Below are 56,597 nucleotides of genomic sequence, written 5' to 3' on the forward strand. Positions count from 1 at the left end.
GTCGCCGTCGGGCAGCCGCACGTCGAGCACGGCCACGTCCGGCCGCAGGGCGGGGCCCCGGGCGAGCGCCTGCTCGGCCGTCGCGGCCTCGCCGATGACGGTCATGTCGGTCTCGGCGTCGATCAGGTCGCGCAGCCCCCGGCGCACGACCTCGTGATCGTCCACGAGGAAGACCCGGGTGGTCGTGGTGTCGGCTTCCGGTGGATAGGTCATGGCGATCCCTGTGCTCGGCGGATACCTGCCCACCCCCTCACAAGGATTGTCCGTCAGGAGTCGCCTTCATGGACGGCGATGTCCATCCGCACGTCCACGACACCTTCCACGGCCCGCACGGCACGGGCCACCAGCGGTAGCAGCGCCCGATCGGGCAGTCTCCCACGCACCTGGGCGACCCCCTCCACTACCGTGACGTCCAGGCCGGTGAGGCCGGCCGCCCCGCCGAGCACGGCGTGTCGGACCTCCGACGCGATCTCCTCGTCATCGCGCAGGAACACCTTGAGGAGATCGCTCCGGCTGACGACGCCCTCCAGCATTCCGATCCCGTTGACGACGGGGAGCCGTTTCACCTTCCGCCGGGCCATGATCCGTGCCGCCTCCGCGAGAGAGGCGTCCGCGTGGACGGTCACGGCCGGACTCGACATCAGCTCCCCGGCCCGTACCGCCCCGGCCTTCGCGGCCTCGGTGAACTCCTCCGGCCGAGGGTCCACGCCCCGGAACTCCTCCTTCGGCAGCAGGTCCGCCTCCGACACCACCCCGACGACACGCCCCTCACCCTCCAGGACGGGCAGGGCGCTCACCTTCCACTGGTCCATCAGGGCGACGATCTCCTTGTACGGCGCGTCGCGGCCGATCGCGACGGCGGTGTGCGACATGACGTCGCTGACGGTGTAGCGCGAGACGGTCATCGTGTTCTCCCAGGACGCTTCTCCGGCCTCCTTCCGAGTGTGGCCCGCGGCCCGGAACCCTGGGGAGGGCCGGATGGCCCCGTCCGTCGTGGCCTCCGGGTCAGAACCAGTGCAGGCAGTGCGGGGCGCGCTCGGTGCGGAAGAGGGCGTCGGCGAGGGCGGTCGCCGCCGGGTGGTGGGCCCGGACGTGTCCGGCGCGCACGAGGGTGCTCGGTGCGGTGCCGCCCAGGTAGAGCGAGCCCAGGTCCCGGACGTCCAGGGACAGGTCGGGCGCCCGGTCCGTGGGGACGCAGTCGGCCTTGCCGTCCCGGACGGTCAGCAGATGGCGCTCGTGCTCGCCGAGGAACGGGTCGTGGACGTCCAGGACGAGCTCGCCGTCCGCGAACCAGCCACGCGCGGTCAGCGCACGCGGCACGTCGAGGAGGCGCACCCACAGCCAGTCGGTGTCGCCGCCCACCTGCCCGGCGCGGAAGTCCGCGAGCTGCCAGCGCAGCGGGTGCCCGGGCGGGACGTGCTTGAACACGACCTGGGCGACGAGGTCGTGGCCGAGCACGAACCGGGCCAGGGCCGTGAAGACCGCGTCGTCGCCGGCGATGACCTCGTCCACCGTCAGGGTGTCGGCCTCGCCGATCGCGTAGCTGGCGTACCCGTCCGGGACGCCGTCGGCGTCCCGGTGCACGGCGACGTATCGCGGCGCCGGAGCGACCGGCGGCTGCCCCGCGCCCCGGGTCCACCAGGTGTGCGGCCGGGACAGCGCCCCGGGCTGGCCGCGGCGGTACCGGTCGTAGACCTCCTCCAGGAGCCCGCCGCACTCGGCGCGCCGCAGCACCGCCACGGAGCCGCCGGAGGCCCGGTCGTCGGTGCCCGGCCCGGGCGCCGGGGACCCGTCCCGACCGGCGGCCGCCCGGGGGAGCGCGAGTCCGGCGTTGTGCCGCGGCACCGTCAGCCGCTGCGTGTACGTCGCCGGCCCGTAGCCGAACCGCCCGTAGATCGGCGCCTCGGAGGCCAGCAGGACGGCAAGGAACTCGCCCCGGTCCCGCAGTTCGGTGAGCTGGTGCCGCATCATCGCGCTGAGCACGCCGTGGCGCCGGTGCGAGGGCAGGACACCGACGGCGGTCACCCCGGCAGCCGGGACGAGGGCCCCACCGGGCAGGGTGAGCTCGAAGGAGTAGGCGGCGGCCGTCCCGACAGGGTGCCCGTCCGCCGTCACGGCGAGCAGGCCGCGGTCCATCTCGAGCGCCGCCCACCAGACTCCGCCACCGCCCCCGGCGGGAGTCTCGGGGAAGCGCCCGAACGCGGCGTGGAGGGTGTCGACGAAGACGTCGAGGTCCTGGTCGGTCGTGGGACGGATGTCCATCGGTGGTGCTGCCTCCCCTGGTTGCCGGCACCACGACTCGTGGCGCCCGCCCCAGTGCAGCGCCGGCCCGCGGCGAGATCAACCGAATAACCGGTCAGGGGGAGTAGGCCGGGAGCCGGGCGCGCCTCGGCTCCGGCTCTCGCACTCGCCGAGGAAGTCGCGTCCACCGCCGCGACCACCCCACCGGCGAAGCGGACGCCGACGCCGAGGACGAAACCCACCGGCACGGCCTCCCGGATCCGCCGGTACGCGTACAGCCCCGGCGGATCCCGGAGCCGGACGGCAGCCGTCCGGACGCCGTGCTCGCGCTGGTACCGCTCCCCGAACGGTGGCCTCCAGCGGGATGCGCGTCTGTTCGATGGCGCAGCGGTCGGACGTCGGGTACGCGCCGGGTCAGGCACTGGCCGACGCCGGCCCGGCGCATGAGAATGCCGCCATGACCGATACCCCAGCGCCCCCTCCAGAGCCGACCGGTGCCCCCGCCGTCCGGGTCGAGCGCGACGGCCCGGTGACGACGGTCGTGCTGTCGCGCCCCCGGGCCCGCAACGCCGTGGACGGGCCCACCGCGCGTCTGCTGGCCGACGCCTTCCGGGCCTTCGAGGCGGACGACGAGGCCTCCGTGGCGGTGCTGTGGGGAGAGGGCGGAACGTTCTGCGCGGGTGCCGACCTCAAAGCCATCGGCACGGACCGCGGAAACCGGGTCGAACCCGACGGCGACGGCCCCATGGGACCCACCCGTATGCGGCTGTCCAAGCCCGTCATCGCCGCCGTCGCGGGCCATGCCGTGGCCGGCGGGCTCGAACTCGCCCTCTGGTGCGACCTGCGCGTGGTCGAGGAGGACGCGGTCTTCGGAGTCTTCTGCCGCCGTTGGGGAGTGCCCCTGATCGACGGCGGCACGGTCCGCCTGCCCCGGCTGGTCGGCGAGAGCCGCGCCATGGACCTGATCCTCACCGGACGTCCGGTCCAGGCCGCCGAGGCGTACGAGATCGGGCTCGCCAACCGCCTCGTTCCCCCGGGCCGGGCCCGCGCCGCCGCGGAGGAACTCGCCAGGGAGATCGCCGCGTTCCCGCAGCTCTGCCTCCGCCACGACCGGCTGTCGGTGTACGCGCAGCACGGACTGCCCGAACCCGAGGCCCTGGCGGCCGAGCTCCGCCACGGCATGGTCCCGCTGTCGGCGGGCGAGACCCTCACCGGCGCCGCGCGCTTCACCTCCGGGGCGGGACGGCACGGCTCCTTCGGCGACTGAGCCCGTCGCTGCGGACGATCGCCGAACACGGCCGTACCCGGTCGCCCTCGCTCACGAAGCCCTGGCTGCCGTCGAGTTCCGGCCAGCGCACCGGCGGAGCTGGAGGGGCGCCGGTTGTCAGTGGGGTGTGTCAGAGTCTGCGCATGTTCGAGATCGTGGTGATGACGGAGAACGGGGAGCGGCACGTCCGTGTGTCGGCCGGGGACCTTGCGGGGTTGGTCCGACGCATCGGTGGCGACGGGGACAGGTTTCTCGTGGTCCAGCGGCTTCCGGACCTGCCTGACGTGTTCGCCCAGGTATGGCACGAGGCCGGCGGCGACTACACGGTGGAGCATCGCGACGGCTCCGCCGACCGGCACTTCCAGGCGACGGCCGAGGGGCCCGAGGCCGTGATCGAGGTGCTCACCGGCTGGGCCCGCCGGGGGGCCGCGGGGGCCGGGGACCTGGCCTGGTCGCTGCTCGATTTGGGCCCCGCCCCCCAAGTGCCGCCGCTCGACCTCGACAAGGAGGACCGCGAGGAGCTGGAGGAGCGCGTCCGTGAAGTGCTCGTCGGCGGCTACGCCTCGCGCGCCGACCTGGCGGAGCTCGCCGAGGACTACCTGGTCGACGGGGACAGCCGGCCCGTCTCGCGTGAGCAGGCGCGGGCCCTGGCCGACCGCCTGTGGCTGGAGCGGGTCGCGGAACAGTCCTCGTGGCAGGGGGAGACGGACCCCGAGCGGCTGACGCGCGCGTTCACCGCCCTGCAGGATGCGGGCATCACCGCCCGTGAGAACTTCACCTGTTGCCGGAGCTGCGGCCAGGCCGAGATCGGCGGTGAAGGCCGGTCCGACGCGCGCGGCTTCGTCTACTTCCACACCCAGTGCACGGATTCCGCCGCGGCGGGCCACGGACTGACGCTGTTCTACGGCGGCTTCGACGGCTCGGCCGAGACCACCGCCGCCGTCGGTCACGAGGTCATGGCCGCCCTCGAAGCGGTCGGCCTAGCCGCCGAATGGGACCGGGACCCCGGCAAGGCCATCACCGTCACCCCCCTGGACTGGCGCCGACGTCTGGTCGGTTGAGGCCTCGGCAGAGTCCGCCGAGCAGCTCCCGGACGCAGGTCCGCAGCCAGAGGTGTGCCGGGTCCGCGTCGTGGCGAGGATGCCAGGCGAGACCGACGGGCAGAGCCGGCAGGGCGAGCGGGACGGGGAGGACCACCAGACCGAGGTCCTCGGCGAGCGTCCGCGTCCAGCTCGGGGCGATGCCCACCAGCTCCGTGCGGAGCAGGATGAAGAGGGACGCGGGGAAGGACCCGACGCTGCCCACGACCCGCCGCTCGAAGCCGAGTTCCGCGAGCGCGGCGTCCAATGGCCCTTGCAGTCGCCCACGCGAAGAGACGTTCAGGTGGTCGGCGTCGGCGAACCGCTCGACGGTGACCCGGCCGTCCAGGAGGGGATGGCCCGGACGCACGACGGCCACCATCCGGTCGTCGAAGAGGTGCTCCACCCGCACCTCGGGCGCCACCGTGTCGATGACACCGACCTCCAGATCGGCACGGCCGTCACGCAGCGCGGGCGCCTCGGACGGCAGTTCACCGAGGAAGCGCAGTCGGATGCCGGGGGCCTCGCGCGCGGCGCGGTCGAAGAGGGCGGGCCCCAGGGAAGCGGCGACGGCGTCGTGCCCGAGCACGCTGAAGGTCCGGGAGACCGTGCGCAGATCGCCCACGCCCGGACCCGCGAACAGCGCACGGGCCCGCTCCACCACGGCGCTCACCTCGCTGCGCACCGCGAGCGCGTGCGGCGTCGGCACCATGTGACGGCCCGCCCGTACGAGAACGGGGTCTCCGATCGCCTTGCGGATGCGCCCGAGCGTGCGGCTCATCGCGGGTTCGGACAGGTGAAGGCGTCGGGCGGCGCCGCGCACGCTCCCCTCTTCGAGGAGGGCGTCGAGGGCGACGAGGAGATTGAGGTCGAGCCCGGACGCCGCCGCACCGCCCCTCTCCACCGTATGCGTCACGCGCAATCACCACCTGCACAAGTTGCACTGGATACAAGTCCGGGAGCGACCTTACGGTGGCAGCGGATCCCCGCACCAGCCGGCCGGCGCGTCACGGGTCCACCCCGAATACGCCGCGCGGCGGTCCCTCGACCACGGCATCCGGAACCGTTCCGAGGAACCCCGACCGCGCCCCCCGTCACTCCGCTCCCAAGGAGGAGCCTTGCCTTCGCCTGCCCGAAACCCGCTCCGGCGGTCCACCCTGCTCGCCCTGTGCGCCTGCGTGCTCGTCGCCCAGTCCATGGTGGCCGCCGTCAATCTCCTGCTCCCACAGCTGAGTTCGTCCTCCGTACACCCCTCGCACGCCGAACTGCTCTGGACCGTCGACGCGTACGTCATCGTCTTCGCCGGCCTCCTCATCCCGTCCGGCGCCCTCGGCGACCGCTACGGCCGCAAGGGAGCACTGCTCGCCGGGCTCGGCCTGCTCGCGGCGGGCGCGGCGGTCAGCGCGCTGGCCGGCACGCCCGCGTGGCTGATAGCCGGCCGGGGCGTCTCGGGCGCCGGCGCCGCCCTCGTCATGCCCGCGACCATGTCGATCCTGACCCACCTGGCCCGGCCCGAGCACCGCCCCCGCGCCCTGGCGTCATGGACGCTCGCCGTCGGACTCGGCGGGCTGGCGGGCAACGTCGGCGGCGGCCTGATCGGCGCGTACCTGCCGTGGCAGGCGCTCTTCTGGACGATGCTGCCGCTCGCGGCGCTGCTCGCCCTCGCCGTCGGCCGCACCACGCCCCGTACGGCCAAGACCCCGGACGCCGGCCCTGCCGGCCGCCCCTCCCTGGACCCGCTCGGCACCCTGCTGCTGACCGGCGGTCTGGTGGCCGTGCTCTTCGGCATCATCGAAAGCCCGCTGTACGGCTGGACGTCGCCACGCATCCTGCTGGCCGTCGCGCTGGGCACGGCCCTGCTCGCCGCCTTCACCGCGCACGCGCTCCGCTCCCGCACCCCGCTGTTCGACCCGCGCGTCTTCCGCTCCGCCCGCCTGCGCGCCTCCAGCCTGGGCACGGCCGCGAGTTTCTTCGGCCTCTTCTCGCTCTTCTACGTCAACTCGCAGTACCTGCAGTACGTGAAGGGGTACGACGCCGCCCAGGCGGGCTTCGCGATCGTCCCCCTGACCCTCGGCATGGCCCTCGTGCCCCGCATCGCCGCCCGCTGGTCCGCGCGACCGGCACCGGTGGCGGGCGGCGGCCTGCTCCTCATCGGCCTGGGTCTGCTCGGCGTCTCGACGGCCGACGCGGGCACCCCGTACCCCGTCTACGCCTGCTGGCTCCTGCTGATCTCGACGGGCACCGGACTGTGCATGCCGGCCCTGACCCTGGGCGTGGTCTCCTCCCTGCCCCGCCACCAGGCGGGCCTGGGCTCGGGCCTCGGCACCTCGACCCGCGAGATGGGCGCGGCACTCGGCGTGGCGGTGACGGGAACCCTGCTGGCGGGCCACACGGGCTTCGCCGACGGCATGGCGGCGGCCCTGCGCACGGTCGGCCTGGCGGTGATCGCCGCGGCAGCCCTGACGGCCCTCGGCCTCCGCAAGCCGCGTCCCCAAAACGAGCCCGCACGCACGCCGACGACGGGCGCCGAGTCGGCCTAGTCGGTGCTGCGGTCGGGTGAGCATCACGTGGAGCGCGTAGGCGGGGCACCTCATCCACCACCAGAACCGCAGTCATACGCCGGACGGACCGCGCCGCCCAAAGGCGATCGGTGGACCGCCGGCTCCGGCGGGCGCCGCGGGGAAGACCGTGCGGAGTCGGGGCGGATCCGGCCGGCCCGCCTGCTGATGGCCGCGCCGCCCAGGGACGCCGCGGTGGCATCGGTCGGCCGACCCAAGGAGCGCGTGCGGATCAGCCACGAGGCCCCGCTCACCGGGCACACGGCCGCCGTCGCCGGCCTGGGCTCCGACCCCGCAGCCCTTCGCCCCCGACGACCCGCGCAGAGTGCGATCCTGCGACGTCAAGGCTCCGGGAGGGCGTCTCCCCGGGCCGCCCTCACCCGCTGGGCGTCCCCGCTCTCGACGCCTCCGCCTCCTGTTCCAGGAGGTCGACCATCCGGCGCATGACGGGAAGCGGCAGCGCCGGGTTGAACGACGCGTCCCGCGCCGTGGCCGGGTCGCCGAGCAGGCGCAGCAGGACATCGGGCGGTGTCGCCGGATTCCCGGCAGCCCGGGCCCGGACGCCGGGGTCCGGGTCGTCGAGGAGCCGTACCGCCGTCGCGGGTGAGAGCCGCGGCTCCTCTGCGGCTTCCCGTCGTACCTCTGCCGACTCGTCCCGGCTGAACCGCTCGACCAGCTCGGGGGCCGACGCGGGGTCCGACAGGGCGAGCCGCCGCAGGCGCGGCTGCGGGTGCGTGGCGAACCGCAGCAGGCCCGTGCGCGGGAAGTTGGGGTGACTGCGTGGCCGGCCGGGGAAGCCGAGGCTGCCGTCCCACCAGTGCCACACCTCCAGGAGGGCGTCGGCCGGCGCGTCTTCGCAGGACTCCGCGAGGAACAGGCGCACGGTCCGGTCCGTGTCCCCGGCCAGGCGTTCGACCACGTCGGGCGGCAGCCGGGGCGCGCGGGCCACGCTGCTGCGGATGTGGGGGTGAGCGGAAGAGGCGAGGCGGCGCATCGCTTGGGGGTCGTCGTGGAGCTCCTCGACCCATGGCAGGACGTACGGGTGCCGGGCGTCGGGCTCGATGCCCACGAGCACGCTCGCGCGCTGCTCCTCCGTCAGATCGGCGCGCACGGCTACGGCGGCACGGACGGTCTCGTCCTCGTCGTCGAGGAGGACGGCGACCGCGCCCCCGTCCAGCAGGGCGTTGCCGGCGAGAAGTCGACGCGTCTCCACGTCCGAGTGAAGCGCGAGCTCCATGCTCCAGGAGGCTTCGAGCCGGCACCTGTGCAGGGCCTGGCTGCGCCACTTTCCGTGCAGGCGGGTGAAGACCGCCCGGCCCAAGAACACGTCCTGGTGGTGCCGTAGGAGCGCCGCCGTCCGGACGTCCTCGTCGGCGTCGGCGAGAAGCGCCTCCCGCAGGGCCCGGTCGAGGTGCGGCCAGGCGGGCGCGCAGGCGGCGGCCCGGACCCGCGGTGCGGAATCGGCGGCCAGCGCGCGCAGCGGAGCGGCGGCCATCCCGGGCAGCAGGGCCGCCTCGGCACGGACCAAAGGGGAGGGGTCTGCGACCAGGGCCTCGCGGCACTCCGACGCGAGGCGCACACCGGCTCCCGCGGCGACCTCGACGAACAGCGCCCGTCGTGGCCCTTCCCGCTCGTTCAGCAGCAGCCGGCCCCACTGCTCGGAGGACACCGTGAGCCAGGCATGGCGGTCGGCGACCGTGCCGCGCACGGCGCGGTCGGGGTGGTCCACTGCCGCGTCCACGACCGCCGGCGGCAGGTCCTTGCGGCAGAGGAAACCGGGATCGACATCGAGCAACCGGATGAGCAGGTCCTCGGGCAGCGCCTGATTGAAACCGATGTCCCACCAGTGCCGTACGGGTCCCGTGAGTTCTTCCGCGAGGTCCTCCATCATGCCCGCAGTCTGTCGTACGCGCCCTGGCACCGATCACCGTGCACCGCCGCCCCGCTCACCCCTGGGGCCAGGCCGGGTTCCGGTTCGCCTCCGCCCACTGGTTCCCCTGCCCGTGACTCTGCCCCTGGCCGTACCCGTAGCCTGCCTCGTACACGTACCCGCTCGACGGAATGGGCGCGGCGCCGGGCACGTACTGCACCGGCTCCGGCAAAGGCGGCGATTCCGGTACCGGTCCCGGCCGCGGCTGTGGGGACTCGGCCGGTGCCGCCGGACCGGCCGCCGGCACCGGGAGGCTCCCGTAGCGCTCCATCCGCTGCCACCGCAGCCGGGACCCGGCGATCGCGGTGAAGACGGACTGGATCACGACCAGGTACATCAGCTGGCGGTACACGAACTGCTGCAGGGGCAGACTCCACAGCGGCCCCGGGCGCTCGCCGTCCAGAAGGAACGCGTACAGGCCCATCAGCACCTGGAGCAGGAGGAAGGCCCCCCACAGTCCCAGGATGCGCACCGGGTCGAGGAAGACCAGGCCGTACACGGCGAAGACGTCGACGACGGGTGCGAGCAGCGGCAGCAGCACCTGGAACATCAGCAGGTACATCAGACCGCGGCGCCCGAGTTTGCCCGCCTGCCCGCGCTGGACGAGGGCGCCGCGGTGCTTCCACATGGCCTGCAAGGTGCCGTAGCACCAGCGGTAGCGCTGCTTGCACAGCGCGCCGAGCGAGGCGGGGGCCTCGGTCCAGGCCTTGGCGCGCTCCTCGTAGACCACCCGCCAGCCGTCCCGGCACAGGGCCATGGTGAGGTCGGTGTCCTCGGCGAGGGTGATGTCGCTGACGCCGCCGACCCGCAGCAGCGCCTCGCGCCGGAACGCGCCGACCGCACCCGGCACGGTGGGCATGCACTCGGCGAGGTCGAACAGGCGGCGGTCGAGGTTGAAGCCGACCACGTACTCGATGTGCTGCCAGCGCCCGAGCAGCCCGCCCCGGTTGACCACTTTGGCGTTTCCGGAGACGGCACCCACGCGGGGATCCGCGAACGGCTGGACGATCATACGGACCGCGTCCGGCTCGAAGACGGTGTCGCCGTCCACCATGACCAGCAGGTCGCAGGAGGCCGCGGCGATCCCGGTGTTGAGCGCGGCCGGCTTGCCCGCGTTCTGCTGGCGGAGGACCCGAACGCCGGGCAGCCGCAGCGCCTCGACGATATCGGCCGTGCCGTCCGTCGAGCCGTCGTCGACGACGATGACCTCCACGGGGTGGTCCGAGGCCAGCAGCGAACGCACGGCCGCCTCGATGCCCGCGCTCTCGTTGTACGCGGGGACGATCACGCTCACCGGTTCGGTGACGGGTGGGCCCCACGGGCGACGGCGTCGCTTGCGCACGTGACGGCGCGCGGCGACGAAGACGGCGAGCGCGCGCAGCGCGCTGACAGCGCCCGCGGCGTACAGGAGCCAGGACAGCACGCCCACGGCCCAGTCGCTGGTCCGGAGCGCCGCGATCAGGGCGGAGCCCTGCCAGGCGTTCGCCGTCGTGGCGGGGCGCTCCGCCCTTGACAGTGCGACCGCCTCGCCGACGGTGGTGAACCGCCGCCCGTCCGCCTTCAGGCGGGGAAGCAGCCGTTCGAGCGCGGCGACCGTCTGCGCACGGTCTCCGCCGGCGTCGTGGAGCAGCACGATCTGGCCCGCGGGGCCCTGAGGGGTGGCGTCGGCGAGGATCCGGTCGACACCGGGGCGCTGCCAGTCCTCGCTGTCCTGCGTCGTCAGGACGGTGAGGTACCCCTCGTGGCCTGCCTGCACGACGGCGTCCCAGTCGGCGTCGGTGAGCGCGCGGTTCGAGGAGGAGTACGGGGGCCTGAGGAGTGGTGTGGTCACCCCGGTCGCACCGGCGATGACGAGCTGCGTCTGGCGCAGCTCCAGCGATCGGCGCCACGGGGAGGCGGAGCCGAGATCGGTGTGGGTGAAGCTGTGCAGACCGATCTGATGGCCCTCCGCGACGATCCTGCGGGCGAGCTCGGGGTGCTGCGCGACCCGGGTGCCGACGGTGATGAAGGTGGCGTGGACGTGATTGCGGCGCAGCACGTCGAGGATCTTCGGAGTCCCGACCGGGTCGGGGCCGTCGTCGAACGTCAGCGACACCGTGCGGTCCGCCGGGCGGCTGGTCCGTCCCGATGCTCCTTCGATCACCGGACCGCCGGAGACCACCTGGGCGGGGACGGCCGCCGCCGACCGGCGCTCGCGCGGGGCCGCGTCGGGGGTCTGGTCGAACAGGTGCTGCGTGTAGCCCTGGACGAGGAGCGTCGCCGCGAGGGTGAGCACGAGGGTGGTCAGCAGGAGCCAGTGCGTGCGCACGGGGACGTTGCGGACCGAGCTGTGCCGGCCACGGGCCCGGCGGCCTGAGTTCTTCGACAAGGGACGGGGTTCCTGCCTGGTGCGGGGTGCGTGCGGGTGCCGCGGAGACGCAGTGGGGGAGAGCGGTGAGGAGCGCGTGGACTAGGGGTGGCTGGTGTGTCTGCCGCCGCCCTGGCCGGGCCGGCTCGTGGGTTTGCCGGTCGCCGGTGTGGGCCTGCCGGTCGCCGCCCCGGTGGTCCGATCGGGCGTCGGCCTGGTCGAGGTCGCCGAGCCCGCCGCCGAGGGCGTCGCGCCGGACGTGCGCGAGGCGGTCGCCTCCGGCGTGCTGCTGGGACCGCGGTGCGGAGTACTGCTCGCCGACATCCCCCGCGACGGGGCCGAGCTGTCGGCGCCGCCCGTCGGGGTCGGGTGCGGAGCCGTGGTCTGCGGTGCTCGGGCGGAGGGCAGGAACGGGGCCTGCACGGTGGGGCCGCCCAGCAGGGCGCTGACCAGCAGGGCTACGTAGCCGACGGCAGGCACCACCAGCAGACAGCCCCAGCGACGCACCCGCCGTTGCCTGCGCCCGGACGTGTCCACGAAGACGGGACTGCCCCCGCCACCGGCCCCACCCGCCGCGGGCGTGCGCTGTGCCCCCTCGGCGTCGACCGCGTCGCCGAGGTAGAGCTCCATGGTGTCGTCGGTGTCGTCGCGCGTGGGGTCGGGGCGGGGGTGCATGCGGTGGCGGCCTCTGGGAATCGGAGCTGCGGAGCGGGGGTCCCATGCCCTACAGCGTTGGCGGCGCCGTTCGCGTCACTCCGGCGCCCGGGGTGGGGGAACCGCCGGGAATCGCTGCCTCCACGCGTACGGCCCGGACAGGGCCTCGGAGGGCATCGTGCGAGGAGGTCGACGCGTTCGGTCGACGTCGGGCGCCTGAAGAGCATCGAGGCCGCGGCCCGCCAGTCCTGTCGATCGAGGTCGGGGCGGCGCGCCGCTCAGTCCCGCCCCGCCGACGGGCCCCGCCCCGCCTGCGCGCCCTCACCATCTGCCCCCGCACGCCGGCCGACCCCCGCCTCGGCCCCGTGGCGTAGGCGGTGCCAAACGAGGCCGGCCCCCCGGGGGCCGGCCCTTCCTACCGCAGCCGGTCTCCGTGCGGGTGGTCTTCGTCGAATCCGGGGGCCGCCGACCCGCGCGCGGGTTTACCGTGCGGGCGTACCGCGCTGCCTTCCGCGGTCACGGAGGAGGATCTCGTGTCATCGCCCTGCGACCCGAAGTACGCTCCCGCCGGTGATGTGGGCGGGGCGCTCATGGTGATCGACTCCCGGCTCAGGGCCGTCTACGACGACAAGACGCGGCCCGATCCCGAAGAGCAGCAGCTGATCCGGCAGTTCACCGCGTCCTTGGGGCCGAAGGAGGTCCGGGATCTGCTGGACGGCACGTGCACGGTCATCTTCATGTTCATGAAGTGGCTGCGCCAGGCTCACGAGGATCACGACAAGGACGTCATCGAGTACGTGGTGCCCGGCGTCGTGTCCGCGATGCGCGCCATGACCAAGAGCGTCCGCCCCGAGGCGATTCCGACCATGGCGGGACTGGTGGTCGCGGCCGGCACCGGGCTGAGCCCCAGTCTCTGGCGCCAGCAGTACGGAGAGTGGACCAGGGACGAGATGAACCCCCTGGAGGCCACGGCCTTCCTCCTCGCGGAGCACATCAACCGCATCACCGACGACCGGGACTTCGCGACCCGCCTGATCACCGACGCGCTGTCCCGCGTGGACGGGGACTGACCCGCCCCCCCCGGGCCCGGCCGGGGGGACGGGAGGTCCGTCAGGTCAGCAGGGGGCGCCACCGGTCGGCGGACTCCGCCATGTCCAGGACGACCCGTTCCAGGAAGGTCCCCGCGCCGGACAGGCGCCGCCCGACGGGTGTGTCGGCGCCGAGCTTCTGCGCCGCCGCGACGGCGGCCTGCGCCGTGTCGAGCGTCTGGCGCGCGCTGATGATGATCGAGCGGTACCAGGCCTCGTTGTCGATCACGTACACGTCGCGGCGCCGCCGCGGATCGCGCTCACGCCGCACATAGCCGTGCTCGACGAGGAAGTTCATGGCGACGGACACGGACGCCGGGCTGACCTCCAGCCTGCGGGTCAGCTCGGCCGCGGTGCGCCTGCCGTCCTCGGACAGCAGCAGGTCCACGTGGACGCGCGCCGTCATCCGCGGCATCCCCGAGCGGACGGCGAGTTCGACGATCTCCTCCGTGATCTCGTCGCCCGCCGGTCGGTCCGCGCGCGGCGGCGCCGGCGTGCTCCGGCGCGCCCGCTGGGCCGTCACCTGGTGCGCCTGCTGGGGCCGGTAGCCCCCGGGGCCGCCGTTGCGGGTGACCTCCCGGCTGATCGTCGACGTCGGCCGGCCGAGCCGCCTGCCGATCTCGGCGTAGGAGAGCCCGCCGGCGAGTCCCGCGGCGATCCTGTGACGTTCCTGCTGGGTCAACCGTCCTCCTGGCATGCGCCCCAGTATTGCCTTCGCCGCTCCTCATTGCAACGCTTCATTGCATTCGATCGCACCGTCATTGCATCAATTTCGCCGCTATGAACAGGGATGGCGCCGTCATCGTGATTGACCACCTCATGAACGCAACGTAGCTTTCGAGATGCGTCAAACACGTAATGTCGCGAGATGGGAATGGTCATGAGCGAGTCCGTGCACACCGTCACGACGCAGCCGACGGCACGTCAGGCCGGCTGCCCCTTCGACCCGCCCGCCGAGCTCACCGAGGCACGCCGGCACGGACCGATCAGTCGCTACACCCACCCCGGCGGCAAGCCCGGCTGGCTGATCACCGGGCACGACCTGGTCAGGTCGGTCCTGGCCGACCCGCGGTTCAGCTCGCGCAAGGAGCTCCTGAACGTGGTCGACTTCGAAGTGCCGCCGGCGCCGCCCGGCGAGTTCCTCCTCATGGACGACCCGCAGCACAGCCGCTACCGCAAGCCGCTGGTGGGCAGGTTCACCGCACGGCGGATGCGCCTGCTCACCGAGCGCATCGAGCAGATCACCGCCGACCGCCTCGACGTCATGGCGGAGACCGGACCGCCCACGGACCTGGTGACCGCGTTCGCCAAGCCCATCCCCACCATCGTCATCTGCGAGCTGCTGGGAGTCCCGTACGCGGACCGCGCCTCCTTCCAGGAGCAGATCGACACGTTCATGGGCGGGGAGACGAGCGACGAGGACCTGATCGCGGCCTACACCGCGACCCAGGACTACCTCGCCGAACTGGTCGCGGCCAAGCGCGCGAAGCCGACCGACGACGTGCTCAGCGAGCTCACCGACAGCGACCTCAGCGACGAGGAGCTCAAGGGGATCAGCCTGATCCTGCTGGCGGCCGGGTTCGACACCACCGCGAACATGCTGTCGCTCGGCACCTTCGCCCTGCTGCAGAACCCGGACCAACTGGCCGCACTGCGCGCCGATCCGGCGCTCACCGACCAGGCGGTGGAGGAGCTGCTGCGGTATCTGACCGTCGCGAAGTCCTTCATGAGGACGGCGCTGGAGGACGTCGAGGTGGGCGGCCGGACCATCGAGGCGGGGACGACCGTCGTCCTGTCGTACCACACCGCCAACCGGGACCCCGAGCGCTTCGCCGACCCCCATGTGCTCGACCTGCACCGGAAGCCCGCCGGGCACCTGGCCTTCGGCCACGGCGTCCACCTGTGCCTGGGCGCGCAGCTCGCCCGCGTCGAGATGCGGGTCGCCTTCTCCGCCCTGCTGAGCCGCTTCCCGACGCTGCGCCTCGCCGTCCCGGCCGAAGAGGTCGCCCTGCGCCCGGAGACCGCGGACGTCTACGGGGTGAAGAGCCTCCCGGTCACCTGGGACGCCTGAGCGCCGCCGGGCCCCGCCACCCGCGCCCGGGTCGGTCAGTCGGTCAGCCGGGCTGCACCGGCCCGACGGTCAGTGCGTGCACGGTCGGGCCCGCGCAGTGTTCCGTCTTCCACGGGACGAAGAGCGCGGCGGTCTGATCCGGCGGGTAGATCCGCAGGCCCTCGGCGGGAGCGAGCTTGCACCGTGCCGGGTCGTAACCGCTGACGCCGTTCGCGTCGCGCAGCCTGACGTTCGCCCGCTCGCCGGGACGCAGGGTGACGGTGGCGACGGTGGCGGGCTCGCGTACGGCGGGGTTGCCGGACTGCACGCCGTTCTTCGCCACATAGGACACGCCGGGGTAGCCGGTCATCGTGCAGGTGGTGGTCGACTTGTTGGTGAACACCAGGGTCGCGTAGACCGAACCCGCGGCGGCGTCCGGGCTCGTCAAAGCGACCGAGAGCCGACCGGTGGTGCACTCCCTCGACGACCGGGTCGGACTGCTCGGACTGCTCGGGGCCGCCGGGCCGGTTGGACTGCTCGGGCTGCCGGAGTCGGGCGAGCCGGTCGGCTCGGTCCGGGGGGATGGGCTCCTGTCCGGTGACGGCGGTACGGAGGGCGAACCCGCAGCACTCGTGGGCGCGGGCGGGGCCGACGGTGCCGCGCCCGAAGGGGAAGGAGAGGACGAACAGGCCGTGATCCCCAGCGATGCGGCGGCGAGGAGGGTGACCGGAAGCGCAGCCCTGCGCTTCCACCCCGGGCGCTTCCACCCCGGGCGTTTCCACCCCGCGGGGGCGCGGACGACGGACAGACGTGAACCGGCCTCGACCATTCCCTCACCGTACGCTCGCCAGGGCATCCGGCACCACACCCCGGACCGACACCCCGCACCACACCCGGCCCCGGCCCCCGAGCGCCCGCCTAGACTTCGTCGCTGATCAGCACCCATACCGCACGCAGGTCAGGAGCCCGCTCATGGACGACGGCAGGAATGACGGCATGGACCTCGGCCACCCCATGCACCCCTTCGACGTCGAGACCCTGACGGTCGGCCGCTGGCGCAACGGAGGCGGGGCGACGCGGGAGGTCGCCGTGCGGCCCGCGGACACCGGCGGGGACGACTTCGGGTGGCGCGCGAGCATCGCCGACATCGACGCGGACGGGCCCTTCTCGGCGTTTCCGGGCGTCGACCGGACGCTCACCCTGCTGGCGGGGGACGGGGTGCGGCTGACGTGCCCCGGGGTGTTCGACCAGAGGCTGACCGGGGTGGGAGAGCCCTTCGCGTTCTCCGGCGACCTGTCCCTCGCCGCCGAACTGCCGGGCGGCCCGTGCCGGGTGCTCAACATCATGGTGCGTCGCGGCCGCTGGGAGGCCCGGGTGAAGGGCGTCCACGGTCCGGTCGCACCGCCCTCCGGGCATGCCGGGCTGCTGTACGTACGTCACGGGCGCTGGCGGGCGGGCGCCGGGGGGCGTGTCCTGGAGCCCGGGCAGGGCGTGTGGTGGGACGGAGGCGGCGGCGGGGCAGCCCCGGGCGAGGCGGCGATCGTGCCGCTCTCGCCCGAGGCCGCCGCCCTCTGGGCGGACATCTCGCCAGTGGGGTGACGCGCTCTGGGTGGATGCCTGCCGCTGGGTGACGCGCTCTGGGCGGATCCCGCCGATGGGTGACGTGGGGTCAGCCTCCCACCCGTGCCGCCGTCCGGTCCTCGCTGTCCTCCGCCGCCGGGCGGATGGTCTCGGCGGGCGGGTTGGCGCTGCGGCGCGCCCACACCCAGTACAGGACCGCGGTGACGGCGAGGCCGACGATCCAGGAGATGTCGGCGCCGTCGAGCTCCTTGGTGAGGGCGCCGGTGTACAGCTTGGTGGCGAGGAACGGGATCTGGGCGGCCACGCCCACGACGTAGCAGGTCAGCGCGGTGACGTTCCAGCGCCCGTAGCGGCCGTCCGGGTCGTACAGGGCGGGGATGTCGACGCGCTCGCGGGAGATCAGGTAGTAGTCGACGAGGTTGATCGCGCTCCACGGGGTGAAGACCATCAGGATCAGGAGCACGAAGTTCTTGAAGTTGGCCAGGAAGTCGTCGCTGGCGGCGAGCGCGATGCCGATCGACACGGCCGTGAATCCGACGATGTAGGCGGCGCGCGCGGCGGCCGAGATGCGGGAGCGGCCGTCGAACGCGGTGACCGTGGTCAGAATGGACATGAATCCGCCGTATGCGTTCAGGCAGTTGACCGTCAGCTTGCCGACGACGACCACGAGGTAGACGAGGAACGCGAGGAGCGCCGGTCCCGCAAGCCCGCCGAGGAAGCCGACCTGGTCGGTCAGAAACGCCTTGCCCGCGACGGCGGCGGTCAGCGCACCGAGCGTCATGGCCCACTGGGAGCCGGTGACGGACCCGGCGAACGTGGACCAGAACGTGGCGCGCGTGCTGGTGTCGCGCGGCAGATAGCGCGAGTAGTCGGCCACGTACGGCCCGAAGGTCAGCTGCCACCCGGCACCCAGGCCCACGGCGAGCAGGAACGTCGACGCCTCGAAGCCCTTGTCGCCGAGGTGCGCCCCCACGTCGTACCGGGTGAGGACCCGCACCAGCAGATAGCCGAGGCCGAGCACGCCGACGACGGTGGCGATGCGGCCGGCGACGTGGATGAGGCGGTAGCCGACGACCGCGACGACGGCGGTCAGCGCGCCGAAGAGCAGGATGCCGACCTCCGTGTCGTCGACGCCGAGCATCTTGGACACGGCCTGACCGGCGAGCACGCTTCCGGTGGCGGCGAAGCCGAGGTACATGAGGATCACGAGGAGCAACGGCAGGACCGCGCCGAAGACGCCGAACTGCGCCCGGCTCGACACCATCTGCGGCACACCGAGCCGCGGCCCCTGCGCCGAGTGCAGCGCCATCACGATGCCGCCGAGCACGTTGCCGACCAGCAGCGCGGGTATGGCCCACAGCGCGTCGGCGCCGAAGACGACCGACAGGGCGCCGTCGACGATCGCGGTGATCTGCATGTTGGCGCCGAACCACAACGTGAACTGGCTGCGCGGCGTTCCGTGCCGCTCGGCGTCCGGGATGACCTCGATGGTCCTTCGCTCCATGGCGAGCCGTTCCCCGGAGGCGTACTCGACCGGCATGGTGATGTCCCCTTCCCGCAGCGGTCCCGGCGCGGCTCAGCGGAGCGCCGGGGGTGACCCAGGTGGTGCTGCGCCGAATCTGGCATGGGAATGAACAGACATCAATACTGTGAATGAAATCTTTCAGGCGCGGGGGCTGGACCGTTCCGTTCCGGGATCCGATTCCCGTGTGGCGTGGTGGACGCTCCGGGGTACGCGTGGGATGACAGGCTCGGTCGCGCGGGCCCCCTGGCGGGGGCCGGGCGCAGGAAGTGAGGTGGATGATCGGTGGTGCGAACTGGTCGGGCGGCCGCACGGCGGGAACGGACGAGGGAGTGGCTCGACGGGCTGCGGCGCGACCCGTTCGTGGTGCAGACGGTACGGTCCACGGCGGCGGCGACGATCTCGTACGTCGTCGCGCTGTGGCTGAGCAGTGAGCCGGCGCCGCTGACCGCACCGCTCACCGCGCTGCTCGTCGTGCAGGTCACGCTCTACTCGACGCTCACGACGAGCCTGCGGCGGGTCAACTCCGTTGTCGTCGGCGTGCTGATCGCCATCGCGTTCAGCGTGCTCGTCGGCCTGACGTGGTGGAGCCTCGCGCTGATCATCCTGGCCTCCCTGCTGGTGGGCCGCCTCGTGAGGGTCGAGGAGTTCATCCCGGAGGTGGCGATCAGCGCCATGCTGGTCCTCGGGGTCACCCAGGTCGCCCACACCGCCTGGGACCGCGTGCTCGAGACCCTGATCGGCGCCGTGGTCGGCCTGCTGTTCAACCTCGTGCTCGCCCCGCCCGTCTGGGTCGACACCGCCGGCGACTCGATCGAGGACCTCGCCCGACGCATGCGCCGGCTGCTGCTGGACGTCGCCGAGGAGTTCGGCGGCGCACCGCCCGTCGAGCGGGCGGCGGCGCGGCTGCACGAGGCGCGGCGCCTGGACAACGACGTGGCCGCGGTCGACGGGGCGCTGCGCACCGCCGAGGAGAGCCTCCGCCTGAACCCGCGCGTCAAGGAAGGACTGCTGCACCGGATCGTGCTGCGTACCGGTCTGGACACCCTGGAGATCTGCACGGTGGTGCTGCGCGTCCTGACCCGTACGCTCACCGACCTGGCCAAACAGCGGGGCGGCGGCGAGCTGCTGCCCGGTCCGGCGGCCCTCGCGCTGCGCGAGACCTCGCAGCACACCGCCGACGCGTTCGTCAGCTTCGCCGTGCTGGTGACGGCCTCGGGCAGCGAGGCCGCGGAGGCCGCCGAGAGCCGACTGGCGGGCTCGCTGCGGGCGGCCCGCTCCTGCCGGGGCCGAGCAGCCGAACTCCTGCTGGCACTGGCCCTGCGGGAACCGGGCCGCTGGCAGCTGTACGGGGCGATGCTCGCCGAACTCGACCGGATCCTGGACGAGCTGGACCCGGAGCACCGGGGCCGCCGTCTGATGGAGGAACTCGACCGCCACACCCGCGAACGGCGCGAGCGGCGCCGGCGGCTCGCCGACCGGTACCGCCTGGGACGGGGCGGGCAGGCTGCGTGAGCCGCTCTAGCAGCCGGAGCGGGAGCCGGAGCCGGAGCGGGCGGGTGCGGACGGGGCCCCGGAGGAGGTTCCTTCGGCGCCGGGGAGCGGGCGAGGCCCTGGAGGACGTTCCTCCAGGGCCTCGCCCTCGGACGGTCTCGGCCGGGGCGCGTCAGCCGATGGCCCAGCCGAAGCCCCCGCCCGCGGCCGGCAGGCCGTTCCGGCCCGGCTGGTGGACGGTCACCGTGCCGGTGGCACCGGTGCGGCCACCGGTCGCGTTGCCCCAGGGCAGCGCGTAGACGGCGCCGTACGGAGCGGTGTTCGGCACGCCGACGTACAGGCGCGTGGCGGTCGCCCCGAGGTGGTTGCCGATGGCGTGGCCCGCGGTCGGGGTGCCGCCGAGGCCGGAGGCGTTGCCCGCTTCCAGCCAGAAGTCCGTGTCACCGGGCGCGCCGAACGGATAGAACGTCTGCACCGCGCCCGCGTCCGCCGTGGTGCCGACGTCCTCGCCCGGGATGCCGACGGCGAGGACGAGGGTGTTCGCGGAGGCCGGCTCGTGCGGGGCCAGGTTGGCGAGGGCGACCTTCTGGCCGAACTTGTCCCCCGCCTCGGCCGCGCCCTGCACGTTGTCGACCTCGGCGTTGAAGTTGGCCGCCTGGGTGACCGCGCCCGCCCCGGTCACGCGGAAGGACTGCACGGCGCCCGCCTGGCTGACGGTGCTGGTGCCGACGGCCAGGGCCTCGCCGGGGGAGCCCACCGCGAACACGGTGTCGGTCGCGGCGGACGTGGCCGACGGGCAGTACGCGACGGCCGCCAGGGACGCGCCGAACTGGTCGCCCGCCTCGGCCGAACCGGAGACGAAGTCGTCGTCCTGGCTGATGCCCTGGACCGGCGTGGGGATGCCGTCGGCGTTCACGGCGTGCTTGAGGATCTGCACGCCGCCCGCGTTCGCCAGGGTGCCGATCGCCTCGCCGGGCGAGCCGACGACGACGTGGTTGGCGGAGGCGGCGACGGCGGCGCCGAACTTGTCACCGGCCTCGGCGGTGCCGTCCACGCCCGGCTTGTCCTGGTGCACGGCGACGTTCACGCTGCCGCGCAGGTAGTGGACGCTGCCCGCGTCGGTGACCGTGCCGAGGTCCTCGCCGGGCACGCCGATCACGAGGTACGGCTCACCGGCGGTGGTGTGCCCGGCCGCGACGGCCGCGCCGAAGCGGTCACCGGCCTCCGCGGCCGAGGACAGGATCGAGCCCGCGCCGGTGCCCTGCACCAGGTTGAGCGGGGCCCTGCCCGTGGAGAGGCCGCCCGCGGCGCCGTAGAAGACCTGCACGGAACCGGCGTCCGCGACCGTACCGACGTCCTCACCCGGGACGCCCACGACGAGGTCGGTGCAGCCGTCCCGGTCGTAGTCGAAGGCGGAGACGTTCTCTCCGAAGGAGTCGCCCGGCTCGGCGCCTTCCGACACGGGGCCGAGATCCTGGCTGATCTCCGCGGGGGCCTTGCCGCCGCCGTACAGCACACGGACGACACCGGCGTTGGCGTCGCCGCCCACGGTCGCCTTCGGATCGCCGACGACCGTGTCCTCGACGTCGTCGCAGTCGAAGTCAGTGGTCCGCGCCGACAGGTCGAGCCGGATGCGCGGGGTGGTGGCGCCCGGGTAGCTGATCGGCTTGCCCGTGCTCTCCAGGAGCGACTCCAGCTCCGAGACGCTCGCCCGCGGATACGCCTGCTTGAGCACGGCGAAGGCGCCCGTGACGTGCGGGGCGGCCATGGAGGTGCCGTTGTACGAGGCGTAGGCGTTGCCCGGCACGGAGGAGACGACGTTGCTGCCGGGCGCGAACACGTCGAGCAGCGGGCCCCGGTTGGTGAACGAGGACAGCGTGTCGTCGTCCATGGTGCTGCCGACGGTGATCGCCGAGGAGATGCAGCCGGGCGCGCCGACGGCGTCCGTGTACGCGTTGTTGCCGGCGGAGATGACCGTGGCGACGCCCGCCGCGCGGAGGTTGTCGACGGCCACCTTGCGGGAGTCGGTGTCACAGGCGGTCGTGTACTGCCCGCCGCCCAGGCTCATGTTGGCCGACACGACCGGCGTCCCGGCCTGCTTGAGCTGGAGCACCTTCTCCAGTCCGGCCAACTGGTCGCTGCTGTACGAGAGGACGCACGGCGCCTTGCCGACTCCGCAGGACTCCTCGGTGCCGAACCTGCTGAACACCTGGATCGCGATGATCTTCGCGCCGGGCGCGACACCGGCCTTGGGGGCTCCGGACAGCCCCTGCCCGTTGCCCGCGGCGATGCCCGCGACATGCGTTCCGTGATTGCAGAGGCCCGACCCCGCGCAGGGCCCGCTCTCGGAGTCCGCCGAACCCGCTCCCTCCTGCCGCTCGGTGCCGTCGGGGCACAGGCTGGTGACGCCGGAGGCGGGGTTGTTGGTCGAGAAGCACGCCTCGACGGAGACCCGGTTGCCGAGGAAGGGGTGCTTGACGGCGACGCCGGTGTCGAGGATCGCGACCATGGTGCCGGCGCCGGTCTGGCCGGCGGCGGCGGTCTTGTCGGCACCGACGATCGGTATCGTCGAGTCGAGGGTGGGCGGAACGGCCACGTCCTCGGTGACGCTCACGACACCGGGTTGCGCGGCGAGCTTCTCCAGTCCGGCGCTGTCCACGTTCAGGGTGGTGACAGGCAGCAGGGACAGGGTCTTGAGCGCCTTGCCGGACTTGCCGGCCCGGGCGGCGGCGGGCAGGTCGGAACGGGTCCTGGTGACGACGTTGACCCTGACCGTACCTCCGTCGGACACCGCCTCCTTCAGCGCCCCGCCGACGGGGCCGCCCGGCGTGGGGGATGCCGGGCTGGTGCTCACCGGGGCGGCGTGGGCCGGTATCGCACCGAGGGCCACGGCGGCCAGCGCCGTGACGACCATGGACCGTATAGGTCGTTTCATGTCGCTCCATCGTGAAGCGGGCGGTGGGGGACACCCGCGTGATCATGACTGAGAAGGCGACACGGTATCGAACGGCCTGTCGAGAAGGGGAGTTACCCCCTCCACTGCCGAAAAAGCGCACGCTGCATCAAAACTGACTATGCGTCAATCATGCAGGGACGACGCCGACTACCAGCCCCACTGCGCCGGCCCGGCGGGCCGCAGCCCGGCCTGGCGTGCCAGCCACTCGCCCCGCACGGTGTCGCCCCACCGGAAGTGGACGAAGACCGTGTGCTGCGCGGACGGGATGTCGCGGGACACGTCCTCGGCGTTGAGGGCGATCTGCACGTAGGAATCCTTGGTGCTGCTCTCCAGGTCGAGTTCCGGAACGGCCGGCCAGGTGAAGAAGCCCCAGTCCATCGAAGCCGGCCCGGAGCCGACCACACCGAGGAACGCTTCCTCGATCGACCCGACGGGCCGGTCCTCCATGCTGACCTCGGCGGGCAGCAGGGCCGCCACCCGCTGGTCGCCCGACGTGATCATGCGCCGGACCTCGGCCTCGGACTCGGGCCGGCCCGGGTCGGCCGGGCTGATCCAGGCGTCCGGGAAGGCGGCCACCACGCGCCGCGCCTCCGCCGGCGTCAGCGCGTGGGTCTCCGCGTTGACCCGGAACCGGCTCAGGGGACTGCCCAGAGCCAGCAGGCGGCGGGCGGCCTGGAGGGCGAGCAGCGGATCGGGGGTGCGGAGGACCGGAAGGGCCTGCGAAGTGCTCATGTCGGCGGAGTCTGGCAGACGCGGTCGGCCCGCTCACACGAGTTTCCGCGGCTCGTGGCGTGCCAGACGGTGGCGGAGACGGCGACGGGGGAGCCACGGCGAGCAGCCCCGAGGGCAGCAGCCCAGCGGGCGTCGTCAGCGGGGCGAGAGCCCGCCGTGCGCCTCGCTCGCGCCCCGATCTCCTGATGCCGCCGCGCCCCGGACGACCCGCCCGACGACGGCTGCGGCCTGTTCCGGGTGTTCCTCGAGCCAGCGGCCGAGGTGATCGCGGACGGCCTCCTCGACGCAGGAGCGCACCGCGGTGCCGCCCAGCGTGTTCCGCACGGAGCCGTGGAATTCGGGTTCGTCCAGCTTCACCGACACGACGGCCGTCATCCCCGCACCCATCCGGTCGCTCCCGAGATCGGGGTCCGCCGCCGTCAGCAGTCGTCGCCCGCGTGCGTAGCCGTTGACGGCCGCCGCCACTCCGTCACGGAACCCGCTCACGTGCGTGCCCGCCACGGTGGGAAGGCTGTTGGCGAAGGACCGTACGCGCTCGGCGCCCGAGTCGTTCCACCGCAGGGCCACCTCCACTGCCCCGCCCATCCGTGGGTCCTCCCGCTCGAAACCGATGACGCTCGCCTCCGCCTCCGCATCGGCCTCCGCCTCCGCAAGCGCGTGGTTTGGGGCCGCTTCCTGGGCGTCGAGGAAGACGACGAAGTCCCGGGCCCCGCCGGGGAACCGGAAACGAACCGAACGGGGTGCGGGGGAGTGGCGCCGATCGGTCAGGGAGATGTCCATCTCGCGGTTGAGAAAGGCCAGTTCCCTGAAGCGGTCCGCCAGCTCCGTGAACGAGAACTCGGCCGTCCCGAAGATCCCGGCGTCAGGCCAGAACGTGAGGGTGGTCCCGCTGTCGGTCGCGGGCCCCGTCTCCGTGGGCGGTGTGACCGCGACGCCGCGCGCGTACTCCTGCACCCAGCGGGCGCCGTCGCGTCGCACCTCGGCCGTCATGCGGTTCGAGAGGGCGTTGACGACGAAGGGCCCCGTGCCCCACAGGCCAAGGGAAACGCTGCGGCGGCCGTGGCCTCCCGTCCCGAACTGCATCTCGGTGAGCAGGGCTTGGAGACCGGGAGTGCCGGGGGCAGCCGCGTCCCCGACGGCAAGCCCCGGGCCGTCGTCGCGGACCCGTACGCCGCCGTCGGAGGTGAGCGTGACGTCCACGCGACTCGCGCGGCCGGCCAGGACCTCGTTCACCGCGCGGTCGGTGACCTCGAACACCATCTGCCGGAGGCCGCGTTCACCGGTGGACCCGACATACATCCCGGGCCGTTTCCGCACGGCCTCCCACCCCTCCAGCAGCTGGATCCGACTGGCGTCGTACGCGTTGGTGCCCTCGCTCATGGTGTTCCCCTCGGCAGGTGCCCGCAAGGCTTGTCAGCCTAGGCGCAATCCGGGAAAGCACCAGGTCAGGCTGTGTGTGTCGAAGGGATGGACGGGCGCGTGGGCGCCCGTCCGGAGGAGGTCGGCCCCAGGGCCCACAACGGCCGCGGCATCGCCGCTGCGAGCCCGGCGATGCCGCGTACGACCTCATTCCCGGCGACCCTCAGGCCCCCGATTCCCGGGGCCCGCCGTACGGCGGGCCCCAGGCGGGTGGGGGAGTGGGCGAGCGGGGAACAGGGGGTGGGGAGCGGAGATCAGCAGGCGCCGAGGTCCTGCCAGACGCCCCACTCGCCCGTGGTGCCGGGCTCCTCGCCGGTCGTCCACCACTTGGCCTTCCAGGTGTGGCCCTTGTGCGAGACCTGCTGGCCGCCGGTGTAGACGCTGGAGGAGACCCACGGGGCGGCCGTGCACTGCGTGGCGCCGCCGGTGACGGTCAGGGAGAAGACCGCCGCGTGGCCGGCCGAGGGGCTCGCTCCGTTGACCACGATCTGGTACGTGCCGGAGACCGTGGCCGTCGTGGTGTTCACGGTGAGGGTCGAGGAGCCCCCGGCCGTCACGGAGGTGGGGCTGAGCGTGGCGGTGATGCCGGCGGGCAGGCCGCTGACCGTGAGGTTCACCGTCTGCGCCGTACCGGCGGTGACGGCCGTCTTCACCGTCGTCGAGGTGGACGCGCCGGCGGCGACGGTGGCGGAGGCCGGGGAGGCGCTCACCGAGAAGTCGTCGGTCGGGGTCGTCGTCCCGCTGGTGAAGGGGGCGAAGATGTGCGAGAAGTCCCAGGTGTTCTGCTGGATGCCGGAGCAGCCGTCGGCGGCCGCGCCGCCGGGGCAGCTGCCGTTGTCCCGCTGGAGCGCCCAGAAGGAGAGGGTGTTGATGCCCTTGGAGACCGCCCAGTCGTAGACCGTGCGGGCGTTGGCCAGGGTGAACGTCTCGGCGGGGCCGAAGTCGTCGACGCCGATCATCTCGGTGATGCCGACCATGCCCCAGAGCTGGGCGGCCGTCTTCGTCGGGTAGAGCTTGGCGAGCTGGTCGTAGAGGCCCTGGGCGGCCGTCTTGGTGTCCGCGGCCATGTCGTGCGCCGCGTTGTCGTAGTAGTCGAAGGTCATCAGGTTGACGACGTCCACGCGCGCGCCGTTGGTCACGGCGTTCTTCAGGACCGCGAGGCCGCTCGCGGCGAGCCCGTGGGTGGTCGTCGGCAGGGTGTAGGAGATCTGGAGCTGGCGGCCGTTGGCGGCGGCCCAGTCCTGCAGCACCTTGATGGCCTTGTTGCGGCGGTCGATGCCGGCTGTGTTGTCGAGGGAGTCGACCTCGATGTCCATGTCGAGCCGGGTGACGTCGTAGGTCGTGATGACCTTCTGGTACACGGCGGCGATCTGGTTGACGTCGGTGCAGCTGTCGGCGATCTCGGTGCCGGTGGTGTCGGCCGTGTAGCCGCCGAACGAGGGGATGACGTCGCCGCCGCGGGACCGCATGGTCGCGATGTCGGCGCCGAACGAGGACTGGGCGACGGGCAGGCCGGTGTCGCCGTTCCAGTACGCGGTACAGGAGCCCTTGGTGGCGGTCTGGAGGAACGCCATGGTCAGGTGCTTGGCGCCGGACTGCGCACTCAGGGCGGCGGGGCTCTCCCCGGTCCACGACTCGAAGTACGGGGCGAAGACCCGGGCGGGGAGCGGGGTGGCCGCCTGGGCGGGGGCGGCGGCGACGGCGGAGAGGCCGAAGGCGGCCACGGCGGTGACGGCGGCGGTGAAAGCCGAGCGGAGCGAACGTCGTCTCATGGCGATCCAATGTGGCTGTGGGGGATGCGGGGAGTGCGTCAACATCCTTGTCGCGCACCACTGTTGGGATACGGAGTAACCCCGCGGCCATGGGCACGTCAATGGCCTGGACCAAACTTGGACTAGACCAATTTCGCGATTCGTTGCGTGGTACATCGAGCCGGTGCGGGTGCTGGCTGGAGCGATGCGTGCGGGCACGCGGATTGGTCCAGCGAGCCAACGGTGACGCCCCGGGACCCGTGGCCGTCCCGCCCCTGGGCGTCCGAGACCGCCGAGACCGCCGAGACCGCCGAGGCCGCCCGAGACCGTCCGGGGCCGCCCCAGACCGTCCGAGACCGTCCGAGGTCAGCCGGCCGGGCCCGGAGCACCTTCGGGGAAGCGGATCCGTACGGTCAGGCCCCCGCCCTCGGTGTTCGCCGCCGCCGTCGCCTCCGCCCCGTGTGCGCGGGCGATCGAGTCGACGATCGACAGGCCGAGGCCGACGCCCTCGTCGGGCGCGTGGGTGCGGGCGGCCGAGCGGCGGAACGGCTCGAAGAGCAGCGGCACGGTTTCCGGCGGCACGGCGGGGCCGGTGTTCGTCACCGTGATGCCGTCCGGGCCGGTGCGCACCTCCACACGGCCGTCCTCGGGGACGTTGTGGCGCACGCCGTTCGCGACCAGGTTGTGCAGCAGGCGCTCCAGGAGCACCGGGTCGCCCTCGACCGCCAGCGGCTCGGGCCGTACGACGACGGTCACCCCGCGCTCGGCCGCTTCGTCCGCGAGGGCGGCGGCCGTCTCCCGGGCGACCTCGGCCAGCTCGACCCGGCGTCGCTCCTGGAGTCCTTCGTCGGAGGCGGCGAGCAGGAGCAGTCCCTCGATGATCCGCTCGCTGTTGTCCGCGACCTCGACCAGCTTCGAGCGGATCCGCGCCACCCGCTCGGGCGAGGGATCACCGGCGAGTCCGATCTCCGCCGCCGCGCGCTGCACGGCTACCGGGGTGCGCAGCTCGTGGGCGGCGTTGGCGGCGAACCGCTGCTGGGCGGAGACGAGCTGCTCCATCCGTCCGAGCATGCCGTCGAAGGTGTCGGCGAGCCGCTTGAGTTCGCCGGGCGGAGCGTCGAGGGCGATCCGCTCGTGGAGGTTGGCACCGGACAGCCGGCGGGCGGTGTCGGTGATCACGGCGATCGGCCGGAGCACCCGCCCGGCCGCCCACCAGGCGAGCGCCACCGAGAGGACCGCATAGCAGGCGAAGACGACGACGGAGACCGTCAGGAGGCGGTCCAGGGCGGCGGACTCGGCGGCGTCGCTGACGGTCCGGGTGATCGCGAGCGCCCGGGCCGGTACCTCGCCCGGTCCAAGGGTCGCGGCGGGGCTCGGCACGGCCGCGCTGGGCAGCGGACGGGTGGGCAGAGCGCTCTGCCAGGAGTCCGGCAGGTTCTCGAGCCGCTGGGCCGGTACGGCGGTGGTGACGGCCGTGCTGATCGACGAGTACAGGCCCTCCTGCACGAGCATGTACACGACCCCGGTGAGCAGGGCGCCGGCGAGCAGGAGGAGACCGGCGTACAGGGCGGTGAGCCGGGTTCGTTCCCCTCCGAGAGGAAGGCGCGCGGGCAGACGGCGGCTCATGACGTGATCCGGTAGCCGGCGCCCGGCACCGTCTCCACCACGGGCGGTTCGCCCAGCTTGGCCCGCAGCTTGCTCAGGGTGACCCGTACCGCGTTGGTCCGGTAGCTGGTGTGCTCCTCCCAGACCTGCTCGATCAGGTCCTCGCCGCTGACCACGGCGCCCTCCGCCCGCAGCAGCGCCTCCAGGACGCCGAACTCCTTGCGCGACAGGTGCAGGTGCCGACCGTCCCGGCTGGCCTGGCGGCGGGCCGTGTCCAGGACGATCCCGCGGCGTTCGAGGACGGGCGGCAGCGCCGGCCTGGCGCGCCGGCCCAGGGCCAGCACGCGGGCGAGGAGCTCGTCGTACGCGAAGGGCTTGGTCAGGTAGTCGTCGGCGCCCAGGCCGAGGCCCTGGACCCGGTCCCGTACCGTGCCCGCCGCCGTCAGCATCAGCACCCGGGTCATCAGGCGCTGCTCGACCACGCGTCGGCACACGTCGTCGCCGTGCATCCCGGGCAGGTCACGGTCCAGGACGAGCACGTCGTACTCCCCCAGCTGCAGCTTCCGCAGCGCTTCGAGGCCGTCGGCCGCCACGTCCACGGCGAGCGCGTCACGGCGCAGCCCCTCGGCGATCATTTCGGCGAGAAACGCCTCGTCCTCCACCAGTAGTACGCGCATGCCCCCTGTGTATCCGAAGGGGACCTTTCGCCGATGTAAACGAAACCGCTGAGAGAAGCGAAACATCCCTTCGCGGCACCGTCTGAGCCATGACGATACGAACCACGACTCGTGTGGCCGCCGCCGCTTCCCTGGCCGCTGCCGTCGCCCTGCTCACCGCCGCCTGCTCGGGTTCCGCTCCGGGCGGAAGCAACAGCGGGGGTGGGAGCGAGGAGGGCAAGAAGGCCGACCAGGCATTCGAGCACCGCAAGTGCCTGCGTGAACACGGCCTCGACGTGCCCGAGCCCAAGCCGGGCGAGAAGGGCGTCGGGCTCACCATCGGCGGCGACGGCATGTCCAAGGAGAAGATGGAGGCGGCCTTCAAGGCCTGCCAGGACAAGGCGGGCGGCGCCGGCTTCGGCAAGGAGCCGACCCAGGCGGACAAGGACAAGGCCCTCGCCTACGCGCGCTGCATGCGGGAGAACGGCTTCAACATGCCGGACCCGAAGTTCGACGGCAACGCCCAGCAGGCCCTGCCCATCCCGCAGGGGGCGGAGAAGCAGAAGTTCGACAAGGCCGCCAAGGCGTGCGAGGGCGTGGCCCGATGAGCCGGCGTGACGACCGCTCCGAGGGCGAGCGCCCGCTCGGCCGGCGCCGACTGATCATCGCCCTGGCGACGATCACCGCCGTCGCGGGCGCCGGCGCGACCGTCACCGCCCTGACCGCCGACCGGGACCGGGACCCGCAGGCCGGGGCCGCCGGTTCCCGCGGGCTGCCGCCCGCCACCGCCCCGGTCACCAGGGGCGACCTCAGCGACAGCTCCCAGAAGGACGGCACCCTCGGGCACCTCGGCGAGCGGAAGATCAACGCGGGCGGCCCCGGCGGCACCCTCACCTGGATCGCCCCGGCCGGATCCGTCGTGAAGCGGGACGGACGCCTCTACGAGGTGGACGGGGAGCCGGTCCGGCTGATGTACGGGGACGAGCCCATGTACCGGACGCTCAAGACCGGCGACAAGGGCAAGGACGTCCGGCAGCTGGAAGAGAACCTCGCGGCCCTCGGCTTCACCGGCTTCGACGTCGACGAGGAGTTCACGGCGAAGACCGCCGCGGCCGTCAAACGCTGGCAGAAGTCCCACGACATGAAGCAGACCGGCACGGTCGGCCCGGACCGGATCGCCTTCGCGGGCAGCGCGGTACGCGTCAAGGACGCGGGCGCCGACGCGGGAGGCGGCACGGGCGGGGGCGCGGGCGGCGGCTCCGGCGGGAGCCGGCTCGCGCCCGGGGACCGGATCGCTCCCGGCAGCCCGGTGCTCACGGTGACCGGCTCCGAGCGGGTGGTCCGCTTCGAACTGCCCGTCGCCGAGGCCGAGTCGGCGAGGACCGGGACCCGGGTGAAGGTCCGGTTGCCGGACGGCGCCGAACTGCCGGGGAAGATCTCCGCGGTCGGCAAGAGCGCCTCGGCGGGCGAGGACCCTCAGGACAAGACCCCGAAGATCGAGATCATCGTCTCCTTCGACGAGCCCGCCAAGGTGAAGGGCGTCGACCAGTCCCCGGTGACGGTCGAACTCACAGGCCGCACCCGCCAGGACGTCCTGTCCGTCCCCGTCAACGCGCTGCTCGCGCTGCCCGGCGGCGGCTTCGGCGTACAGGTCGTCGAGCAGGGCCGGACCCGCGACGTCCGGGTCGAGCTCGGACTGTTCGGCCAGGGCCGGGTCGAGGTCACCGGCGGAGGTCTGCGCGAGGGCATGAAGGTCGGGGTGCCGGACGCATGAGGGAGGACATGAACCCGGACGCGTTCGCCGCCGAGGGCCCCGACGCCCAGCTGCCCCCGCTGAAGCACGTCGTGGACCTCAAGGGGGTCGTCAAGGAGTACGCCGGCGGGGTCCGCGCCCTCGACGGCGTCGACCTCGCCATCGCAGAGGGCGAGCTGGTCGGCATCGTCGGCCCGTCCGGCTCCGGCAAGTCGACCCTGCTGCACATCGTGGGCACCCTCGACCGGCCCACTGCCGGCACCGTGGCGATCGCCGGGCACGACGTCGCCACGCTGACCGACCGCAAGCTCTCCGCGCTGCGCGCCCGGCACATCGGCTTCGTCTTCCAGGCCTTCCACCTGGTGCCGGGCGTCGCCGCCGTGGACAACGTCGCCGAGGGGCTGCTGTACTCCGGCCTGCCCCGCGCCCGACGCCGCCGCATGGCCGCCGACGCGCTGGCCAGGGTGGGGCTCGCCGACCGCATGCGGCACCGCCCGCACGAGCTCTCCGGCGGGCAGAAACAGCGCGTGGCCATCGCCCGCGCGGTCGTCGGCGAGCCGGCGCTGCTGCTCGCCGACGAGCCGACCGGCGCGCTCGACTCGGCGTCCGGCGAGGCGGTGATGGAACTGCTGCACGCGCTCAACGCCGAGGGCGCCACGATCGCGGTCATCACGCACGACACCGACATCGCGGGCCGGTTGCCGCGGCAGGTCCGGATCCGTGACGGCCGCGTCGTCGCGGACACGGCACGGGGAAAGGTCGTCGTCGCATGAGGCGGACCACCCGTCCCAGGCTCGCCGTCGCCACCGTCCGCCGGACCGCTCTGAAAGCGGCCAGACTCGGCCCGCGCGACGTCCTGCACGTCGGCTCGGCCGGGCTGCGCAGCCGGCCCGTCCGCGTGGTGCTGTCCGCGCTCGGCATCGCCATCGGCATCGCGACGATGATCGCGGTGGTCGGCATCTCGGCGTCCAGCCAGGCCCAGCTGCTGCGGCAGCTCGACGCCCTTGGCACCAACATGCTGGTCGCGAAGCCGGGCGAGGGGATGTTCAGCGGACAGCAGGTCAAACTGCCCAAGGACGCGGTCGGCACGGTCTCGCGCATCGAGGGCGTGGAGAGCGCGGGCGCGACCGGCGACCTCGCCCGCTCGGTGCGCCGCTCGGAGAAGATCCCGGAGGCCGAGACCGGCGGCATCGCCGTGAAGGCCGCCACCGAGGGCCTGCTCGACGTCCTGCGCGGCCGAACGGCCTCCGGTACCTGGCTCAACGCCGCGAACGGACGCTACCCGGCCGTGGTCCTCGGCCATGTCGCGGCCGAGCGGCTGGGCATCGACCGGCCCGGTCGGCAGGTCTGGCTCGACGACCGCTACTTCACCGTCGTCGGCATCCTCGACCCGCTGCCGCTCGCCCCGGACATCGAGCGCTCGGCGCTCGTCGGCTGGGACGCCGCCCAGCGGCTGCTCGGCTTCGACGGACACCCCACCGCGGTGTACGAACGCTCCACGGACACCTCGGTACGCGAGGTCCAGCGCCTGCTCGCGCCGACCATCGACCCGCAGAACCCGCAGAACGTGTCGGTCAGCGACCCGTCCTCGGCGCTCAAGGCGAAGGCCGCCACCGAAGGCGCCTTCTCCACGCTGCTGCTCGGCCTGGGCGGCATCGCCCTGCTGGTGGGCGGCGTCGGCGTCGCCAACACCATGATCATCTCGGTGTTGGAACGGCGCCACGAGATCGGCCTGCGCCGCTCACTGGGCGCGACCCGGGGCCAGATCCGGATCCAGTTCGTGACCGAGTCCCTGATGCTCTCGGGCCTCGGCGGCCTGGCCGGCGTGGCCCTCGGAGCGGCCGCCGTGGCCGCGTACGCCACCGCGGGCGGCCTGCCCTGGGTGGTCCCACCCTGGTCGGCCGCGGGCGGCTTCGCCGCGACGCTCGCGATCGGCACGGTTGCGGGCCTCTACCCGGCGGTACGGGCGTCCCGGCTCTCACCGACACTGGCCCTCGCGGCCGGCTAGGGAGGCACGCCGTGGGGGCGGGCACGGCACCCGGCCCCACGGCACCCCGTCAGGCGTCGGCTCCCCGTGCCCGCGGGCTCCCGCCCGGCCCGTCACTCGTACCGGTACCTCAACGAATCCGCCTCCCTCTGCTCGATGTCGGCGATCGTGAGCTCCGGCATCCGCAACTGCGCCAGCGTCACCTCGGCCGAGGTCGGCTGGGCGTCCGCGGGCAACCACTCCTCCGGCTTCCAGGCCCCGCTGCGCAGCAGCGACTTGGGGCAGTGCGGGTAGACCTCCTCGATCCCCACGACCAGCGCGCTGGCCGGCGGCTTGCCCACGGCGGTCAGCTGCGACAGCAGCTCCGGCCTGGTGGAGACGCAGGCCCGCCCGTTCACCCGGAGCGTCGTGGTGCGCCCGGGTACGACGAACAGCAGTCCCACCCGTCCGGTCGCGATGACGTTCTGCAGGGTGTCCAGGCGCTTGTTGCCGGTCGCGTCCGGTATCGCCACGGTCCGCGAGTCCAGTACGGAGACGAACCCGGCGGGCCCGCCGCGCGGGGAGACGTCGCAGTTGCCGTCGGCGTCCGCGCTGGCGACCAGGACCAGCGAGGAGCATCCGATCAGCTGCCGGGTCTGTTCGGTGAGTTCGTCCATCTGCTTGCGCACGGCCGCGTCGGAGGGAAGCGCGTACACCTGGCGCAGTGCCTCGGGGTCGGACACGGCGTCGAGGCGGAGCGACTCGAAGGCACTGAGGGCAAGGGGTGTCGTCATGCGCCCGACCCTAGTGGGGCCGGGCGGCCATCGAGCCGGAGCCGCCCGGCGACGCCGGCCCCGGACGGGCCGGACGGCGATCGGCCGGGCGCACCTAGTCGAAGGCGTCCGCCGCCGGAGCGGTGACGACCTTGGGGAGGGCACCCGGGTGCTCGCGGGCGAGCCAGGCGACGAGTTCCTCCCGTACGGCGCATCGGGTCGTCCACAGGTCGTCGGCGTCCTTGGCGGTCACGATCGCCCGGATCGTGATGCCGGTCGGCGAGGTGTCCGTGACCGCGAGGTCCCAGGCCCGCCCGTCCCAGGTGCCGCACGTGGCCAGGAACTCCTTCAGGTGTGCCCGTACGAGCGCGACCGGCGTCGAGTGGTCGCAGTAGAGGAACACCGACCCCGTCATCTCCGCGCCACCGCGCGACCAGTTCTCGAACGGCCGCGACGTGAAGTACGAGACGGGGAGGGTGACGCGGCGCTCGTCCCAGGTGCGGACGGTCAGGAAGGTGAGGGTCACCTCCTCCACCACCCCCCATTCGCCGTCCACGACGACGGTGTCGCCGATGCGGACCATGTCGCCGAACGCGATCTGGAAACCCGCGAAGAGGTTGCTCAGCGTCGACTGCGCCGCCACACCGGCCACGATGCCGATGATGCCGGCCGAAGCGAGCAGCGACGTGCCGAGGGTGCGGAACGAGGGGAAGGTGACGAGGGCCGCCGCGGCGGCGATCACACCGACGGCTACGGACACCGCCCGCATGATCAGCGTGACCTGGGTACGGACCCGGCGCAGCCGAGCGGCATCGCGTGAACGTCCCGCGTACCGCGCGTACGAGGACTCGACGACCGCGGCGATCGTCCGGATCGTCAGCCACGCTCCGCCGCCGATCAGACACAGCAGCAGCACGCGACTCACCCCCTGCGCATGGGCGTCGAGCGGCCCCGCGCCGGTCGCCGCCAGGGGGTACGTCCACCTGATCAGGGCGGCCGACACGACGACGTACAGCGGCGTGCGGCAGCGGCGCAGCAGCCCCCACAGCGGGGTCTCCGGGTGTCGTGCGTCGGCGAACCGTGCCAGTAGATCCGCCAGGCGGCAGACGAGGAGTGCCGCCAAGGCCGAGCCGCCGACGCAGATCGCCAGACGTATAACGCTCTCCATGTGCTCCCCAGTCGGTGTGTCGATGAGTCGAAGAGGCCCGTGGCCTACGCCTCACCGGGCGCTGAGCACGTCAAACATGCGTCGGGCCGCTCGCCGCGCGCGGCCCGCGGGTCCCGCGAAGAGGCCCGGCGGCGAAGGTCCGTTGCCCGACGTCGAGCCTCCGTGACAGCATCGAAGATCAACGGATATGTGAAGGGCAGGTGCCGTCCGATGCGCACGACGGAGTCGACCGAAGCGTCCCTCGTGGACGCGCGCACCGTCCTGGTCGCGCCCTCGTCCATGCGGGACGACGAACCGGTCAGGGAATTCTTCGGATCCGTGATGACACCGGAGGACCTTGCCGCCTCCGATTCGCTCGAACTCGCGGGCAAGACCGTCTACCTGTGCGGCGACATCTCCGAGTTCGGCACACGCCGACTCGAGGCGGCCTCCCGTGTGTTCGTGGTGCGGGAGCTCTCGCACGGTTACGACGAGGAGGCCCATCGGGCCTGGACGCTCGTCGGTCTCGGGCGAGTTCCCGTCCGGGTGCACGGCGTAGGCGTGTACTACCGTGACTTCTTCGGAAGCGACGACGACCACTTCGGTCGGATTCGAGAGGGCCACGAATTCCAGTCCCTCACGGAATCCACCAAGCCCGGAACGGCACATCGCAGCGGAATCTATCTGACGCCCGTCACACGAGAAGGCGACGAGAGGCACTTCCGCCTGCTCCGCTGCTCCACGAATCTCTCCGGGCCGACCGAGAACTTCCGCCCGATCGACACGCACATCGTCGACAGCCTGAACGAGGAGGCGGCCGTCGTCTTCCAGGACCACGCGCCGCTGAACCACGTCCTCGCCCAGATCTACCACAACACCCACGCCACGGCCGAGCGCAAGCAGTCCAAGGCCAGGATCTCCTCCCATGCCGACAAGACCAAGGACATGCCCGTCAACGGCGTCATGGCCTTCTGCACCTTCTACGAAGGGCTCGACGCGCTGCGCCCGCTGGCCGATGACGCCTTCGACCACGGTGTGAAGGGCACCAGCGGACTGACCAGACTCCGGTTCCGCCTCAAGGAGGCCGTCGGGGAACACCACGGGCCCGCCCTCCCGCAGCAGTTCACCCTGACCCTCTATCCCGGCTCCGTGTTCTTCGTGCCGCTGTCCACCAACCGCCTGTACACGCACGAAATCCGGCCGTCGACGCTGGACGCCGGGCTGCTCCCGACCCGCCTGGGCTACGTGGTGCGCTGCTCGAAGACCGAAGCCGTTCACAAGGACGGGCAGACCTTCCTCAAACGGGCCGGCGGGCTGGTGAAGCTGGAGCCGCCCACTCCCGCCGGCATGGACGACCTGCGCGGGCTGTACGCCGAGGAGAACAGGTCGTCCGCGTTCGTCGACTACGGCGACGCATTCCTCTTCAGCATGAACGCGGGAGACTATCGTGCCCCCGGACTCTAGGATCTCGATCTCGGACGAGGTCCGCACATACGCCTTGTCCACCCAGGAGGACCTTTTCGCGGAGCTGTCGGCCTCGACGCGCCTGGAGGATGTCGGCAAAGGGCGACAAGGCGCCGTGCTGGCGCAGGTCGACGCGACAGGCGGGGTTCCTCTCGTGCGCACGACCACGCGATACGGCAGTCCGGCCCAGCGCTTCGGAGAGGTGCACGAACGGCTGGCGCGGCGGATACGAGAACAAGCGGGCCTCTCGGTCGACTTCAACAACGCACTCGTCGAGCAGTACACGAACGCCTACACGAAGATGGGCGCCCACTCCGACCAGGCACTGGATCTGGCGGACGACTCCTTCATCGCCGTCTTCTCCTGCTATCGGCATCCCGAGGAGAGCGCGCCGCGGAAGCTGATCTTCGAACGCAAGGAGGGGCAGGGAGGGAAAGAGGGGGAGCGACGCGAAATACCCCTGGACCACAACGGTTTCGTCGTGTTCTCCGTCGAGTCGAATCGGCGGCTCAAGCACAAGATCGTGTTGGACAACCCCGCCCAGCGGGCAGAGAACCAGTGGCTGGGTGTCACCTTCCGGACGTCGAAGACCTTCGTCCGGTTCCGTGACGGGCAGGCCTTCCTCCCCATGGGGTCGCGCCTCACGTCGGCCGACGACGAGCAGAGCGTCGAATTCCTCGGACTCCGGCGCCGTGAGAACCGGGAAACGGACTTCACCTACCCGCTGCTGACCTACACCCTGAGCGAGAGCGATCTGATGCCGCCCGTCTGACGGATGGCACGGCGGCCGCCCCGCCGCCGAAGCTGTCAAGCCCCATCAAGAGTTGACGGGCGGTTTCGGTCCTCTCTCCTGCCGGCCCGCGAACGCGGTGATTCCGCGGGCGACTCGACGCCCCGAGGCGGTACCGGTGCCGACGTGCGGGTACGGGCGCCCTCGCGACTGTCCGTAATGCGCGCGCGGTATGGCGCGCCCTCGCCAGCGGTCACTGAACGCAGGGCGCGGTGGAAAGGGTGGCCTTGCTCCTCGAACGAGGGGCACAGCCGACCTTGGGAGAAGACCTTGAAGCGTGTCCCGTTCCGCCGAGCCGCGGGAATGACGGCCGCCGCCGCAGCCCTGTTCATGGGTACCGCCCTGTCCGCCCACGCCTCGACGCCCACCGCCCCGGACGAGCAGCAGACCTATTCCCGGCAGGCGCGGGCCGCCGGCCTCACCGAGCAGCAGGCCGGGCAGCTCCAGCGGCAGGTCGACGCCGTTCTCGCCCAGGAGCCGGGGGCCCGCCAGACCTCGGCCAACGCCTTCGCCATTCCCGGCGGCACGCTCACGCTGCCCGTCCCCGGACGGACCGAGACGCGTGACCTCGCCAGTCCCGACGCGGCCCTCGCCTGTAATGACGGACACCTCTGCATCAGGGACGGCCGGGGCGTCAACTACGACTACTACCGTTGCGGCTACTACGACTTCAACGGCATCGGCGACGGCACCTTCAACAACAACCAGACCCCCGGGACCCGGGCCCGCTTCTACAACAGCGACGGCAGCGAACGCTGGTCCAACGTGGCCAAGGACTCGGGTACCGCCTCCTGGACCCCCGTCTACCACATCCGCCCCTGCTGACAGCCGGCCCCGCCGGCTCCCGCTCCCGCCGCCCCCACGGGGGTGGCGGGAGCGGAACGCCCGGAGTCCGTGTGACCCACGTCATAGCACTGCTTTTCGTGTTTTCCGTTGTCCGGGTCCGGGCCGCGGCTCTCCCCTGCACAAGGATCTCCACAAGAGGCATGGAAGGCGGCCGGCGTGCAGCGGACGACGGGTTTTGAGCAGCTGACGGGTGCGGAGCTGATACGGGCGGCGCAGTACGGCGACGCCTGGGCGCGGGAGCAGCTCATCGGCGGCGCCCAGCCCCTGGTCCACGCGCTCGCGTCCCGCGCCCTCGGCGGGCGCCCGGGTGCTGACGCCGCCGTCTCCGCGATCGTGCGCGACACGTCGGTGCGTGCCGAGTTCGGGCTCGGCACCCTCCCGTCGCCGGACGCGTTCCGCCCCTGGCTCATCGGGATCGGCGTGGCGAGCATCCTCGCTCACACGGCCGACCTGCCCCTTCCGGCCGATCCCTCCGGTGCGTCTCCCGCTTCGTGCTGGATCGACATCGAGGACGCCGTGCTGGCGGCCTTGTGGTCGCTGGAGCAGGAGGGGCTGCTCGGCCGCTACGAGACGGCGACGGCTCTGCAGTGGTCGCCGGACGAGGTGGCGCTGCGCCTGGAGACGGTGAGCGTTCGGATGGAGGCGGCCCGCTCCGTCGCCACGGCCCTCGCCCGCGTCCCCCGCTGCCCGGGCCTCGACGAGTACGCAGCTGCCTGGGACGGCCGCCCCGGCGCCGCCTGGCGCGACCGGATGGCGGGGCACACGGCCGGTTGCGGACACTGTGCCACCGGGTTCCCTGCGGCCCGGGCCGACATCGGGCGTCCCGTCCACGCGGAAGCCTCCGTGACAACGGCCGTGGGAGCCTCCGCCGCAACCGTCGTGGGAGCCTCCGCGGCAGCCGCCCGGGGAGGCGTCTTTCCGGACGTCTCCGCTCCCGCGGCCTGGGACGCCGACACCCGGACCTTCGAAGCGGTCCTCGCAGACACGCCCGGCCACACCACCCCCGTGGCCGGGCGGCGCGGCACCCGGGCCGACCGCCGCCGGCGGCGCCAGACGGACGAGCGCAACCGCAGGCGCGCGGTCGTCGCGGCCGGGCTTGCCGTCGTCGCGGTGACCGGCGGCGCGTTCACGCTGAACGCCGGACGCGGCGGCGACGACGACCTCCTGGAGGCCAACCGGGCCGCGGCCCCGGGCCTCGACCTCCCGCTGTCGAACGACCTCGGCACCCTCTCCGCCTCCCCGTCGACCCCCGCCTCCGCCTCCACTCCGTCCGCGTCCGCTTCCGCGACGGGGACCCCCCGCGCGCCGAAGCCGTCCACCGCCACCCCGAGCAAGGCCCCCCGGCCCACCACGGCGGCCCCCGCCCCGAAGCGCAGCACGGCACCCGCCCGGACCACCGCACCGGCCACCGCCCCGAAGACCGCGAACAGCCGCGGCTCCCGCCACGACTCCGGCCAGTCCTCGGTCGCCGACCAGGTCATCGCCCTGGTCAACGCCGAGCGCGCGAAGGTCGGCTGCGGCGCCCTCACGGCCAACGCGGCCCTCACCAGCGCCGCCCAGGGCCACTCGGACGACATGGCCGCCCGCGACTTCTTCGACCACACCAACCCCGACGGCGCCGGCCCCGGCGACCGCGTGACCGCCGCCGGCTATCCCTGGAGCACCTACGGCGAGAACATCGCCATGGGCCAGACCAGCCCCGAGCAGGTCATGGAGTCCTGGATGAACAGCCCCGGCCACCGGGCCAACATCCTCAACTGCGACTTCAAGGAGATCGGCATCGGCATCCACGACTCCGGCGGCCCGTACTGGACCCAGGTCTTCGGCGCCCGCTGAGCGTGTCCGGGTGGCCGACGCCCGGGCGGACTACGTGAGCAGCACCACGTGCAGGGTCCGCGGGCCGTGTACCCCCTCCACGCGGTCGAGTTCGATGTCGCTCGTGGCCGAGGGGCCGGAGATCCAGGTCAGGGCGCGGGTCGGGTCGAGCCGCGGGAGTGCCCGGGGGATGGACGCGACGGTCTGGGCGGGGGTGCGGACGACGCAGATGTGCAGGTCGGGGACGAGGGTCAGGGCGCGGCGGCCCTGGGCGGGGCCGCCGTCGAGGACGATCGTGCCGGTCTCGGCGATCGCCAGGGCGCAGCCCGTGACCACGGCGGCCGTGGCGTCCAGCTCGTACGGGGTGAGCGCGGCGTCCTCGTCGTGACGCTGCTCCGCCGTCGTCGCGGACAGCCACGCCGCGGGCAGACCGGGCGGGACGGCGACCGAGCGGGCGCCGTGCCGGTCGAGCAGTTCCGCAATCAGGGAGGGGAGTTCGGCCTCCGTCGTGCGATGCACGATCGCCCGGTAGTCGGCGAGGTTCCGGTGGAGCAGGTCCAGGGCCGTCGCGGGGTCGTCGGGGATGTGGGCGGGGAGGTAGTCGCGGGCCGGTTCAGGGGCAGCCGGTGCGTCGGCGAGAGCCGTGCGGATGCGGCCGAGGATGCGTTCGCGGGAGTCCTGGCTCATGAGCGGTTCTTCTTCCACCAGTCGCGGAACGGTTCGACGGGCATCTCGGGCAGGTCCCGGCTCTCCGTCCACTGGCCCGCGCCGGGGCCGGGGAGCTTCTTCGGGTGCAGGGCACGGGTCTTCGACGCGAGGCGCTCGCCCGCGGCGAGGGCGCCGGGGTGGTCGAGGACCCAGCCCGCCGCCCTGACGGCGGCCTTTTCGAGGCGGTGTCCCGGGCCGCCCTGGTCGGCGACCCTCTCGCGCAGGTGGACGAGGACCTCGGGGATGTCGATGGCGACGGGGCACACGTCGTAGCAGGCGCCGCAGAGCGAGGAGGCGTACGGGAGGGAGGCGTCGACCTCGCTCCGGATGCCCCGCAGCTGGGGCGTGAGGATGGCGCCGATCGGGCCGGGGTAGACCGATCCGTACGCGTGCCCTCCGGCCCGCTCGTACACCGGGCACACGTTGAGGCAGGCGGAGCAGCGGATGCAGCGCAGCGCCTGCCGCCCGACCTCGTCCGCGAGGGTGTCGGTGCGCCCGTTGTCGAGCAGGACGAGGTGGAAGGTCCTCGGGCCGTCCGCGTCCGTGGTGCCGGTCCACATGCTCGTGTACGGGTTCATCCGCTCGGCCGTCGAGGAGCGGGGGAGGGTCTGGAGGAAGACCTCCAGGTCCCGCCAGGTCGGCACGACCTTCTCGATGCCGACGACCGAGATCAGCGTCTCGGGGAGGGTCAGGCACATGCGGCCGTTGCCCTCGGATTCCACCACCACCAGGGTGCCCGTCTCCGCGACCATGAAGTTCGCCCCGGAAATGCCCACCTTGGCCCGCAGGAACTTCTCGCGCAGGTGCAGCCGGGCCGCCTCCGCCAGTTCGGCTGGGCTGTCGGTCAGGGCCTCGGGTGCCGGGCGGCCCCACTTGCCCATCTTGGAGCCGAAGACGTCACGGATCTCGCCGCGGTTGCGGTGGATCGCCGGTACCAGGATGTGGGAGGGGCGGTCCTCGCCGAGCTGCACGATGAGTTCGGCCAGGTCGGTCTCGTAGGCGCGGATGCCCTCGGCTTCCAGGGCCTCGTTCAGGCCGATCTCCTGCGTCGCCATCGACTTGACCTTGACGACCTCCCGTTCGCCCGTGGCCTTGACCAGTCCGGTCACGATCGAGTTGGCCTCGGCCGCGTCCGCGGCCCAGTGCACCGTCCCGCCGGCGGCCGTGACCGCCTCCTCCAACCGCACCAGGTAGTGGTCGAGCCGGCTGAGCGTGCGGTCCTTGATCTGCTTCCCGGCCTCGCGGAGTTCGGCCCAGTCCGCGAGTTCGGACACGGCGACCGCCCGCTTGTCGCGGATGGTGTGGGTGGCGTGGCGCAGGTTCGCGCGCAGGGTGGCGTCGCGTACGGAGTCGTGCGCGGCCTTCGGGAAGGCCGGCATGCCGATGAACGTCCCGCTCATACGAAGGGCTCCTCTTCCGTGCTCGCGAGGATCTCGGCGATGTGCAGGGGGCGCTGCGGGGCGCCCTGGCGGCGCAGCATCCCGCCGAGGTGCATCAGACAGGAGTTGTCGGCGCCGCACAGCACTCCCGCGCCGGTGGACAGGGAGTTGCGGATCTTGTCGGCGCCCATCGCCGCCGACACGGCGGGGTTCTTCACGGCGAACGTGCCGCCGAAGCCGCAGCACTCCTCCGCCCCCGGCAGCTCCAGCAGTTTCAGGCCCTTCACCGCCCGGAGGAGCCGGCGGGGACGCTCGCCCAGGCCGAGCACGCGCAGGCCGTGGCAGGACGGGTGGTACGTGACCTCGTGGGGGAAGTAGGCGCCCACCTCCGTCACGCCCAGGACGTCGACGAGGAACTCCGTCAGCTCGTACGTCCTCGGTACGAGGGAGTCGGAGGCCGCCGCCAGTGTGCTGCCGCGTCCCTCGGCGTGGGCCTTCCGGCCGATCCGCGGGTAGTTGTCGCGGACCATCGCCACACAGGATCCCGACGGCGTGACGACGTGGTCGTATCCCTCGAAGGCGCGGGCCATCCGGTGCACCAATGGTTCGGTCTCGCGGCGGTAGCCGGTGTTGTACTGGGGCTGTCCGCAGCAGGTCTGGGCGGCGGGGAAGTCCACGGAGACGCCGAGGCGTTCGAGCAGCTTCACGGTGGCGACGGCCGTGGAGGGGTACAAGGCGTCGTTGACGCAGGTGGCGAAGAGGGCGACGCGCATCAGGTGTTCCTCGGGCCGAAGTCGAGTCGGGCGGCTGCCGCGTAGCGGACGGCGGTGTCGCCTCCGGGAGTGTAGTGCCGCCGGTGCCGAGCCGTGGCGATCAGGCGCTCGGCGCGATCGCCGCGACCAGGGCCGCCAGCGCCGGATTGTCGTTGTCGCCCCGCCACGCCAGGTCCAGTTCCACGGGGGCGTCCGCCAGGCCGCCGACCGGGCGGAGCACCACGCCGTCGAAGCGCAGCCGCCGTGCCGCGGCCGGGACGAGCGAGACGCCCAGTCCGGCGCGTACCAGGGCGAGGACCGTGTGCACCTGCGCGAGGTGCTGGACGAAGACGGGGGAGACCCGGGCCGCCCGGAAGACCCCGGTCAGCACCTCGTGGAAGTAGCGGGCCTCGGACGGCGAGTACATGACGAACGGCTCCCCGTCGAAGTCCCCTACGTCGGGATCGGCGGCGCGGCCGGCCAGCCGGTGCCCCGCCGGCAGCGCGGCGAGCAGCGTCTCGCGGCTGAGCGGGGCCGTGACCAGGCCCGGGTCGTCCGCCGGCGGACGGACGAGGGCCAGGTCCAGGTCGCCGGCGAGCAGGGCGGCGCGGAGCGTGGAGCTCACCGCCTCGCGCAGCACCAGGTCGACGTGCGGCAGCTGCTCCCGGACGGCGGTCAGGACGGAATCGAGCTGCGAGTAGGCGGCCACCGCGGTGAAACCCAGGGAGACGGTGCCGGCCTGCCCGAGCGAGGTCCGGCGCGCGGACAGGGTCGCGTGCTCGGACAGCTCCAGGATCCTGCGCGCGTCGGCGAGGAAGGCCCGCCCCGCCGGGGTGAGCCGGACCGAACGGCGGGTACGGGTGAGCAGCTCCACGCCCATCTCGCGCTCCAGCTGCTGGATGCGGCGGCTGAGCGGCGGCTGGGTCAGGTTCAGCCGGTCCGCGGCCCGCCCGAAGTGCAGTTCCTCCGCCACGGCGACGAAGCCGTGCAGTTGCTCCAAGGAGAACACTGATGCCCTTCCGGTATCACAGCATGCGAAAACGGTGTTGGACCGGTATGAGCCTCCCCTCCTAGATTCGTGCCCGGCAAGCCCCGGGCCCCACGTCGTCGGGCTCGGGGACGGGTCTGCCGGGTCAGCGCCGCTCCCTCGCCGAAGGACATGCCATGCCCCGTACGGCCTCCGCCCCCAAGGCCCCCCTCGCCGCCACCGGGCCGGTCGTGGCCGCGATGCGCGTCATCCCCGTCGCCGGCCACGACAGCATGCTGCTCAACCTCAGCGGCGCCCACGCCCCGTGCTTCACCCGCAACCTCGTCGTCCTCACCGACTCGGAGGGGCGCACCGGAGTGGGCGAGGTGCCGGGCGGCGAGGGCATCAGGGGCACCCTGGCGGAGGCGGCCGAGCTGGTCGTCGGACGGCCGGTCGGCGAGCACCACGCCGTGCTGCGCGCGATCCGGTCCCGATTCGCCGACCGGGACGCCGGCGGGCGCGGTGCCCAGACCTTCGACCTGCGGATCACCGTGCACGCCGTGACCGCCGTGGAGTCGGCGCTCCTCGACCTCCTCGGACAGCACCTGGGCGTGCCCGTCGCCGAGCTGCTCGGGGAGGGGCGGCAGCGCGACCGCGTGCCCGTGCTCGGCTACCTCTTCTACATCGGCGACCGGGGGCGTACGGACCTGCCGTACCGGTCCGGCGCCGCCGGAGGCGCGGCCGGCGCCGATGCCGCCGACGACGCCTGGTTCAGGCTGCGCGACGAGGAGGCCCTCACCCCCGAGGCCGTGGTCCGGCTGGCCGAGGCCGCCCAGCGGCGTTACGGCTTCCGCGACTTCAAGCTGAAGGGCGGCGTCCTGCCCGGTGCCGAGGAGGCCGAGGCCGTGCGCGCCCTCGCCCAGCGCTTCCCGGGGGCCCGCGTGACGCTCGACCCCAACGGCGCGTGGTCCCTGGAGGAGGCGATCCGGCTCGGGCGGGAACTGCGGGACGTCCTCGCCTACGCGGAGGATCCGTGCGGGGCCGAGGGAGGGTACTCCGGCCGGGAGATCATGGCCGAGTTCCGGCGCGCCACCGGCCTGCGCACCGCGACGAACATGATCGCCACGGACTGGCGCCAGCTCGGTCACGCCGTCCGGACCGGCGCCGTCGACATCCCGCTCGCCGACCCGCACTTCTGGACGATGGCCGGTTCGGTCCGCGTCGCACAGCTCTGCGAGGCCTGGGGCCTGACCTGGGGCTCCCACTCCAACAGCCACTTCGACGTGTCCCTGGCCATGTTCACGCACGTGGCCGCCGCGGCGCCCGGCGACATCACGGCCATCGACACCCACTGGATCTGGCAGGACGGCCAGCGGCTCACGCGGCGGCCGCTGGTCATCGAGGACGGATTCCTGGAGGTGCCCCGGAGCCCGGGCCTCGGTGTCGAGCTGGACATGGAGCGGGTGGAGGCCGCGCACGAGCTCCATCTGAGCCTGGGGCCGGGCGCTCGGGACGACGCGGCCGGCATGCGGTACCTCGTCCCCGGCTGGCGGTTCGACGCGAAGCGGCCCGCGCTCGTGCGCTGACGAGTGACCGGGGCGGCGAGGTGTGCTCGGTCGTGCGTTCGGGTAGCTCGCCTCTCGTCCGGTGAGGGCGATCCGCCCGACCTTCAGGCAGGGGAGAGGTTCCGTTGTCGGCTCGTACCACGTCTTTGAAGAGTCTCCTGGAGGGCGGGGAGATCGTTCTGGCGCCCGGAGCGGCCGATGCGGTCACCGCCCGGCTGGTGGAAGCGGCGGGCTTTCCCGCGGTGTACATGACGGGCTTCGGTGCGACGGCCAGTCGGCTGGGGATGCCCGACATCGGTCTGCTCAGCCAGACGGAGATGACCGAGCACGCGCGGAACATGACGCGTGCGGTGGAGATCCCGGTCGTCGCGGATGCCGACACCGGCTACGGCGGTCCGAGCAACATCGACCGCACCGTACGCGAGTATCTCCAGGCCGGTGTGGCGGCGATCCACCTGGAGGACCAGGCCATGCCCAAGCGGTGCGGACAGCGGGGCGGCGCCCGGCTGCTGGACGCGGAGAGCGGCGTCAAGCGCCTCAAGTGCGCCCTGGCGGCGCGCGGATCGTCCGAGCTGCTGGTCATCGGGCGCACCGACGCGCTGCCCGTCGAGGGCGTCGGGGAAGCGGTGCGGCGGGCCCGGCTGTATCTCGACGCGGGTGCCGATCTGGCCTTCGTCGACGGGATCAGGACGATCAAGGAGCTGGAGGCGGTGGCGGCGGCGATCGACGGGCCGAAGGTGGTGTCGATCGTCGACGGCAACGAGACGACCGCACTGACCGCGGCGGACCTTCGGGACCTGGGGTTCTCGCTGGCCTTCTACGCGCTGACCGCCCTGTTCACCGCGACGCGCGCGGTCGCCGACGCGCTGACCCACCTCCGGTCGGCCGGCACCCCGGCCGGCGGTCCTCCGCAGCACAGCTACGAGGAGTTCGCCCGGATCGTCGGCAACGCCGCCCACGAAGACCTCGACGAACGCTTCGGCGGGTGATGCGGGTGATGTGGGTGATGCGGGTGATGCCCCGCTCGCCCTGAGCGCCGGGCGGCCCGCCCGTACGGGACGAGCTGCGGGGGGCGTGCTCGTCGTCCGGGAGCGCGCCCCCCCGCGGGCCGCCCGCCGGCTCAGGTGAGGGCGGTGACCAGCAGGGTGAAGGCGGCGACGATGACGGCGACGCGGGCGTAGTGGTAGCGGTTCCAGCGGTCCACCTGCTCCCGCCAGTCGGCGGGCCGGTTCTCGGGGGTCCACGTCTTGTTCCGGTTGTTGATCGGGACGAGCAGCAGGACCGACATGATCACGCTGACGATCAGCAGCCCGGCGGCGGTGACGACGAGGCCGGTGCCGGGGTGGTGCCGGCCGGCGACGGCCCACGTGCCGGTGAGGACGAGTGAACCGACGTACCAGAACGGCATCAGGGCGCCGAGCATCCGGCCCCCGTGGGCGTGCGCCTGCTGGCTGCTGTCCTCCGGGAGCGCGTTGAGGATCGGGTTCATGACGAAGGCGACGGACAACTCCACGCCCACCATCAGTCCGACGCCCACGGTGGTGATGACCTCGAGTGCGTTGAGCATGGCGACCCCTCCAGATATCTAGCGCTGCTAGCTGTTGAGGCAACGCTAGACCTGCTGCCGCTCGGATGTCTAGCAATGCTAGGATCCGGTTATGTCGGTACAGGAACGCAAGCAGCGCGAACGGGCGGAACGCGAGCGCCTCATCGTGGCCACGGCCCGTGAACTCGCCGAGCAGCAAGGCTGGGACGCGGTCACCACCCGCCGGCTCGCCGAGCGCATCGAATACAGTCAGCCCGTCCTCTACAGCCACTTCCGCGGCAAGCGCGAGATCATCGGCGCCGTCGCCCTCGAGGGCGCGGCGGAGATGGCCGTGGCGGTACGCGCCGCGACCTCCGAGGTCGAGGGCCCGCGCGAGCGCGTCGCCGCCCTCGCCCACGCCTACCTGGACTTCGCCGCCCGCAACCCCGCGGTCTACGACGCCCTGTTCCAGCTCGACGGCGGCCTGGCGTACGCACGGGAGGACACCCCCGAGCCGCTGAAGGACGCCTTCGCCGCGCTGCTGGAGAGCCTGGGCGAGGTCGCGGGGGAGGGCGTCGAACCGGGGCTGTTCACCGAGACGTTCTGGGCGGCCCTGCACGGCCTGGCCACCCTGACCCGCGCCCGACGGCTCCCGCCGGAGCACACCGAACGGAGGGTGCGGCTGCTGGTCGACCGGCTCGCCATCGCCTGAGGCCCCCGCTTTCGAACACCCGCACGTCAATGTGGCGCCCGCGAATTCACCCCTCCCTGTGGCGCCTGCTCGTCAGGAGGTGGTGGCATCCGGTCAGCGCGGGCGGTGTCCGCGGGGCGGATGTGGCGAAGGAGCGGGGAGGGGTGCGTCGCCGGGCACGGGAGCGAGGGCCAGGGCGGTGACTGCGGGTGCCGGCGCGCACAAACCTGCAAGTCCGTGGTGGCCGGGTCTCCTTCGCCGCGACTGTACGTGACCGGGCGGCGGGCGGTGAGCTACGGAGCGTTCCCCACCCAGCCGTTCCCCGCCCAGCCGTTCCTCGCCCGTCCGTTCCCCGGGGCGAGGGTCGGCGGGCGACGGCCCACCGGTCGACGCGGTCGACAGACTGGAGGCATCAGCATGAGCACACCGTCCCCGGCCCCCCTGCGGGTCGCCCTCGTCAACGGCAGCTTCGAGCAACCGGCCGTCACCGACATGGCGTTCCTGCCGGACGCCTCCCAGACGCAGGCCCCGCGCAGCGTCCCTGGCTGGCTGACCACCGCCACGGACCACATGATCGAGTTATGGCACTCCGGTTTCAACGGCGTGCCGTCGGCGGAGGGCGAGCAGTTCGCCGAGCTCAACGCCAACCAGGTCTCGACCCTCTACCAGGACCTGCCGACCACCCCCGGTTCCAAGCTGTACTGGCGGCTCTACCACCGCGGCCGGCAGGGGCAGGACACCATGGCCCTGGACATCGGCGCCCCGGGCAGCGTGGTCGAGCAGCGCACCTTCACCGACGGCAACACGGCCTGGGGCTACTACACCGGGACCTACACCGTCCCGGACGGGCAGACCACCACCCGCTTCGCCTTCCGTTCCATCTCGGCCGCCGGCGGCAACCGAGGGATCGGCAACTTCCTCGACGGGGTCTTCTTCGGCACCGCGCCGTACGTGGTGCTCACCAAGACCGCCGTCCCCGAGGGCCCGTTGGACGTCGGCGACGTCGTCACGTACCGGATCACCGCGCGGAACGAGGGCGGCGGCGCCGCCGAGCGGCTCACCCTCACCGACGTGCTGCCGGCCGGCACCACGTACGTGCCCGGCTCCCTGCGCGTGATCGACGGCCCGAACAGCGGAGCGAAGACCGACCGGGCCGGGGACGACCAGGCCTTCCACGACGCCGCCGCGGGCGCGGTCGTCTTCCGCCTCGGCGCCGGCGCTTCCGCCGCGCAGGGCGGGAGCCTCGCCAACACCGCGGCCCTGCCGGGCGGCACGACCGTCGAGTACCGCGTCGTGCTCGGCCTGGAGACCGCGGGGACGCACGTCGCCAACACGGCGACCGCCGCCTACGAGAACCGGCTCGGCCCCACCCCCGAGCCGCTCACGGCCACGTCCGGCGAGGCCGTCACCGAGGTCCGGCCGGCCGCGGACCTGGACGTGACGAAGGCGGCCGACGCGACGACCGTGACCGTCGGGCAGACGGTCGCCTATCGCGTGACCGTCCACAACGCCGGCCCCAGCCCGGCGACCGGCGTCAGCGTGACCGACCGGCTCCCGGCCGGACTCGCGTTCCTCTCGGCGGACGCGAGCCGCGGCGCGTACGACCCCGGTACCGGACGGTGGGCGGTCGGCGAACTTGCCGTCGGGGCCCGTGCCACGCTCACGCTGCGCGCGAAGGCGACCCGGACCGGCCTGATCACGAACACCGCCGTCGCCACCGCCGTCGAGAAGGACCCCGATCCCTCCGACAACGCCGACTCGGTGAGCGTCTGCGTCGAACCGGCACCGGCCTGCTGCGACCCCTGCACGCCGCGCACGGCCGGGTGAGGTCCGCGACCGTGACGCGACCGCCCACGGGGTGACCCTCGCCCCTCCCGCGCCCGGCCGTGTCAACGGGTGGGCGCGGGTGCCTTCTCCAGGGTGCAGACGCCGTCCGCGCACCGGCGTCGCAGCCGGCCGCGGGAGAGGGTCTGCGCGAGCCCGACGGCCCAACAGGCGGGGCAGCCGCGGAAGGCGATCAGCGCCGGCGCGGCCGCGAGCAGGATCACGGGACCGACGACGGGCACCGCGGCGACCGAGGCGATGACCAGCCCGAAGCCGATGGCACCGCGGGCCAGGTGGCGGGGGAGGGACGCGCTGGCGAAGTTCGCATCGCGCGCCGGGGAAGGCGAGGGCGCGGCGGTCGGGGGCGTCGTGCCCCGGGAGGGCCGCGCGGTGGTCACCACGGTCTCCACCACGGGCTTCGCAAGGGTCGTCACAGGGGTGTCCACACCGCTCTTCACAGGCGGTCTCCTTCGACTGGGCGGCCGACGACCCGATCCGCGCCGCGTGCCGCGGTCCGGTCGGCGGCGATGTCGGCGACCGGGGCGGCGGCGAGCAGGTGGGGTGCGTCCAGCGCGTCCCGCAGTGCCGTACGTGCCCGGTGCAGCCTCGACTTCATCGCGGAGGTGCTCACACCGAGCGACTGCGCCACGGTCCTGCCGGGCAGGCCCTGGACGTCCCGCATGATCAGCACCCGCCGCTGGTCGGGCGGCAGAGCGCCGAGGGCGGCCGCGATCCGCTCCGCCTCGAGCCTGCGCAGCACCGCGTCCTCGGCGGAGGGCTCCGCGCCCGCCTCCGGCTCGCCCGGCTGCTCGTCGCGGCCCGCCACGAGCAGCCGTACCTGCCGGAGGCATTCGTTGCGCACGATCCGGAACATCCAGGAGGCAAGCGCTCCGGTGGCCCGCAAGGTGCCGATCTTCCGGTACAGGATGATCAGCGCCTCCTGTGCCGCGTCCTCCGCGTCCTGCGGGGAGGCGCACAGCGACAGGGCGAACCTGCGCACATGGGGCTGCGATCTCATGACGACGGCGGTCAGCGAGCTGACGTCACCGCCCTGGGCGGCCTGGATCAACCGCTCGTCGGGCCAGCTGAAGCGTTGGCTCATGGGTTCCCCACTTTCACAGACGGTCCGTGGACAAGCGCCGGTCAGACACGGCTCTTGTAGCGCCGCATCAGGTGCCGGCCGCACGCGCCCACGAGCAGGACCGCGATCAGTACGAGGCCAGTGACCATCATGGTGTTCCTCCCGGTTCCGCCGGCCCGTCCGGCCGGTGCACCCACTAGAGGCGGCGGGACCCGAAAAGGATTCACCCCGGCCGCGGTCGGGCCGGTTCGGACGCCGAACGGTCTCAGCGGCCGAGATCGGGCCAGTGCGGGTCCTCCCAGCGGTCGGGGCCGGTGAGCCCGAGGAGCCGCATGCGGTGCAGCAGTTCCTCGGGAGCGCCCCCGGCCCGAAGACGCGCCGGGGCGTGGCGGACCAGCCAGGCCGAAAGCTCGGCGCGCAAGGTTTCCTCGCCCTCCCACGCGTCCCAGGGAAGCCCGTCGCCCAGGAGGTCCTCCTCCCATCGAGCGGCCGCTTCGACCAGGTGCCGGTCGGCGACGTGGTGCCCGAGCGCCTCCCAGGTGCCGAGCCACGGGCCGAGCGTGCCGGACGCCTCGGCACACAGCGCGAGGAGGTCGTACGGGCGGACGACAGGATCCGGTGTGGTGAGGGCGTGCGCCCACCAGGCGTTCAGGAACTCCTCGACGGCCGCGCTCTGCCGCCCCGGCCACTGTCGCCACTTCCCGCGCGCGAAAGTACGTCCGATCTCGTGCGTCGCGAACCAGGGCTCCACCAGGCCGTCGACGAGCGCCCGGGCGAACTGGGGCAGGATCCGGCGCAGCACCGCACCGTGGTCCTTCCAGTCGGGCGCCGTCCAGGTGCGCCGGAGAAGGCTCGCGTCGAGCAGCACGTCGGGAATCTTCAGCCGGGCGAGTTCTTCCGGGTCGCCCCAGTGGCAGACGCACTGGGTCTCGTCGCCGCGCGCGGTCATTCCGCGAAACGTGACATCCACGTGGTGCAGGGCCCGGTCGAGTCGGAGCCGTGCGGAAGTGTCGTCAGGGTTCATCGGGGTCGGCACACCTCGGGGGACTCCGGCCGGCTTCCGCCGGCCGAAGATCACCACCTTACCGGGCCGCTATCTGTTCGGGTTGCGGAAGAGTCCGAACGTCTTCGTGAGGGTCTTCAACGGTGAGGCGTCCTGCTTCGCCGCCGACGGCGAGGGGGTACGGGGCACCCCGTCCCCGCCGTTCGCCTCGGCGAGCGCGGCGAGTGCCGTCTCGGCCGCCTCGCGGTACAGGTCGCAGGACGCCGTCATGGCTTCGAGCTCCTTGGCGTACCGGGTGACCATGGCGCGGGCGTGGACCAGCTCCTCGTCCTGGGTGAGCAGGTGCCAGCCCTGCCGGAGCCGGGTGAGCGCCTGTTCGGCGTCGGCCCGCATCGGCAGTGGCAGGGCGGCGAACTCCTTGACCTTGTCGAGGAGTTCGGTCGGTTCGGTGCCGTCGAGGAAGACGTTGCGCACCGTGAAGCGTTCGGCGTCGTAGCCCGGGACCTGTGGTGTGAGGGGCAGGACGACGGCTCCGCCGCGCGGGATGCCGACGCCCAGCTCGCGCTTCATGGCGAAGTCCGCGGTGAGCGCCTGGTCGGGCGTGGCCCGGTGCTCGACCACCCGGTGCCGCAGGCTCGGCGGCAGGAACGCGGTGACCGGCCGCCGTCCCAGGGCGTCCGGGGTCATCGCCTCGTGCACCACGACATGGACGAACCAGCTCTGCCGCGTGCATGCGCGCAGCAGGCGCCGCAGTTCGTCGTCGTCCTTCGGCAGGTGGTTGGGGGTCCGCAGACGCACCCCCGGCACCTTCTCGTGATCCCAGGCGACCTGGTCGCTGTCGGGCCAGAACACGGTCGCGGGCGAGGGCCAGCTCGCGTCCCACGCCCGCTCCGCCTCGGCGGCGAGGACCCAGGGGACACCGTCACGGTCCGCACGACGGGACTCGGGCTCGTACGTGGTCAGTTGCGCGCGCACCGTGACGCCGTCGGCCACCCGCCAGCGGGCCTCGAAGAGGCGGCGGGCCAGCGGCCCGGGGTCGGCGGACGCGTCCCGGGGGTACAGATCGGTGGAGCGGGCCGCCTCGACGGGGTCGAGGTCCAGGAAGTCGTCGATCACCTGCGCCGCCTTGAGGGCGATCAGGTTGCGCCGGACGTCCCGCTCGGGCTCGGGCCCGAGGTGACGCCCGCTCCCGAGCCACGCGGTGTCGGGTACGGCGGTCGATGAAGTGCTGTTCTTGGCCATGGAACCGTTCGGTGAGTGATCAGGGCTCGACCAGTATGGTCCGCGGCCCGGGCGAGGGTGTCAGTACCCCGTCGATGCCGTCGTGAATCGCCTGCGACGTCGTCCCGGCGGGGGCGTCAGACCGCGACGGAGAGCAGATCGACGACGAAGACGAGCGTCGAGCCCGGGGGAATCGACGAGGACGGCGACTGGTTGCCGTAACCGAGGCGCGGGGGAACGACGATCTCGCGCCGGCCGCCGACCTTCATCCCCCTCACCCCCCGGTCCATGCCCTTGATCGCCCTGCCCCCGCCCACGGCGAACTTGAACGGCCGGCCCCGGTCCCAGGAGGCGTCGAACTCCTCGCCGGACGCGTGGGTGACGCCGACGTAGTGGATCTGGACGACCCTGCCCGGCTTCGCCTCCGGCCCGTCGCCGACGACGAGGTCGCGGACGGTCAGTTCGGTGGGGGCGTCGCCAAGGGGCGGTTCGACCTCGGGCCTCGTCGGTTCCGTCATTGCCGCCTCACTCACTCGCCACCGGGTGCCGCCACGCGGGCGCGCCGCCCGCGCGATCACTCTATGCGGCCGCCCGTGGGGGATCACGACTCCTGGGGCACGCTCTCGCGCGCGGGCCGGGCCGCGCGCCGACTGCGGTACGCGATGACCCCGCACGCCGCGACAAGGAGGACGCCCACGACGGACACCCCCAGGGCCGGCCGCTCGGAGAAGAGGCTTCCCAGCACGTGGAGGACGCCCAGACCGGCGGTCGCGTAGAGGAGGGCCCAGGCGGCCCCGCCGCCGAACAGGGCGGGGAGGTAGCGCGGCAAGGGCATGCGCATGCTGCCCGCGAGGAAGTTGGCGGCGGTCTGGAAGCCGACGGTCAGGAAGGAGACGGCCACCACCGGCGCGCCCCACCTCTGGATGGCCCGCTCGGCGCGCTGGAACCTCGCCGAGGACATCCGCCCGGCGAACCTGCTGCGCCGGGCACCGGCACCGGCGAGCCAGCCGACCGCGAACGTCCCTCCGGCGCGGAGCAGAACGATGACGTAGAGCGCTCCGGCGGTGAGGGCGATCTTATCCACGGCGCCTCGTCCCGGGCGCCGCGTCGGAACCGGCGGCGCTGCTCATGTGCGGGGGCGTTCCGCTCCGGCGGGCACGACGCGCACCAGCCCGGTCAACGTCTCTCACCTGCGACCCGCCTCTGCCCGTTCCGTCCGCCGGCCTTCCGCCTGCCGCGCGCACTCCGACCTTGCCCGCCCGCGCACCTGTACGCCAAGCAAGGTTAGCCTAACCGAACATGCACCCGGCGGACACGGGCCCAAGGGGCCGACCCCCCGGGCCGAAAGCCCTCGGATCCTGCCCGGCGGGGGTGAACCTGAGCCGGAGCGCGGCCTCTGTCTCGACGCGAACGGGCCCGGCCCGTTTCGGTCCCCGCGCCCCGGTTACACGCCCGGCATGAACAGCTTCTCGCGTGCCCTGCGCTCGGCCCTGCCCTCGGACCAGGGGGCCGGGCGGGTGTTGAAGGCGATGGAACGGTTGGAGAACTCCTCGCGCGCCGACGGTCTCTCCGACGTGCTGCGCGGCACCGTACGGCGTCTGCCGCTCGGCCGCGCGCGCGACGCGTTGCACGGGCGGTGGCTCGGACACCCCGTGCACCCGCTGCTCGTCCAGTTCCCGCTCGGGGCCTGGCTGTCCGCCGCGGTCCTCGACCTGGTGCCCGGCGGGCAGCGCGCGTCGCGGCTGCTCGTGGGTGCCGGGCTCGTGGGCGCGGCCCCCGCTGCCCTCGCCGGCTGGGTCGACTGGGCCGAACTGCGGCGCCCGCAGCAACGCGTCGGACTGCTCCACGCGGCCGCCAACGTCACGGGCGTGGTGTGTTACGCGGTGTCCTTCACGGCCCGGTGCCGTGGCCGCCACTGGCGCGGTCGGCTCTGGAGCCTGGGCGGCCTCGCCGCGGTCGGCGCGGGCGGTGCCATCGGCGGCCACCTCGCCTATCGGCAGGCCGCCGGCGCCAACCACGCCGAAGAGGTGCCCGCCCTCGTCCCGCCCGGCTGGCATCCGGTCGCGGCGCTCGCCGACCTCCCGCCGGGGCGGCCGCGGCGCGGCCACGTCGGCGAGGTCGCGGTGGTCGTCGTGCGGACGGAGGACGGCAAGGCCGCCCATGTCCTCGCCGAGCGGTGCAGTCATATGGCGGGGCCGCTGTCGGACGGTCAGGTCGTGGACGGCTGCCTGGTCTGCCCGTGGCACGGCAGCACCTTCCGCCTGGACGACGGCTGGAACGTCACCGGCCCTGCCACGGCCCCGCAGCCCGCCTTCGACACCCGCGTCGTCGACGGGCGTGTCGAGGCCCGCCTGCGCGAGGCCTGAGCCACCGCCCCACCTACCGCCAAACCTGCCGCCTGACCTGACTGCCCGCGGGCCCGACCGCCCGCGGGCAGCTGTCCGGTAAGGGGATGTTCGGCCCTGTCTGCCGGCCCGCATCACGCAAGAAACTGACGTCAGGTCGTAAGACTGCAGCAGATATATGAGGCGGGCGTTGCCCGCCTTTTCTTTGTGCACCCCACATCGCTCCAGCTCGGCAAGGCCTTCAGGGTCCTCCTCCGTCCTCCAAGGCCTGACTGTCAGGCAATTGCGAAATCTGCGCGACATCTTGCGTCCCCGTGTCGTGGATGGTTGAGTGTGCCGCGCCCCGCACCGCACCCGCCGCAACCGGCCCCGGGGCGACCTCCACGTTCATGCCCGAAGGGGACCACCCGATGAGAAGTGCCCGGCTCCGCCGTACCCGCCGCGCCAGCGCGGTCGCCCTCGTCTCCGCCCTGACGCTCACCGCGCTCGCCGCCTGTGGCACGAGCAGCAGTGACAACGACGGCGGGGGCGCTTCCCAGGGGAGCGGGTCCGGCGACCCGTCCGCTCCGCTCGACCCGAAGACCAAGGTGACGCTCACCATCGACTGCATGCCGCCCGCGGCCAAGGCTGCCGAGCTGAAGGAGTGGAAGGAGGACGTCGCCGCGTTCAACAAGACGTACCCGAACGTCACCATCGAGGGCCGCTCGACCCCCGGCCAGTGCCTGGAGCCGCCGCGGTTCACCGCGATGCTCAAGGCCAAGTCCCAGCCGGACGTGTTCTACACGTACTTCACGGACCTGCCGCAGGTCCTCTCCGAGGCCGGCGCCGAGGACATCAGCGCCTACGTCAACGACAAGACCGTGCCGCTGCTCAAGGACATCGACCCGAACGTGCTCGGCTCCCTCAAGCACGACGGCAAGCTGTACGGCCTGCCCACCAGCAACTACACCATGGGGCTGCTGGTCAACCGCTCGCTGTTCAAGCGCGCCGGGCTCGACCCGGACAACCCGCCGCGCACCTGGGACGAGGTCCGCGCCGCGGCGAAGAAGATCGCCGCCCTGGGCGACGGCATCGCCGGTTTCGGCGAGTACAGCGCCGGCAACACCGGCGGCTGGCACTTCACCGCGCAGATGTACAGCCTCGGCGGCGACGTCGTCGACGCGAGCGGAAAGAAGGCCGCGTTCAACAACGACCTCGGCAGGCAGATAGCCAGGAACCTCCACGCCATGCGCTGGGAGGACGACAGCATGGGCAAGACCCAGCTGCTCAAGTGGGGCGACCTGCAGAAGCAGATCGCCACCGACAAGCTCGGCATGTTCCTCGCCGCACCCGACGACATCGCGTACATGGTCCAGCAACTCGGCGCGAAGTACGCCAACTTCGGCATGGGGCCGATCCCCGGCGGCCGCAACACCCTCGCCGGCGGCAACAACTACATGGTCAAGAAGGGGATCTCCCCGGACAAGATCAAGGCTGCCGTCGCCTGGCTGAACTTCAAGAACCTCACCGTCGGCAAGGGGCAGTTCGACTGGGCCCGCGCCAAGGCCGACGGGCTGCCCGTCGGCGTCCCCCAGCCGAACTTCTGGCTGGGCGACGCCAAGGCCAAGGACGACGCCGCCCGCGCCGCCAACGCCACCATGCCCGTCGCCAACTTCAAGACGTTCATGGACAACCCCGTCGCGGGCAAGGCCGAGCCGCCGAAGGCCCAGGAGGTCTACAAGGTCCTCGACAACGTGATGTCCGGCATCCTCACCAACGAGGACGCCGACGTCGACAAGCTCCTCGCCACCGCGGAGACGCAGGTCAACCAGGTCCTCGCCGGCCCGTGACCGCGGCCGGGGGCGGGGCCGGCGCCGGGGCGGGGGCCGCGCGACCCGCACGCCACGACACGGCCCCCGCCCACCACGGCCCGGCCCGCGGCCCGCGCCGCCCCGCCCCTCCCACGGCCCGCACCCCGCCCCGTACAGCAGCAGTCCTCCAAGGAGCGACGATGTCGGCACCCAGCCTGACCCAGCCCACGGCGGGACCCGCCCGCCCCGCCTCCCCGCCGCC

General features: G+C 72.8%; 51 protein-coding genes (1 of these 51 running past the window's edge). 22 read left to right on the top strand and 29 right to left on the bottom strand.

Going from position 1 to position 56,597, the window contains the following annotated elements; genetic code table 11:
- The 3 genes from ACH414_RS30865 to ACH414_RS30875 form a co-directional block, all read right to left on the bottom strand.
- Positions 1-213, bottom strand: a 213-nt coding sequence (locus ACH414_RS30865) for a response regulator transcription factor (RefSeq protein WP_398944321.1), incomplete at its 3' end; no start/stop codon positions are given.
- 53 nt (positions 214-266) lie between these two features.
- A complete protein-coding gene (locus tag ACH414_RS30870; RefSeq protein WP_382544152.1) occupies positions 267-905 on the bottom strand; it encodes a CBS domain-containing protein in 639 nt (212 codons plus the stop codon).
- Between the two features lie 100 nt (positions 906-1,005).
- Complete coding sequence (locus ACH414_RS30875; RefSeq protein ID WP_398944323.1) at positions 1,006-2,262, bottom strand: GNAT family N-acetyltransferase; 1,257 nt, start codon at positions 2,260-2,262, stop codon at positions 1,006-1,008.
- 436 nt (positions 2,263-2,698) lie between these two features.
- Here ACH414_RS30875 and ACH414_RS30880 point away from each other — a divergent pair, with 436 nt between their 5' ends.
- Positions 2,699-3,508: a crotonase/enoyl-CoA hydratase family protein gene (locus ACH414_RS30880; protein ID WP_398944325.1), complete on the top strand. Its 810-nt coding sequence runs from the start codon at positions 2,699-2,701 to the stop codon at positions 3,506-3,508.
- Positions 3,509-3,651: 143 nt separating this feature from the next.
- Entirely contained in the window at positions 3,652-4,569 is a 918-nt protein-coding gene (locus tag ACH414_RS30885) for a DUF6891 domain-containing protein (protein ID WP_382544161.1), read from the top strand.
- On the opposite strand, the gene ACH414_RS30890 is transcribed toward ACH414_RS30885, so the two are convergent.
- Positions 4,532-5,509 carry a LysR family transcriptional regulator gene (locus ACH414_RS30890; RefSeq protein ID WP_382544164.1) on the bottom strand — a complete coding sequence of 326 codons (978 nt, stop codon included), beginning with the start codon at positions 5,507-5,509 and terminating at the stop codon, positions 4,532-4,534. The two genes, ACH414_RS30885 and ACH414_RS30890, sit on opposite strands and share 38 nt — an antisense overlap.
- A gap of 196 nt (positions 5,510-5,705) precedes the next feature.
- Between ACH414_RS30890 and ACH414_RS30895 the strand changes: the two genes are divergently transcribed.
- Entirely contained in the window at positions 5,706-7,127 is a 1,422-nt protein-coding gene (locus ACH414_RS30895) for an MFS transporter (protein ID WP_398944328.1), read from the top strand.
- A 394-nt stretch (positions 7,128-7,521) separates the two neighbouring features.
- Here the strand turns inward: ACH414_RS30895 and ACH414_RS30900 are convergent, their stop codons facing one another.
- The 3 genes from ACH414_RS30900 to ACH414_RS30910 form a co-directional block, all read right to left on the bottom strand.
- Entirely contained in the window at positions 7,522-9,036 is a 1,515-nt protein-coding gene (locus tag ACH414_RS30900) for a PE-PGRS family protein (protein WP_398944331.1), read from the bottom strand.
- 55 nt (positions 9,037-9,091) lie between these two features.
- Entirely contained in the window at positions 9,092-11,443 is a 2,352-nt protein-coding gene (locus ACH414_RS30905; RefSeq protein WP_398944333.1) for a bifunctional polysaccharide deacetylase/glycosyltransferase family 2 protein, read from the bottom strand.
- 81 nt (positions 11,444-11,524) lie between these two features.
- Positions 11,525-12,097 (bottom strand): hypothetical protein, encoded by a 573-nt coding sequence (locus ACH414_RS30910; protein ID WP_398944336.1) that lies wholly within the window; start codon positions 12,095-12,097, stop codon positions 11,525-11,527.
- A 512-nt stretch (positions 12,098-12,609) separates the two neighbouring features.
- On the opposite strand from ACH414_RS30910, the gene ACH414_RS30915 reads away from it, so the two are divergent.
- Entirely contained in the window at positions 12,610-13,146 is a 537-nt protein-coding gene (locus ACH414_RS30915) for a hypothetical protein (RefSeq protein WP_382544176.1), read from the top strand.
- 40 nt (positions 13,147-13,186) lie between these two features.
- Here the strand turns inward: ACH414_RS30915 and ACH414_RS30920 are convergent, their stop codons facing one another.
- The gene (locus ACH414_RS30920) at positions 13,187-13,846 is read right to left on the bottom strand and encodes a helix-turn-helix domain-containing protein (protein WP_386566917.1); all 660 of its coding nucleotides are present in this window, start codon (positions 13,844-13,846) and stop codon (positions 13,187-13,189) included.
- Between the two features lie 198 nt (positions 13,847-14,044).
- Between ACH414_RS30920 and ACH414_RS30925 the strand changes: the two genes are divergently transcribed.
- Positions 14,045-15,235: a cytochrome P450 gene (locus ACH414_RS30925; protein ID WP_398944339.1), complete on the top strand. Its 1,191-nt coding sequence runs from the start codon at positions 14,045-14,047 to the stop codon at positions 15,233-15,235.
- 43 nt (positions 15,236-15,278) lie between these two features.
- Here the strand turns inward: ACH414_RS30925 and ACH414_RS30930 are convergent, their stop codons facing one another.
- Entirely contained in the window at positions 15,279-16,160 is an 882-nt protein-coding gene (locus ACH414_RS30930; protein ID WP_398944341.1) for a DUF4232 domain-containing protein, read from the bottom strand.
- 26 nt (positions 16,161-16,186) lie between these two features.
- Between ACH414_RS30930 and ACH414_RS30935 the strand changes: the two genes are divergently transcribed.
- Complete coding sequence (locus ACH414_RS30935; protein WP_398944343.1) at positions 16,187-16,813, top strand: HutD family protein; 627 nt, start codon at positions 16,187-16,189, stop codon at positions 16,811-16,813.
- 70 nt (positions 16,814-16,883) lie between these two features.
- On the opposite strand, the gene ACH414_RS30940 is transcribed toward ACH414_RS30935, so the two are convergent.
- Complete coding sequence (locus ACH414_RS30940) at positions 16,884-18,335, bottom strand: purine-cytosine permease family protein (protein ID WP_398944344.1); 1,452 nt, start codon at positions 18,333-18,335, stop codon at positions 16,884-16,886.
- 270 nt (positions 18,336-18,605) lie between these two features.
- On the opposite strand from ACH414_RS30940, the gene ACH414_RS30945 reads away from it, so the two are divergent.
- The gene (locus tag ACH414_RS30945) at positions 18,606-19,832 is read left to right on the top strand and encodes an aromatic acid exporter family protein (RefSeq protein WP_382544640.1); all 1,227 of its coding nucleotides are present in this window, start codon (positions 18,606-18,608) and stop codon (positions 19,830-19,832) included.
- A 151-nt stretch (positions 19,833-19,983) separates the two neighbouring features.
- On the opposite strand, the gene ACH414_RS30950 is transcribed toward ACH414_RS30945, so the two are convergent.
- The 6 genes from ACH414_RS30950 to ACH414_RS30975 form a co-directional block, all read right to left on the bottom strand.
- Complete coding sequence (locus ACH414_RS30950; protein WP_398944345.1) at positions 19,984-22,746, bottom strand: S8 family peptidase; 2,763 nt, start codon at positions 22,744-22,746, stop codon at positions 19,984-19,986.
- Between the two features lie 168 nt (positions 22,747-22,914).
- Positions 22,915-23,499, bottom strand: a complete 585-nt coding sequence (locus ACH414_RS30955; RefSeq protein WP_398944347.1) for a hypothetical protein — start codon at positions 23,497-23,499, stop codon at positions 22,915-22,917.
- Positions 23,500-23,634: 135 nt separating this feature from the next.
- Positions 23,635-24,879 (bottom strand): ATP-binding protein, encoded by a 1,245-nt coding sequence (locus tag ACH414_RS30960; protein WP_398944348.1) that lies wholly within the window; start codon positions 24,877-24,879, stop codon positions 23,635-23,637.
- A 293-nt stretch (positions 24,880-25,172) separates the two neighbouring features.
- A complete protein-coding gene (locus tag ACH414_RS30965; RefSeq protein WP_398944350.1) occupies positions 25,173-26,690 on the bottom strand; it encodes a chitinase in 1,518 nt (505 codons plus the stop codon).
- A gap of 345 nt (positions 26,691-27,035) precedes the next feature.
- Complete coding sequence (locus ACH414_RS30970; RefSeq protein WP_398944352.1) at positions 27,036-28,295, bottom strand: ATP-binding protein; 1,260 nt, start codon at positions 28,293-28,295, stop codon at positions 27,036-27,038.
- Positions 28,292-28,951 (bottom strand): response regulator transcription factor, encoded by a 660-nt coding sequence (locus tag ACH414_RS30975; RefSeq protein WP_398944354.1) that lies wholly within the window; start codon positions 28,949-28,951, stop codon positions 28,292-28,294. Before ACH414_RS30975 ends, ACH414_RS30970 begins: the two co-directional genes overlap by 4 nt.
- An 89-nt stretch (positions 28,952-29,040) precedes the next feature.
- Between ACH414_RS30975 and ACH414_RS30980 the strand changes: the two genes are divergently transcribed.
- The 4 genes from ACH414_RS30980 to ACH414_RS30995 are packed head-to-tail and all read left to right on the top strand — an operon-like array spanning position 29,041 to position 32,691.
- The gene (locus ACH414_RS30980) at positions 29,041-29,538 is read left to right on the top strand and encodes a hypothetical protein (protein WP_382544210.1); all 498 of its coding nucleotides are present in this window, start codon (positions 29,041-29,043) and stop codon (positions 29,536-29,538) included.
- Positions 29,535-30,704 (top strand): peptidoglycan-binding protein, encoded by a 1,170-nt coding sequence (locus tag ACH414_RS30985; protein ID WP_398944356.1) that lies wholly within the window; start codon positions 29,535-29,537, stop codon positions 30,702-30,704. Before ACH414_RS30980 ends, ACH414_RS30985 begins: the two co-directional genes overlap by 4 nt.
- 8 nt (positions 30,705-30,712) lie before the next feature.
- Positions 30,713-31,456, top strand: a complete 744-nt coding sequence (locus tag ACH414_RS30990; protein ID WP_386567176.1) for an ABC transporter ATP-binding protein — start codon at positions 30,713-30,715, stop codon at positions 31,454-31,456.
- The gene (locus ACH414_RS30995; protein ID WP_386566938.1) at positions 31,453-32,691 is read left to right on the top strand and encodes an ABC transporter permease; all 1,239 of its coding nucleotides are present in this window, start codon (positions 31,453-31,455) and stop codon (positions 32,689-32,691) included. Before ACH414_RS30990 ends, ACH414_RS30995 begins: the two co-directional genes overlap by 4 nt.
- A 92-nt stretch (positions 32,692-32,783) precedes the next feature.
- On the opposite strand, the gene ACH414_RS31000 is transcribed toward ACH414_RS30995, so the two are convergent.
- Positions 32,784-33,443: an MSMEG_1061 family FMN-dependent PPOX-type flavoprotein gene (locus ACH414_RS31000; protein WP_382544218.1), complete on the bottom strand. Its 660-nt coding sequence runs from the start codon at positions 33,441-33,443 to the stop codon at positions 32,784-32,786.
- A 94-nt stretch (positions 33,444-33,537) separates the two neighbouring features.
- Entirely contained in the window at positions 33,538-34,590 is a 1,053-nt protein-coding gene (locus ACH414_RS31005) for a mechanosensitive ion channel family protein (protein ID WP_382544221.1), read from the bottom strand.
- A gap of 210 nt (positions 34,591-34,800) precedes the next feature.
- On the opposite strand from ACH414_RS31005, the gene ACH414_RS31010 reads away from it, so the two are divergent.
- From ACH414_RS31010 to ACH414_RS31025, 4 genes are all read left to right on the top strand, one after another.
- Entirely contained in the window at positions 34,801-36,033 is a 1,233-nt protein-coding gene (locus ACH414_RS31010; protein WP_382544224.1) for a hypothetical protein, read from the top strand.
- Positions 36,017-36,805 (top strand): alpha-ketoglutarate-dependent dioxygenase AlkB, encoded by a 789-nt coding sequence (locus tag ACH414_RS31015; protein ID WP_398944360.1) that lies wholly within the window; start codon positions 36,017-36,019, stop codon positions 36,803-36,805. The genes ACH414_RS31010 and ACH414_RS31015 overlap by 17 nt, the downstream gene beginning before the upstream one ends.
- Positions 36,806-37,093: 288 nt before the next feature.
- Positions 37,094-37,648, top strand: a complete 555-nt coding sequence (locus ACH414_RS31020; RefSeq protein ID WP_382544230.1) for a hypothetical protein — start codon at positions 37,094-37,096, stop codon at positions 37,646-37,648.
- 177 nt (positions 37,649-37,825) lie between these two features.
- Positions 37,826-39,505: a CAP domain-containing protein gene (locus tag ACH414_RS31025; RefSeq protein WP_398944362.1), complete on the top strand. Its 1,680-nt coding sequence runs from the start codon at positions 37,826-37,828 to the stop codon at positions 39,503-39,505.
- 30 nt (positions 39,506-39,535) lie between these two features.
- Here the strand turns inward: ACH414_RS31025 and ACH414_RS31030 are convergent, their stop codons facing one another.
- The 4 genes from ACH414_RS31030 to ACH414_RS31045 all read right to left on the bottom strand — a co-directional run bounded on the left by ACH414_RS31030 (position 39,536) and on the right by ACH414_RS31045 (position 43,332).
- Positions 39,536-40,171, bottom strand: coding sequence for a lactate utilization protein C (locus tag ACH414_RS31030; protein WP_382544236.1), 636 nt, complete (start codon positions 40,169-40,171; stop codon positions 39,536-39,538).
- Positions 40,168-41,592: a LutB/LldF family L-lactate oxidation iron-sulfur protein gene (locus ACH414_RS31035; protein ID WP_398944364.1), complete on the bottom strand. Its 1,425-nt coding sequence runs from the start codon at positions 41,590-41,592 to the stop codon at positions 40,168-40,170. The genes ACH414_RS31030 and ACH414_RS31035 overlap by 4 nt, the downstream gene beginning before the upstream one ends.
- Complete coding sequence (locus tag ACH414_RS31040; RefSeq protein WP_398944365.1) at positions 41,589-42,344, bottom strand: (Fe-S)-binding protein; 756 nt, start codon at positions 42,342-42,344, stop codon at positions 41,589-41,591. Before ACH414_RS31040 ends, ACH414_RS31035 begins: the two co-directional genes overlap by 4 nt.
- Positions 42,345-42,444: 100 nt before the next feature.
- Positions 42,445-43,332 carry a LysR family transcriptional regulator gene (locus ACH414_RS31045; protein WP_382544243.1) on the bottom strand — a complete coding sequence of 296 codons (888 nt, stop codon included), beginning with the start codon at positions 43,330-43,332 and terminating at the stop codon, positions 42,445-42,447.
- Between the two features lie 155 nt (positions 43,333-43,487).
- Between ACH414_RS31045 and ACH414_RS31050 the strand changes: the two genes are divergently transcribed.
- Positions 43,488-44,876 (top strand): enolase C-terminal domain-like protein, encoded by a 1,389-nt coding sequence (locus ACH414_RS31050; RefSeq protein ID WP_398944368.1) that lies wholly within the window; start codon positions 43,488-43,490, stop codon positions 44,874-44,876.
- 125 nt (positions 44,877-45,001) lie between these two features.
- Complete coding sequence (locus tag ACH414_RS31055) at positions 45,002-45,844, top strand: oxaloacetate decarboxylase (RefSeq protein ID WP_398944370.1); 843 nt, start codon at positions 45,002-45,004, stop codon at positions 45,842-45,844.
- A 131-nt stretch (positions 45,845-45,975) separates the two neighbouring features.
- On the opposite strand, the gene ACH414_RS31060 is transcribed toward ACH414_RS31055, so the two are convergent.
- On the bottom strand, positions 45,976-46,422 hold the full coding sequence (locus tag ACH414_RS31060; protein WP_382544252.1) for an anthrone oxygenase family protein: 447 nt from the start codon (positions 46,420-46,422) through the stop codon (positions 45,976-45,978).
- Between the two features lie 91 nt (positions 46,423-46,513).
- Between ACH414_RS31060 and ACH414_RS31065 the strand changes: the two genes are divergently transcribed.
- Positions 46,514-47,092 carry a TetR/AcrR family transcriptional regulator gene (locus ACH414_RS31065; protein ID WP_382544255.1) on the top strand — a complete coding sequence of 193 codons (579 nt, stop codon included), beginning with the start codon at positions 46,514-46,516 and terminating at the stop codon, positions 47,090-47,092.
- Positions 47,093-47,488: 396 nt separating this feature from the next.
- The gene (locus ACH414_RS31070) at positions 47,489-48,898 is read left to right on the top strand and encodes a hypothetical protein (protein WP_398944373.1); all 1,410 of its coding nucleotides are present in this window, start codon (positions 47,489-47,491) and stop codon (positions 48,896-48,898) included.
- A 62-nt stretch (positions 48,899-48,960) separates the two neighbouring features.
- Here ACH414_RS31070 and ACH414_RS31075 read toward each other — a convergent pair whose 3' ends face one another.
- The 6 genes from ACH414_RS31075 to ACH414_RS31100 all read right to left on the bottom strand — a co-directional run bounded on the left by ACH414_RS31075 (position 48,961) and on the right by ACH414_RS31100 (position 53,284).
- On the bottom strand, positions 48,961-49,353 hold the full coding sequence (locus ACH414_RS31075) for a hypothetical protein (protein WP_398944374.1): 393 nt from the start codon (positions 49,351-49,353) through the stop codon (positions 48,961-48,963).
- Positions 49,350-49,997 (bottom strand): RNA polymerase sigma factor, encoded by a 648-nt coding sequence (locus ACH414_RS31080; RefSeq protein WP_382544263.1) that lies wholly within the window; start codon positions 49,995-49,997, stop codon positions 49,350-49,352. The genes ACH414_RS31075 and ACH414_RS31080 overlap by 4 nt, the downstream gene beginning before the upstream one ends.
- Positions 49,998-50,241: 244 nt before the next feature.
- Positions 50,242-50,925, bottom strand: coding sequence for a hypothetical protein (locus ACH414_RS31085; RefSeq protein WP_398944375.1), 684 nt, complete (start codon positions 50,923-50,925; stop codon positions 50,242-50,244).
- Between the two features lie 144 nt (positions 50,926-51,069).
- The gene (locus ACH414_RS31090; RefSeq protein ID WP_382544268.1) at positions 51,070-52,221 is read right to left on the bottom strand and encodes a hypothetical protein; all 1,152 of its coding nucleotides are present in this window, start codon (positions 52,219-52,221) and stop codon (positions 51,070-51,072) included.
- Between the two features lie 116 nt (positions 52,222-52,337).
- A complete protein-coding gene (locus ACH414_RS31095) occupies positions 52,338-52,718 on the bottom strand; it encodes an FKBP-type peptidyl-prolyl cis-trans isomerase (protein WP_386566969.1) in 381 nt (126 codons plus the stop codon).
- 83 nt (positions 52,719-52,801) lie between these two features.
- Positions 52,802-53,284, bottom strand: coding sequence for a DedA family protein (locus tag ACH414_RS31100; RefSeq protein ID WP_398944377.1), 483 nt, complete (start codon positions 53,282-53,284; stop codon positions 52,802-52,804).
- Between the two features lie 373 nt (positions 53,285-53,657).
- Between ACH414_RS31100 and ACH414_RS31105 the strand changes: the two genes are divergently transcribed.
- The 3 genes from ACH414_RS31105 to ACH414_RS31115 all read left to right on the top strand — a co-directional run.
- Positions 53,658-54,566 (top strand): Rieske 2Fe-2S domain-containing protein, encoded by a 909-nt coding sequence (locus tag ACH414_RS31105; protein WP_382544282.1) that lies wholly within the window; start codon positions 53,658-53,660, stop codon positions 54,564-54,566.
- A gap of 389 nt (positions 54,567-54,955) precedes the next feature.
- Positions 54,956-56,374 (top strand): ABC transporter substrate-binding protein, encoded by a 1,419-nt coding sequence (locus tag ACH414_RS31110; RefSeq protein ID WP_382544285.1) that lies wholly within the window; start codon positions 54,956-54,958, stop codon positions 56,372-56,374.
- Positions 56,375-56,535: 161 nt separating this feature from the next.
- On the top strand, positions 56,536-56,597 hold the start of the coding sequence (locus ACH414_RS31115) for a carbohydrate ABC transporter permease (RefSeq protein ID WP_382544287.1). 901 nt of this gene lie beyond the right edge of the window; 62 of the gene's 963 nt are visible here — the first part of the coding sequence; its start codon is at positions 56,536-56,538; the stop codon falls past the right edge of the window.

It is taken from the genome of Streptomyces sp. NPDC020422, from assembly GCF_044386705.1.
GTDB lineage: Bacteria > Actinomycetota > Actinomycetes > Streptomycetales > Streptomycetaceae > Streptomyces.

Bases quoted from the DNA above. Each gene is read 5' to 3' on its own strand.
- ACH414_RS30950 (WP_398944345.1), bottom strand. From the start codon at position 22,746: ATGAAACGACCTATACGGTCCATGGTCGTCACGGCGCTGGCCGCCGTG.
- ACH414_RS31085 (WP_398944375.1), bottom strand. From the start codon at position 50,925: ATGACCGCGCGCGGCGACGAGACCCAGTGCGTCTGCCACTGGGGCGAC.
- ACH414_RS30930 (WP_398944341.1), bottom strand. From the start codon at position 16,160: ATGGGTGCTGATCAGCGACGAAGTCTAGGCGGGCGCTCGGGGGCCGGG.
- ACH414_RS31060 (WP_382544252.1), bottom strand. From the start codon at position 46,422: ATGCTCAACGCACTCGAGGTCATCACCACCGTGGGCGTCGGACTGATG.
- ACH414_RS30875 (WP_398944323.1), bottom strand. From the start codon at position 2,262: ATGGACATCCGTCCCACGACCGACCAGGACCTCGACGTCTTCGTCGAC.
- ACH414_RS31080 (WP_382544263.1), bottom strand. From the start codon at position 49,997: ATGAGCCAACGCTTCAGCTGGCCCGACGAGCGGTTGATCCAGGCCGCC.
- ACH414_RS30885 (WP_382544161.1), top strand. From the start codon at position 3,652: ATGTTCGAGATCGTGGTGATGACGGAGAACGGGGAGCGGCACGTCCGT.
- ACH414_RS31035 (WP_398944364.1), bottom strand. From the start codon at position 41,592: ATGAGCGGGACGTTCATCGGCATGCCGGCCTTCCCGAAGGCCGCGCAC.
- ACH414_RS30955 (WP_398944347.1), bottom strand. From the start codon at position 23,499: ATGAGCACTTCGCAGGCCCTTCCGGTCCTCCGCACCCCCGATCCGCTG.
- ACH414_RS31105 (WP_382544282.1), top strand. From the start codon at position 53,658: ATGAACAGCTTCTCGCGTGCCCTGCGCTCGGCCCTGCCCTCGGACCAG.
- ACH414_RS31010 (WP_382544224.1), top strand. From the start codon at position 34,801: ATGCGCACGACGGAGTCGACCGAAGCGTCCCTCGTGGACGCGCGCACC.
- ACH414_RS30940 (WP_398944344.1), bottom strand. From the start codon at position 18,335: ATGCCGGTCGAGTACGCCTCCGGGGAACGGCTCGCCATGGAGCGAAGG.
- ACH414_RS31005 (WP_382544221.1), bottom strand. From the start codon at position 34,590: ATGGAGAGCGTTATACGTCTGGCGATCTGCGTCGGCGGCTCGGCCTTG.
- ACH414_RS30880 (WP_398944325.1), top strand. From the start codon at position 2,699: ATGACCGATACCCCAGCGCCCCCTCCAGAGCCGACCGGTGCCCCCGCC.
- ACH414_RS30925 (WP_398944339.1), top strand. From the start codon at position 14,045: ATGAGCGAGTCCGTGCACACCGTCACGACGCAGCCGACGGCACGTCAG.
- ACH414_RS30975 (WP_398944354.1), bottom strand. From the start codon at position 28,951: ATGCGCGTACTACTGGTGGAGGACGAGGCGTTTCTCGCCGAAATGATC.
- ACH414_RS31000 (WP_382544218.1), bottom strand. From the start codon at position 33,443: ATGACGACACCCCTTGCCCTCAGTGCCTTCGAGTCGCTCCGCCTCGAC.
- ACH414_RS30985 (WP_398944356.1), top strand. From the start codon at position 29,535: ATGAGCCGGCGTGACGACCGCTCCGAGGGCGAGCGCCCGCTCGGCCGG.
- ACH414_RS31050 (WP_398944368.1), top strand. From the start codon at position 43,488: ATGCCCCGTACGGCCTCCGCCCCCAAGGCCCCCCTCGCCGCCACCGGG.
- ACH414_RS31040 (WP_398944365.1), bottom strand. From the start codon at position 42,344: ATGCGCGTCGCCCTCTTCGCCACCTGCGTCAACGACGCCTTGTACCCC.
- ACH414_RS30900 (WP_398944331.1), bottom strand. From the start codon at position 9,036: ATGATGGAGGACCTCGCGGAAGAACTCACGGGACCCGTACGGCACTGG.
- ACH414_RS30990 (WP_386567176.1), top strand. From the start codon at position 30,713: ATGAACCCGGACGCGTTCGCCGCCGAGGGCCCCGACGCCCAGCTGCCC.
- ACH414_RS30910 (WP_398944336.1), bottom strand. From the start codon at position 12,097: ATGCACCCCCGCCCCGACCCCACGCGCGACGACACCGACGACACCATG.
- ACH414_RS31065 (WP_382544255.1), top strand. From the start codon at position 46,514: ATGTCGGTACAGGAACGCAAGCAGCGCGAACGGGCGGAACGCGAGCGC.
- ACH414_RS30870 (WP_382544152.1), bottom strand. From the start codon at position 905: ATGACCGTCTCGCGCTACACCGTCAGCGACGTCATGTCGCACACCGCC.
- ACH414_RS30960 (WP_398944348.1), bottom strand. From the start codon at position 24,879: ATGAGCGAGGGCACCAACGCGTACGACGCCAGTCGGATCCAGCTGCTG.
- ACH414_RS31070 (WP_398944373.1), top strand. From the start codon at position 47,489: ATGAGCACACCGTCCCCGGCCCCCCTGCGGGTCGCCCTCGTCAACGGC.
- ACH414_RS30995 (WP_386566938.1), top strand. From the start codon at position 31,453: ATGAGGCGGACCACCCGTCCCAGGCTCGCCGTCGCCACCGTCCGCCGG.
- ACH414_RS31110 (WP_382544285.1), top strand. From the start codon at position 54,956: ATGAGAAGTGCCCGGCTCCGCCGTACCCGCCGCGCCAGCGCGGTCGCC.
- ACH414_RS30935 (WP_398944343.1), top strand. From the start codon at position 16,187: ATGGACGACGGCAGGAATGACGGCATGGACCTCGGCCACCCCATGCAC.
- ACH414_RS31030 (WP_382544236.1), bottom strand. From the start codon at position 40,171: ATGAGCCAGGACTCCCGCGAACGCATCCTCGGCCGCATCCGCACGGCT.
- ACH414_RS30965 (WP_398944350.1), bottom strand. From the start codon at position 26,690: ATGAGACGACGTTCGCTCCGCTCGGCTTTCACCGCCGCCGTCACCGCC.
- ACH414_RS31095 (WP_386566969.1), bottom strand. From the start codon at position 52,718: ATGACGGAACCGACGAGGCCCGAGGTCGAACCGCCCCTTGGCGACGCC.
- ACH414_RS30970 (WP_398944352.1), bottom strand. From the start codon at position 28,295: ATGAGCCGCCGTCTGCCCGCGCGCCTTCCTCTCGGAGGGGAACGAACC.
- ACH414_RS30980 (WP_382544210.1), top strand. From the start codon at position 29,041: ATGACGATACGAACCACGACTCGTGTGGCCGCCGCCGCTTCCCTGGCC.
- ACH414_RS31090 (WP_382544268.1), bottom strand. From the start codon at position 52,221: ATGGCCAAGAACAGCACTTCATCGACCGCCGTACCCGACACCGCGTGG.